Genomic DNA, 45,440 nt, shown 5'->3' with positions numbered 1-45,440 from the left:
GGAGCCGCCACCGTTGCCGTTGCCGCCGCCGTTGCCGTTGCCGCCGCCGTTGTTGGAGCCGCCACCGTTGCCGTTGCCGCCGCCGTTGTTGGAGCCGCCACCGTTGCCGTTGCCGCCTGCGTTGTTGGTGCCGCCACCGTTGCCGTTGCCGCCTGCGTTGTTGGTGCCGCCACCGTTGCCGTTGCCGCCTGCGTTGTTGGTGCCGCCTGCGTTGCCGTTGCCGCCTGCGTTGTTGCTGCCGCCGCCGCCGTTGCCGCCTGCGTTGTTGGTGCCGCCCGCCGGCTGCGCAAGCACCGGGGGCATCACTGTATTGTTCTGACCGTTCCCGCCTGTGCCCTTGATATTAAATTCCAGCGGTATCACGGCGCTTCCGCCAGGGTGGGCGAGTACCACTGGGTCGGAAGATGCGATGGCGGGTGCTGTGAGGCTGATCAGGCCGAGACCCACCACCCCCATTGTGGCTAAGGTGCGTTTCATGTTTTCTCCCCATATATGTGGCGAAGGGACCATGGTGGGGAAAGGGCAGCGGTGACGCCGTATGCCCCAGCAGCACGGTCAGCTTGCTTTGAGATTTCAGGCTAGGGGTGCCGTCTGAGGCAGTCGCCAGTAGGGGGTACTCGTCTTTTCCTGGTGCCGTCGGGCCAAGTTACCTGCGCGTACCCTAAAGGCGCCCGGGCACACCTGCTTCTTCGAACGGACCTTGTCCGCCGCCAATGCCGCGCCTAACGTTCTAAATGAAGCAAGGAGAGGCATCGTGGAAATCTTCATGTGGTGGCTGGACCTGGACCTGGCCAGCAAGGAGTGGCTGCGGCAAAACCTCAATTCAGAGGAGCTTCCGCTTCCGGTCCTCCAGGGCATTGCGGAGGCAGGTGGTCCGCATCCGGACAATCCCGCTGCCGTACTGACCACCGCGGACTGGGACTTCATCGAGACACAGTCGGAGTTCGTGGACTGACCCGCGCCTACTCGGGTGGGGAGCCCCCGGGGCCGAAAACCGTTGCGCGCCAGCTCATCCGGTGGTTGCATGGTCGGCATGGCAACGGCGGCAGAATCATATGTCCTGGCAATCGGCACCAAGAAGGGGCTGTGGCTGGCCACGAGCCCGGACAGGCAGGAGTGGTCCTTCACCGGCCCGCATTTCCTGATGGCGGAGATTCCCAGCATCGGCATCGATACCCGGGAAGGCCGCACCCGGATCCTGGTGGGGGTACGCAGCCCGCACTGGGGACCCACGGTTGCACACTCCGATGACCTTGGCGCCACCTGGTCCGAACCGGAACAGGGTGCCATCAAGTTCCCGGAGGACACCGGCGCTGCACTGGACCGCGTATGGCAGATCTACCCCGACGCCGAGTCCCGTCCCGGAGTTGTGTGGGCGGGAGCCGAACCGATCTCCGTCTGGAAATCCACGGACGGCGGGGAGCACTTCGAGCTGAACCGTGGCCTGTGGGACCACCCGCACCGGAGTGAATGGGGAGCAGGCTACGGCGGGGCCGCGGCCCATTCGATCCTGGTGGACACGGTGGGTGAAACGGTGCATGTTGCCATGAGCACCGGCGGCGTTTACCGCTCGCTCGACGGCGGCACTTCCTGGGAAGCGCGGAATAAGGGCATCTCGGCCTACTTCATGCCGGACCCCAACCCGGAGTTCGGCCAGTGCGTGCACAAGATCGCCGCGGATGCCGCAGTGGAAGGACGGCTTTACGCCCAGAACCACCATGGCGTGTACCGGACGGACGACAACGCGGACAGCTGGAACTCGATCGCCGAGGGCCTGCCCGCGGACTTCGGCTTCGTGATGCTCACCCATCCCCGCCGGGACGGCACGGCCTGGGTGGTTCCCTTGAAGGCCGACGGCGAACGTATCCCTCCCGACGGAAAGCTCGCCGTCCACCGCACGGACGACGCCGGGAACACCTGGACGCGGCTCAGCACCGGCCTTCCTGAGCATGAATACAACAGCGTGCTCAGGGACGCCGCGTCGGTGGACACGGCAGAGCCGGCCGGCCTCTACTTCGGCACGCGTGGAGGTGCCGTCTACGCCAGCGCGGACGAAGGAGCGACGTTCAGGGAGGTGGCCTCCCACCTGCCGGATGTCCTGTGCGTCCGGGCGGCAGTGGTGGCCGGTGCCTGAGATTTTACTGCTGCTTCCCAGCGTCCTGCAGCCCCTGGCCGGCGGCCAGTCCGTCCTGGCAACGCCCGCCGACGGGCCGGTGACGGTGGCAAGCCTGCTTGACGCGGTAGCCGTGGACTATGCCGTCTTGGGCCGGCGGCTCCGCGACGAAACCGGTGCACTGCGGAGGTTCGTCAACATCTATATCGACGGCGACGAGGTGCGGCGGCTGCACGGCCTGGATACGGAGGTTGTGCCGGGCCAGGAAGTCCTGGTGATCCAGTCGGTTGCGGGCGGCTGATCTGCCCGGAGCCCTGATGGCCAAGCGCATCCCAGATCGTTGACAATTTCGTCTGCGATCCGTACCGTCGGTTCCGTGCAGCGGTGATCAGCTGCATCCATTCCCAGCGATGATGCGACAGGGAGGTACAGGGTGGCAGCGAGCCTGAGCCTCAAGGACGTCAGCCTGCACTTCGGCGGGGTCAAGGTGCTGCAGGACGTAAGCTTCGACGTCGAGCCAGGCGTGATCTTCGGCCTGGTGGGCCCGAACGGTGCCGGCAAGACATCCCTGTTCAACTGCATCAGCGGCCATTACAGGCCAAGCTCCGGATCAATCTCCATCGACGGAACCGAAGCCTCCGGAAGTCCCCCAGCCCGCCTGGCCCGCTTGGGACTGGCACGGACCTTCCAGCACCCGGCGCTCCAGCTGAACGCCTCGGTCCTGCAGAACGTACTCCTTGGCGGGCACACGCGGCTGCCCGGGGGCCCCGTTTCCTGGGCGCTCAGGTTGCCGTACACCGCCCGGTCAGAGCGCGCCATCCGTACCGAAGCGCTGGAACTCCTTGACCGGGCCGGACTGGCCTGGGCCGCTGACCTGCCCGCCGATGAGCTCTCCCATGGGCTCCATAAAGGCGTCGAACTGTGGCGTGCGCTTCTTTCCAGGCCCGCGCTGCTCCTGCTCGACGAGCCGGCAGCCGGGCTCTCGCACGGCGAAGTGGAGCAGCTCATTGCCACCGTCAAACGCCTCCGCACCGAGCAGGACATCACCATCATCATCGTGGAGCACCACATGGGACTCATCTCCGCGCTGACCGACCGGGTGGTGGTGCTGGACCACGGACGCAAGCTCATGTCTGGCACGGCAGCGGAAGCCCAGTCCGATCCCCGCGTTATCGAGGCCTACATCGGGAAGGACGCCGCGGATGACGCTGCTTGAACTCACGGTGGTGACCGCCTCCTACGGGCCACTGCAGGTCCTGGACGGGGTCTCGCTCAGCGTGCCGGAGGGCGGGTCCGTAGGAATCCTCGGCGCTAACGGGGCCGGCAAGACCACCACCCTTCGCGCCATCAGCGGAACCGTCAGGACCGGCGGCCGGATCAGGTTCGATGGCCGGGACATCCGCGGCCTCCGGCCGGACCAGGTGGCAGCGCTCGGAATCGCCCACGTGCCGGAGGGCCGCGGCACCCTGGGCCAGCTGAGCGTGCGCGAGAACCTGCTGGTGGGCGCCTACCTGCGCAAGGACCGGAAGGCCGTCGCCGGCGACATTGACTACTGCCTTGACCTGTTCCCGCAGCTGCAGGACCGGGTGGGGTCGCGCGCGGCGGCACTTTCCGGCGGTGAGCAGCAGATGCTCGCCGTAGGCCGCGCGTTCATGGCCAAGCCCAAACTGTTGCTGCTGGATGAAGCCTCACTTGGGCTGGCGCCCAGCACGGCCAAGGCGGTCTACGAGGCCATCCGCCGGCTCCGGCTCGAGTCCGGAATCGCCATGCTGGTGGTGGAACAGAACGCGAACCTGGCATTCTCGCTGGTGGACACTGCCACCGTCCTTGAAACGGGCCGCAACGTGCTCACTGGCAGCTCAGCTGAACTCAAAGGCATGGACGAAATCCGCCGCGCCTACCTGGGGGGTTGACGCGCATGGGAACCTTCATCCAACTCGTCGTCGACGGCCTCGCCACCGGCTCCATCTACGCCGCCCTGGCCCTGGCAATTGTGCTGGTCAACCAAGCCACAGGCCTGATCAACTTCGCCCAGGGCGGCATGGCCGTGCTGTCCGCCTACATCGCCTACGTGTTCGTCCAGCTCGGCCTGCCGCTGCTCCTGGCCATCATCATCTCCGTTGTGCTGTCCTTCCTGTTCGGCGCATTGGTGGAGCGCTTCCTGCTCCGCCGGTTTGAACGGGGCGATCCGGACACGGCGGTGGTGGTGACCATCGGCCTGCTCACCCTCGTGACCGGCATCTCCGCTGTCTTGTGGGGCTACAACAACCTTGCATTCCCGTCGCTCTTCCCGTTGACAAGCGTCGAGATTCTCGGGGCGGTGGTGAGCGTCAGGTCACTTGCCACTGCCGTGACCATTGTTGTGATCATGGTGGTCCTGCAACTGCTCTTCCTGCGCACCAAGCTGGGACTGGCCCTCCGCGCCGTTGCCGACAACCCGGCGTCGGCTGCTTTCTCCGGCCTGCCGGTGGGCCGCCTGCTCATGGTCGGCTGGGGGCTCGCGGCCACCCTCGGGGCGATCGCCGGCGTCCTGGTGGCTCCGCAGCTCACCCTGACGCCCGGCATGCTGGACACGGCCCTGGTCTACGCGCTTGCCGCCGTCATCCTCGGCGGCCTGAGCAGCCCCATCGGCTGTGTGGTGGCGGCGTCGGCCATCGGTGTCCTGGAGAACCTGGTGGCGGTCTATATCCCCCTCATCGGCCACGACCTCAAGATTGCCGTGCCGTTTGCCCTGATCTTCGTCATCCTCATCATCCGTCCACAGGGCCTGTTCGGCAGGAAGGTCGTGGTGAGGGTCTGATGAGCACCGCCGCCACCGTCCGCCGGCCACGTGTCCGGATGATCCTCACCGCCGTTCTGGCAGTTGCACTGATCGCCGCCCCACTGGCTTTGCCGGCCTTCGCCAACCAAACGCTGATCCGCATCGGTGTCTACGCTGTGGCGGTGCTGGGGCTGAACATCGTCATGGGATACACGGGCCAGGTCAACCTCGGACAGATCTTCTTTGTGGGACTGGGCGCCTACGTCACCGCGTACGGCGTCAACCACGGCTGGAACATCCTGCTGGTGTTTTTCGCAGCGTGCGCCGTTGCCGGCCTGGTGGGGCTCCTGGTAGCCCTGGCAGCCGCCCGCCTCGGTGGCCTGGCCATCGCGATGGTCACCATCGCACTGCCCATCGTCGGCGTCCCCCTGGCCAAGCGACTCTCCGACTTCACCGGCGGCTCCCAGGGAACCTCCGCGAGGTTTACCGACGCCCCGGATTGGTCCGGGCTGGACAATGACCAATGGCAGTTCTACATCGTGCTGGTGGTGTCGGCCGCGGCGTTCCTGCTGGCCAGGAGCCTGGTCCGGGGCAAGTACGGGCGGGCCTTCGCGGCGGTCCGTGAAAATGAGGCTGTTGCCGCTTCCATGGGCATCTCGCCCTACCGCACAAAGGTCCTCGCCTTCACCATTGCCTCCATCTTCGGCGGCGCAAGCGGCTTCCTGTACCTCGCAGCCGTGCAGTACACCTCCCCGGAGACCCTCAGTTTCGGACACTCCATCAGCCTCCTGGCCGCCATGGTCATCGGTGGTGCGGGAAGCATCGCCGGTTCGCTCCTCGGCGGCGCCTACTACGTCTTCGTTCCGCAACTGACCAACGCCATAGATCCCAACCTCACCACCGTCAGCCAGGGTGCCATCCTCCTCGCGGTGCTGTTCCTGTTGCCCGGCGGCCTGGTCAGCCTTCCCCGGGTGGTCCGCAGGCTTACCCGCCGCAGTGCCACCCGCCGTTCCACCGCCCGCCCAGCAGCGGAGACTTCCCAGCAGACGCCTCCGGCGCAGCATCCGGTACCGGATGCTGCGCCGGAGGGACCAGAACAAACAGAGAGGCAAGATGGACCATGAAGATGAGAAAGAAGCCAGGCGGGGTACTTGGCATCGTTGCGGTGACGGCCGCCGTCGCGCTCTCCCTGTCAGGTTGTAGGGGCGACGGCGGCGGGCAGGGCGGCGGCTCGGCGTCCTCCCCGGGGATCACGGACTCGGCGATCACGCTGGGGATCACCACACCGCTCAGCGGCGCAACCGCCGGGCCGGGCAAGTGCACCGTTGCCGGTGTTTCGGCCTACTTCGGTGCCGTGAACGCTGCGGGCGGCGTGAAGTTCGGCGACGGCAAGACGCGGACCGTGAACATCAAGTCCTATGACGACGCCTACGATCCGCAAAAGTCGCTGGCGAACTTCCAGCAGATGGTGTCCGACAACGTGTTTGCCGCCACCGCCGGCCTGGGTACGCCGACCAACCGGGCGTTCCGCGATGCCGCCATCAGCCAGAAGGTCCCGCAAGTGCTGGTGATGACCGGTGACCCGCTGTTCAGCGACCGGAAGCAGAGCCCCTGGCAGCTGGGCTTCGTGCCTGTCTACCAGAATGAGGGTGCCGCCTTCGGGAAGCTCCTGGCGAAATCGGGAGCGCAGCACAAGGTGGCCATCCTGTCGCAGAACGATGATTACGGCAAGGGCTACGTGGCGGGCTTCAAGGATTCCATCAAGGGCGCGTCCAACATCTCCGTGGTGGGGGAGCAGACCTACGAGGCCACCGACACCTCAGTGGATGCGCAGCTCACCCAGCTCGCTTCCTCCGGCGCGGACGTCTTCTTCAACGCCATGTCCATCACGCCGCTCACCATCGCGTCACTGCAGAAGGCGCAGCAGATCGGCTGGAAGCCCATCTGGTTCCTGCCATCCAACACGTCCAGCCCGACGGCGATCCTCGAGCCCGGCGGTGCAGCCGCCTACCCGGGGATCTACTCGGTGTCGTTTGCGAAGGCGCCCCAGAGCCCGGCGTTCGCCAAGGACCCCGACGTCGTCAAATTCCTTGACGAACTGAAGCAGTACGGAAACTACCCGGACATGCCGGCGTTCCCGCACTGCATGTGGAGCTACATGGTGGGGGCCACGCTTGAGAAGGCCTTCCAGAACATGAAGGAGCCCACGCGGGACAGCTTCATGACGGCGCTGCGGGACATCAAGGGCCTGAAGGCACCACTGATGCTCGAAGGAACGTCCGTTGACACCACGGTGGACGGCCAGCCGGCGGTGTCCTCGGTGGTGGTGCAGAAGTACAACGGCAAGGGCTATGCAACAGCCGAAAACTTTGGCTGACTAGGCCCGGGCGGCGCTTGGCTCCGGACCGTTTGGCACCGGCCCGGCTCCGCCCTCGGATTCCAGGCTGTCGATGAGCTCGAGCCCCCGCCGGGCCCATGCGATCTCCGCGTGGGCCCGGTCCACCAGCCCCTCGTAGGTGAACCGTTTGAAGGCGATGGTCCGCTCGCGGTCCGCCGGATCGGTCACGGCCAGGCGGCGCACCAGCATCGGGTTGTCCACCTGGGCGATGCGGTGGAGTTCACCTTCCCACTGGGCGAGCTCGGCCTCCCACTGTTCCGTGTGCCTGCGGAAGAACGCGCGGGCCGTCTCAGGGGAGGCCGCCTCCAGGTAGGCGGCCCGCAAATGGGCAGGATCGCGGACCCGCGCATACTCCAGGGGGGTTTGCATCCATTCGAGAAAAGCCCGGTCCCCGGCTTCGGTCACATGGTAGACGCGCCGGGTGGCGCGCTGGCCCCTGGGCTGCTCCTCACCCTCGATCAGGTTCTCTGCCTCCATCTTGCGGAGCTCAGGATAGATCTGGGAGTCGGGGGCATGCCACACGTGCCCCACCGACATGGAAAACTGCTTCTGCAGTTCATAGCCTGACAGCGGGCCCACGCGCAGCAGGGCAAGCAGCGCGTACCGAAGGCTCATGCGGTACCCCTCCAAGGGCTCAAGGAAAGTGCGGGGGCACCTGCACCCCCGCACACCAGGGTCCCCAGCCTAGGCCGACTGATAGTTCGTCCGCCACCCGCCCTGGTACGTGGCACGTGCCACGGTGGAGTAGGGGACCGGGCTGACCACGGCCCGCACCTCCGTCTGCACATGGGGTTCGACGGCGGCCTTGGCAGTTCCGCCGTTGGGTTCGCCCCACACGACCTTCAGTTCCGTGCCTTCGGGGACCTTGGGATCGATGGTCGCCAGCGAGAGTGCCCGCCGTTCATTGGCGCTGTAACCCGTGAACATTGAGTACCCCACCACGGTTCCGTCGGCATCCACCACGGAGTCGTAGTTGGCCGAGCCGTAGTTGGCCAGGGGCAGGTCGAAGAACTTGTAGCTGGGCCCGTCCACGTTGAACAGCGACGCGAAAATTGCTGTGACATCATCGCCGTCCCACGCCAGCGTGACCTTCTTGCGCTGTGAGGCCGGGTCGATCTGCTGGAGTGCGTCGCGGCCGATGAAATCGTGGTCGAACTTGACGAACGAGCCGTAGCCCAGCTCCCACGGGGTCAGGTAGTAGTCCTCGATGTTCCCGGACACGAAAGACCCGGCCAGCGTTCCGGTGGCTTCGTAACCGTCCGCGGGCAGCCATTCGCGGTAGCCGCGCTCCGCCTCACCAGTGTAAATGGCGGGCAGCGGTGACGGGATCCAGCCGGACTCGAGGGTATTGGACGGATACGCCCGGGAGCCCACGGGGACCAGCCCGAACTCGGCGCCGGCCTCGACGATTGCTTCCCGGATCCGGTCGTGGTCCGCGTACGGACCCCAGACCTCCAGGCCCGGGGCGCCGGCCATGCCGTGCCGCAGGGTGTGGACGGTGGTCCCGGCGATGGCCATGGTGGACATGTTGAAGAACTTCAGCTGCTCCAGCGCGCCGCCATTGAGCTTTTCGATGACCTGCCACGCGCTGGGCCCCTGGATTTGGAAGCGGTAGTACTGGCGGTTCACGGGGTGTCCATAAGGCCGCGACGGTGAGCGACGGTCCACGGTGATGTCCAGGTCCCGGTAGCCGCCTGTCTCGCCGTGGTAGAGCAGCCAGTTTGCTGCCGGCGAGCGGCCAACATACACGTATTCGTCCTCCGCCTCATGGAAGAGGATGCCGTCGCCAATGACGTGGCCGGACTCAGTGGTGGGCACATATTGCTTGGCCTTGTCCACCGGGAACGTGGCGGTGGAGTTGATGGCGGTGGCGGTGATCAGCTTGATGGCATCCGGGCCCTTCATGAACAGGTTGTCCATGTGGTGGGACTGGTCGTAGAGGACGGCTGTCTGCCGCCAGGCGGTCTGTTCCTTGATCCAGTTCTGGAAGTCGGCCGGCACCACCGGATAGATGTAGGAGCCGATCTGGGAGTTGCGGAGGAGGTCCACCGCGCCTTTGGATGCGTCGAGGACTTCCTGCAGATTTTTCGGTGCCACGTTGAACCTCTTGTTCTGTATCGGATTGCTGGTGGTATCAGAAGACGATGGTTTGGTTGCCACATCGGCAGGACTGGCCCTTGCGGGACTCAGTGTGCAGCGCCCTGGCGTCCCGCCTGGCCAGCGTCGGCGGTGAAGTGCCGGACCCAGTCGGCCGTGGCCAGCAGGCCGCCGAAAGTGTAGAAGTGCAGTCCAACCTGCCCGGGCAGGTGGTGGCCCTGCCCGGGTGCCCGTTCGGCCAGAACGGCGGCCAGATCGTTGACGAACCGGTCCGGGCCAGCGTCCCCCATGAGGTTGGCCAGCGAGAAACCGTATTTCTTGACGATCATCGCATTGGCTCCCACCCCGAACCGGCGCGCAAAGCCGAGGAGCCGTTTGATTCCCGCCGGCCCGGGCGTTCCCACCCGGATCGGTGCCATTATGCCCCTGGACCGCACAGCATCAATCCAATCGGCCACCGGATCGGTGTCGAAGGCGAACTGGGTGAGGATGGCGGCGTCGATATCCTGTTCGGCGAGGGCCGCGGTCTTGTCCGCCAGGGCCCGCCAGAGAGTTTCCGTGGAGATATCCGGATGGCCTTCCGGGTATCCGGCGATTCCCACCTCCCGGACTCCAAACTGCTGCAGGAGTCCGGTGTTGATCAGCGCGAGCGAGTCCTCATACGGGCCCTCCGGTTCAGCGGGGTCGCCACCGACCACGAAAAGATGCTCGGTGGCATCCACCTCCTGGAGGCGCCGGAGGAATCTTTCGAGGCCGCCCTTCGACGCCAGCCGCCGGGCTGGGACGTGCGGCACGGGGACGAAGCCGAGGTCCCGGACGGTCTTCGCCGCGGCGACGCGCATCTCCAGGTCCTCGTTGCCGAGGAAGGTGACGTTGATGCGGGTGCGGGGCGGTATTTTGTCCTTTGCCTCGATGAGTGCGGCGATGTCCTTGCCGGTCATCTCCAAAGAGAAGTTTTTGATGAGTTCCAGGGATGCTGCCCGGTTTGGGGCGGGCATGATTCGAGTCGCCATCAGGTCATCCTTTCGGCGGGTGCAACGGTGCACCCACCTCCAAGATTACCTATGGGCATAGGTAATGTCGATAGTTACCTACTACAGCCCTGGCCGGCCACGCACGGCCCGACGCCGGACTACCCTGCTGACGCTTCCGGCTCAAGGTGGGCAATGGCGCGGGTGTCCTGGAAGGCCCGGACCCCCTCGATGCCTTGTTCCCTGCCCATGCCGGACTGCTTCATGCCGCCGAACGGCGCCCGCAGGTCCAGCCGGGTGGCGCCGTGGTCATTGACCCAGACATAGCCGCAGACCAGTTGTCCGCCCACCCGGTCAGCGGCCGCAGGGTCGGCGGTCCATACCGAACCGCACAGACCCGCCCAGGTTGCGTTCGCCGCCTGCACTGCCTCCTCCTCGGTGTCGAAGGGGATCAGGGGAATGACGGGCCCGAACTGTTCCTGGGTGACGACACGCAGCGAGGGGTCGGGACCGATCACCAGCGCGGGGCGCAGGAAGTTTCCGCCCCGCAGTTCAGGGTCCGTGGGAAGGGTTCCGAACTCCCTCACATCCGCGCCTGCTTCCTTGGCCTCCTCGATGAGTTCGGCCACGAATGCCTTCTGCACAGGCGAGTGCAGCGGACCCATGGTGGTCCCCTCGTCGAGCCCGTAGCCGAGCACTGCCTTCCCAAGCCGCTGGGAGAGCCCGGCCACCAGTTCGTCCAGGCGGGAACGGTGGACGTAAACCCGCTTGGCGTTCATGCAGATCTGGCCGGTGGTGTCGAAGATGGCGGCGTAGAGCCGGTCCAGGTGGGTGTCATCGAGCACTGCGTCGGCGAGGATGACGGCGGCGTCGTTCCCGCCCAGTTCAAGCGTCACCCGGGTGAGTGACTTCGCGGCCATCTCCATGATGCGCTTGCCGCCGCCCACGCTTCCCGTGAAGCACACCTTGGCAACGTCCGGGCTGGTGATGAGCGCAGCCACGTCCGCGTCTTTGCCCGTCACGACGTTCAGCACCCCCGGCGGCAGTTTTTCGGCGATCCGCTGGACCACGCGGGTGGTTGCCAGCGGCGCCGTGGGTGGCGGCTTCACGATTGCGGTGTTCCCTGCCAGCAGCGCGTGCGGAAGCGAGGCCGCCAGGATGGCGATGGGCCAGTTGAACGGCACGATCACCGTCACCACGCCCAGCGGCTGGAAGGTGACCGATGTGGAGACGGGGATTCCCGGCGCAGGCGGCAGCACCTTGGGGGTGTCGACGTCGGGAGCCAGTTCCAGGGCGAGGTTCCACCGGATCTCGAACACCAGGGAGTCCACCCAGGCTTCCATGCGGATCTTTCCGTTTTCCTGCGACAGGAGGGCGGCATCCTCATCACGGAAATCGGCGATGCCTTCCAGTGCCTGCCGCATCTGGTCCGCCCGCTCCTGCGCGGACAGGGTAGCCCACCCGGGATAGGCGGCCTTGGCCGCCGCGATGGCGTCCTCGACGTCGGCCGCGCCGGCTGCCGCTGCGTGGCCGACGATGGCCCCGGGTTTCCCCGGATCAACAATGTCCATGGTGGCGGCGGCCTGGCGTTCGGTGCCTCCGATGTAGAGGCCCGTGGTCACCGGGGCGGATGTGTCCACTGTATTGGTCATGATGTTGCACCTCTCTGTGCGGTACTGCCGGGATCCTTTAATTTTCTCACTGGCGGACGTTCGGCGTTCCGTGCGTATGGAACGTCTCGATGGTCTTCATGCCCCAGGCCTGCCCTTTCCTGCGCTCCTCCTGGCTCCACTCCACCACTGGCTGGTCGGGGTCCAGCAGCAGGCGGGCCCCGGCATTGGCCAGTTCGATCCGGTTGCCCCCCGGCTCCCAGACGTAGAGGAAGAATGTCTGGTTGATGGCGTGTTTGTGGGGCCCGGACTCGATGTGGATGCCGTTTTCAAGGAAGACGTCCGCGGCCTTCAGGATGTCTTCACGGGTATCGGGGGCGAACGCCACATGGTGGAGCCGGTTGCCGTGCTTGAGCCAGTCGTCGGAGTACACGATGTCGTAGGACTTGTTGTTGAAGTGGAACCACCAGGCGGCGTAGCCGCCGTCGTCGAGCCGGATTCGCTCGCTCTCCCGCCCCCGCAGCGCGCCGGCCACGAATTCCCCGTTGGCCACCACGTCCTTGGCGAGGAAGTTGATGTGGTCCAGACGCCGGGCGTTAACGCCTCGGCCGGGGAAAGCCGAAGCCTGGTTCTTCAGTGCGGGCTTGTCGTCCGTTGCTTCATACCGTTTGCTCTCGTAGTAGATGCCCATGCGGTGCCCGTCCGGGTCCCGGAACGCGTAAGTGGGTCCGGTCCCAACTTCCCCGTCCTCCCAGCCGATGCCCAGGCCGGTGGCTTCGATGGCGGCGACCCTGCGCTCCAGCGCCTCCTGGCTGGTGGTCCGGAAGGTGGTGCGTCCGACGCCGGCATCGGCTGATGCGGTGAGCTTCAGGGTGTAGAGCTGGTACTCGTCCCAGGTCCGCAGATATACGGATTTCGTGCCGTCGCTGCTGGACTCTGCCACCACGCGCATGGCGAGCAGGTCGCGGAAGAACCAGAGGCTCTCCTCGAAGACGGGGGTCAGTAGTTCCACGTTCCCCAGGTGGGCGACGTCGAACGAGGTGTACCCGGTCATGGAGCTGTCCCTTCTTAAGGTGGTAGTGCAAGGTGTCATAGGCGTGGGCGCGGAAAGACGCGTCCGTCGAAAATCTTGCGCGCTGTCCTGAGTGCAGTCGAGCGGGTCACGGTGTAGCCGTCCGTGGTGGAGTCGACGGCCACCTCGACGTCGAAGTGGCCGGAAGGGTGTTCCACCCGGAGAGGTTCGCCCGGCAAGGGAAGCGTGGCCAGGTCATGGCCTACGGATCCTTCAGCCAGTACCCCCGCCGCCACTGTGAGTGCTCCAAGGACGCCGATGGAAGTGTGGACGCGCACGGGGAGGAAGCTTCGGGTGGCAATGGATCCGCCGGCCCGCGGTGGCGCCAGCAGGACCAGCTTGGGGACAGTGGCACCGCTGACATCGCCCATGCCCATCAGGTCCGCCGCCGTTAGGCGGAGCCCTGCCAGCCGTTGTGCCAGGCGTTCGTCCGCCTCAAGGTCCGCCGGGGCCTCTTCACCCGTAAGGCCAAGGTCGGCGGCGCGCATGAGGACGCTTGGCATTCCGTTGTCAACGCAGGTCATGTCCACCCCCTCCGCGTGATCCAGTACCTTGCCCGTGGGGAAGAGGGCGCCCGTTGATGATCCGGCCGTGGCCTCGAAGTTGAGCCGGATGGCCGCCGCCGTGCCCGGGACGCCGTCGATCGCCACCGCACCCCCTGACGCCGGACCGCCGTCGTAGTCCACCACTCCGCCGGGGGTGGCAAACCGTGCGGTGGCAACGCTGCCGGTGTTAACCATTCGGATGCGCACGTCCGTGTGGCCGTCGGAGGCCGGCACCAGGCCCCGCTCGACGGCGAACGGGCCTACTGCTGCAAGGATGTTTCCGCAGTTCTGCCGGCTGGTAACCAGCGCCGTATCGACGCCCACCTGGAGGAAGAGGTAGTCGATGTCCGCGCCGGCGTCCTGGGAGCGCGCGATGACCGCGACCTTGCTGGTCAGCGGATGTGCCCCGCCCAGCCCGTCCACCTGGCGTGGGTCGGGAGAGCCCATGAGCCTCAACAGCACGTCATCCCGTTCCCCCGGATCGGCAGGCAGGTCGGAGGCGAGGAACAACGCACCCTTGGAGGTCCCTCCCCGCATGAGGAGGCAGGGGATCCCCTCTGTTTCGGGCATTTCCACCCTCGCGTTCCACGGCGGGCATGGTGCCTGGATGGCCCATGGTCAGTCCTTTCCGGCGGACAGTGCCAGAAAAGCATGCTCTGGAACTCTGGTCAAGACATCCGATACAATTTTGTTAGCAATCGCGTTGGTACTGGACGTCCCGGCTACTCCCCACCGTGGACCGAACGATGGAGTTCGCAGTGACAGGAATGCCGCAGTGACGGAAAGTTTGCAGGAAGCGCTGGACCGGGCGGATTCACCGGTCCAGCTTTTGCGCGATTCGCCCGCCAGCCCGCACGTATTCCCCGTGCGGGCCGAGTTCAGCAACTGGCGCTCCGAGCAGAGGTCCTGGCGCACCACCTGTGCCCTTCTTGACCAGTCCCACCATATGACCGACCTTTTCCTGTCCGGGCCGGGCGCGGAGGGCCTGCTGCGCGGGCTCGCGGTGAACTCCTTTGCACATTTTCCCGTGGACCGGGCCAAGCAGTTCATCGCGGTGAACCTCGCCGGGCAACTCATTGGCGACGCCATCCTGGCCCACCTCGACGAGCACTCCTTCAACCTCGTGGGGCACCCGATGGCGCTGGACTGGGTGCAGTACCACGCCGAGTCCGGAGACCACCGCGTGGACGTTTCCCGTGACGGGAATTCCATCGTCCGCGCCGGTGATCCGCGCCTGTTCCGCTACGAGCTCCAGGGGCCCACCGCCGTCGCCATCATCGAAAAGCTCACCGGCGCCCCGGTGCCGCAGATTGGTTTCTTCCACATGGGGTGCTTCCCCATCGCGGGGCTCGAAGTCCGGGCGATCCGCCATGGCATGGCGGGACAGCCAGGGTATGAGCTGTTCGGGCCGTGGGCCCAGGGCGGACGCGTCAGGGATGCGCTGCTGCAGGCCGGTGCGGAATTCGGCCTGACCCCGGTGGGAGCAAAAGGCTACTCGACGGCGAACCTTGAGTCCGGGTGGGTGCCCTCACCGGTGCCGGCAGTCTTCACGGACGAACGGTTGCGGGCCTACCGCGAATGGCTTCCGGCTTCCGCGGCCGGCTCACTCGGGGGAAGCTTCGACTCCGCGGACATCGAGGACTACTACCTGACCCCCTATGACCTGGGCTACGGCCGCTCGGTGGCGTTCGACCACGACTTCGTGGGCCGGGACGCGCTCGAGGCGCTTTCCCGCACCTCCTCCCGCCGCAAGGTGACCCTGGTCTGGAACCCCGGCGACGTCGAGGAAGTGATGGGTTCCATCCTGCGCCCAGGGCTTCCCGCCAAGTACATGGAGCTGCCCAAGGCCCGCTACGCCCTGTACCAGGTTGACCGGGTGCTCCACGACGGCAGGACCGTTGGCCAGTCCTTTGATTGCGGCTACATCGCCAACGAGCACTCCTTCGTTTCCCTGGCGGCTTTGGACGGTGTGGAGGATGGTGCGGAGGTTACCGTGCTCTGGGGCGAAGAGCCCAACTCGGCCAAGTTGCAGGTGGAACCGCACCGGCAGGTCCCCGTACGAGCCACCGTCGCCCCCGCTCCCTATGTCCAATACGCACGCGAGGGCTACCGCACCACCCACTGAACCGCGCCACCCACCGAACAGAAGGAGAGAGCCAATGGCTTCGAAGTCCCTGCAGGATGTGCTCGACGCGGCAGGCAACACCGTTGAACTGCTGCGCAACTCCCAACTGGGCACCTATATCTATCCGGTGGTCCCCGCTGAGTTCACCAACTGGCGGCGCGAACAGCGTGCGTGGCGTGAAACTGCGGTGCTCTACGATCAGTCCCACCACATGGTCAACTTCTTCATGAAGGGTCCCGATGCCCTGAAGCTCCTCTCGGACACGGGCGTCAACAGTTTCGCCAACTTCCCGGTGAACACCGCCAAGCAGTTTGTGCCGACGGCCTCCAATGGCGGGGTGATCGGCGACGGCATCCTGTTCCACCTGGCTGAGCAGGAGTTCGTCTATGTGGGCCGTGCGCCGGCCGCCAACTGGCTCCAGTTTCACGCAGGAAACGGCGGGTACGACGTCGAATGCACCTACGATGACCGGTCGCCGTCGCGTCCCTACGGCCAGGCCGTCAGCCGGAAGTTCTACCGCTTCCAGATCCAGGGCCCCAGCGCCTGGCAGATCATCGAGAAGCTCAACGGCGGAACGCTTGAGCAGGTGAAGTTCTTCCACATGGGCCACCTTGATATTGCCGGCCAGCAGGTGCGGACGCTGCGCCACGGCATGGCGGGGGCGCCTGGGCTTGAAATCTGGGGACCCTATGAGCAGCACGGCAGGATCCGCGATGCAGTGCTTGAGGCAGGGGCGGAGTTCGGCCTCGAACCGTGCGGGTCGCGGGCCTACTCCTCCAACACGCTGGAATCGGGCTGGATCCCTTCGCCGCTGCCGGCGATCTACAGCAGCGACGCCGAGCGCGCCTACCGCGAATGGCTGCCGGCAACAAGCTACGAGGCAGTGAACGCGCTCGCCGGCTCGTTCGTTTCCGGCAACATCGAGGACTACTACCTGACACCGTGGGAGCTGGGCTACGGCTCGTTCGTGAAGTTCGACCATGACTTCATTGGCCGGGATGCCCTCCAGCGGATCGAGCCGGCAGGCCAGCGGAAGAAGGTGACCCTCGCCTGGAACGACGAAGACCTTGCCAAAATCTGGGCGTCGTTCCTGGACCGCGACAACCCGGGCTACCAGTTCTTCGACATCCCCAATGCCAACTACGGGTCGTCAAATTACGACTCGGTGGTGGACGCGGATGGCGCAGGGGTGGGCCTGTCGCTGTTCACCGGGGTGACGGCCAACGAACGGCGCGGCCTTTCCCTGGCCACGGTGGACCCAAACGTGGAGATCGGCACCGAGGTCCGCGTCGTCTGGGGCGAACCCGACGGCGGATCCCGCAAGACCACGGTGGAGCCGCACGAACAGATCAGCGTCCGCGCCGTGGTCAGCCCCGCCCCGTACGCCGTCACCGCGCGCACCGAGTACCACGGCGGCTGGCGGACCGCGGCCGCCGGTGCCCGGTAGGCCGGAGGGAACGGACGGCGCGTCCGTTGCCGTCCTGGGCCTCGGGGAAGCCGGGAGCATCTATGCCCAGGACCTCGCCGCAAAGGGGTTGCGGGTCACGGCAACGGACCCCGTGGTCGGGGCGGTCCCGCCGGGTGTGGCCGTGGCGGGAGACATCACCGCGGCGGTGGCGGGGGCCGGCCTGGTGCTCAGCCTGGTAGGCGGGCAGGCTGCGGAGCGTGTCCTCGAGGAGGCGCTGGTTGCCATGGAGGCGGGTGCCATCTTCGCGGACCTTAACACCGCGGGGCCGGCTACTAAGCGGCAGCTCGCAGAACGGGCTGCCCGAAAAGGCGTCCTGTTCGCCGATGTGGCCATCCTGGCGCCCGTTCCCCGCGGCCGGATCGATTCGCCCCTGCTGATTAGCGGCACGGGGGCGGATGCGCTGGTGTCCCTCTTCACCGGATGGGGCGTCCCGGCCACGGGTGCAGGCGGCGAAGCGGGTACTGCGGCCGGCCTGAAGCTGCTGCGCAGCGTGTTCATGAAGGGTCTGGCGGCTACCGTCCTGGAGTCGGTCACTGCCGCCGACGCGGTAGGGGCAAAGGACTGGATCATCAGCCAGATCGAAGCGGAGCTGGGCCCGTCAGGCCAGGCGCTGGTGGCGCGGATGCTGGAGGGGACCCGGCAGCATGCTGTACGCAGGGAAGTGGAAATGTCCGAGGCGAGGGCCTTCCTTGAGTCGCTGGGAGCTGCGCACCCGGTGACAGACGCCACGATCGAATGGCTGCATTCCCTGGCGCACCAGCACCGGCTCCAGGATGAGGAACAGAGTGCGGACAGTCCTTCCTGACTACGCCCGCCGCCCATGTCCAGGATCCGCTTACGCCACCCGCCATACGCTGCACTCGTCCGTATTGATTGCTTTCCGCACCCCCGTGATGCGGTCCAGGATCCAGACCACGCCGATGCCGGGCGCCGTTTCCTGCACGCTGCCGCGGCGGATCACCACGTCGTCGTAGGAGGGCCCCACCGAGAGGCGGGCTTCGATTTCGTCACCGCGATGGAGCTGGTCCAGGGCGCGGACTCGTGTTACATGCGTGGTCGCTTTCTTCAACATCGCGGGGGCCTCCTGGCTGGAGCTGGTGCCGGCTCTTGCCTGCACTACCAAGTGTGGGCCGGGAATGTTGCGTACCGGTTTCCTGGCGGTTAGGGCGCGGTTAGTTCTTCGCGCCGCCCCGGTTTCACGCTGCTTCCCCGCTCCGGTAGGCCGCCAGGAAGGTTGAAATCCTGCGGACAGCTTCCCTGATCTCCAGCACCGACGGGAGGATGACAAAGCGGAAGTGGTCGGGTGTGGGCCAGTTGAAGGCCGAGCCGTGGGAAACGAGGATCTTCTGGTCCCGGAGCAGGTCCAGGACAAACTGCTCGTCACTGGCGATGGGGTAAAGCTCGGGGTCCAGGCGGGGGAAGAGGTACATGGCGCCCGACGCCGGTATGCAGGTCACGCCGGGAATGGCAGTGAGGAGCTTGTGGGCGAGGTCCCGCTGCTCGCGCAGCCGCCCGCCGGGCTTCACCAGCGCCTCGATGCTCTGGTAGCCGCCCAGGCAGGTCTGGATTGCGTGCTGGGCAGGGACGTTGGAGCACAGGCGCAGCGAGGCAAGCAGTTCCAGGCCTTCACGGTAGGCGGCGGTGGCCGCGAGCGGCCCGGTAATGGCCACCCATCCGGCCCGGTAGCCCGGCATGCGGTAGGCCTTGGACAAGCCGCTGAAGGTCAGGCAGCAGATGTCTTCGGCCACGGCGGCAATGTGGATGTGCGTGGCATCCCCGTACAGCACTTTCTCGTAGATCTCGTCCGAGAACAGGACCAGGTTGTGCTTCCGGGCCAGGCCGGCGAACTGTTCCAGGATGTGCCGGGGGTACACGGCGCCGGTGGGGTTGTTCGGGTTGATGATCACAATGCCCTTGGTGCGGCTGGTGATCCTGGCTTCCACGTCGGCCATGTCCGGCCACCAGGTCTCCGCCTCGTCGCAGAGGTAGTGCACAGGCGTGCCGCCGGTCAGCGTCACGGCGGCGGTCCACAGGGGGTAGTCCGGTGCCGGGACCAGGATTTCGTCGCCGTTTTCCATGAACGCCTGCAGGCACATGGAGATCAGCTCGCTGACGCCGTTGCCAATGACGATGTCCTCCACGCCGATGGTCATCAGGCCGCGCGTCTGGTAGTACTGCGAGATCGCTGTCCGTGCCGTGAAAATGCCCTTCGAGTCGCTGTAGCCCTGGGCCCCGCGAAGGTGGTGGATCATGTCCACCACCACGGACTCCGGTGCTTCCAGCCCGAACGGCGCCGTGTCACCGAGGTTCATCTTGAGGATCCGGTGCCCCTCGGCCTCCATGTTCTTGGCAGCCTGGAGGATCGGCCCCCGGAGCTCGTACCGGACGTTTTCAAGCTTGCTGGAGTGCTGCATGGCGTGCATGGTTGATCTTTTCACAAAGCACGACGGCGGGCGGCTGGGTTGGCCATTCCGTGGACGCGTGGTGGCGCAACGCTCCTTATCCGATAAGTTGTGGACTTGTAGTACTGCCTTCCTGCGGTGGTGCACGGCAGAACCGGAAGGAAGTACCCCAAGTGGGCGGTGTGCTCATCGGACTGGCGGTGATCGGCGTCGTCATTGCCGTTGGATACATCGCTGCGCGCTGCGGGCTGGGCGATGAACCCACCATCTCGGCACTGACCCGCACCGCGTTCTTCATCACCAATCCGGTGCTGCTCTTCACGGTGGTGCTGAAGTCAGACCTGTCCGTGGTCTTCTCCGCCTACGTCCCGCTTGCCATGATCACGGCCGCGGTCACCGCACTGCTGTATGTGGCCGCCAGCCGCATCTGGTTTCGAAGGCCGCTGGCTGAAACGGCCGTTGGCGCGATGGCAGGCTCCTACGTCAACGCCAACAACATCGGCATCCCCATCACGCTCTATGCGCTGGGGGACGCCACCCCTGTCGCTCCCGTCCTGCTGGTCCAGTTGCTCCTGTTTGCCCCGCTTGTCCTGACCCTGCTGGACCTCTCCGCCGCTGGCCGGTTCTCGCCCCGGCTGATGCTGACGCAGCCCTTCCGCAACCCCATGATCATCGCTTCGCTCCTGGGTGTAGTCCTGGCCGCGTTCCATGTGAAGTTTCCGGAGCCGGTGATGGCACCGCTGGCGCTCCTAGGGGGTGCGGCCGTCCCTGTGGTGCTGCTGGCCTTCGGCATGTCGCTGCACGGAACCAAAATGCTTCGAAGCGGTGGCAACACCGCCGAAATCCTCACTGCCACGGCACTCAAGTCCGCCGTGATGCCCGCGGTGGCGTTCGTCGTCGGCCGGTTCCTGTTCAACCTGGACCACCACATGCTCCTGGGCGTAGTGCTCATGGCGGCGCTTCCCTCAGCCCAAAATGTGTTCCTGTTTGCCAGCAAATACGGCCGGGGCGTGGCCGTGGCCCGGGAAACCATCCTGCTCTCCACGGTCGCCGCGGCGCCGGTGCTGGTCCTGATCGTCTGGTTGCTGGCCGCCTGAAAGCCGGGCCCGCGCCATGCCGCCCTACCGCCCGGGGCGCCGGCCGGGCAAGAATGGGCACATGGAACTTCCCGTGATGCCGCCCGTCCCGCCCATGCTCGCCAAGGCCGTCAGCGGCATGGACGGCATTCCGGGTGGCGGGGACCTCAGCTATGAGCCCAAGTGGGACGGCTTCCGGTCCATCATCTTCCGCGACGGCGACGACCTGGAGATCGGCAGCCGCAACGAGAAACCCATGACCCGCTACTTCCCGGAACTGGTGGCCGCGCTCAAGGAAAACCTGCCGCCGCGCTGCGTGGTGGACGGCGAGATCATCCTGATCGGCTCCTCCGGGGACAGGCTCGACTTCGACACCCTGCAGCAGCGCATCCACCCCGCCGCCAGCCGGGTGAAGTTGCTGGCCCAACAAACCCCGGCCAGCTTCGTGGCCTTCGACCTCCTGGCCCTGGGCGACGACGACTACACGGGCATGCCCTTCTCGGAGCGGCGGGCTGCGCTGGAGAAGGCACTCGCGGACAGCAAGGCACCCGTCCACCTCACCGCCGCCACCACTGACAAGGACACCGCCGCGCAGTGGTTCGAGCAGTTCGAAGGGGCCGGCCTGGACGGCATCGTGGCCAAACGCCTGGCCGGCAGCTATGAGCCGGACAAACGGGTGATGTTCAAGGTCAAGCATGAGCGCACCGCGGACTGCGTGGTGGCAGGCTACCGGCTCCACAAGAGTGGTCCTGACGTCATCGGGTCCCTGCTGCTGGGGCTGTACAAGGAGGACGGCGGCCTGGCCAGCGTGGGCGTGATCGGCGCCTTCCCGATGAAGCGCCGCATGGAATTGTTTGACGAGCTCCAGCCGCTGGTGACGGACTTCGAGAACCACCCGTGGGCGTGGGCCAAGCAGGAAGAGGGGGAACGGACGCCGCGGAACGCCGAAGGCAGCCGCTGGAGCGCCGGCAAGGACCTGTCCTTCGTGCCGCTCCGGCCCGAACTGGTGGTGGAGGTCCGCTACGACCACATGGAGGGCGAGAGGTTCCGCCACACGGCGCAGTTCAACCGCTGGCGCCCGGACCGCGACCCGGAATCCTGCACCTACGCGCAGCTGGAGGAGCCGGTGAACTTTGACCTGGCCTCGGTGCTGGAGACCGGCCGTTAGCCGCAGACTGGCCCAGTTTTAACGGGGGAGAGCCCGCCATTTGGGGGAATGGCGGGCTCTCCGGCCTGAAAACAGGGCCAGTCTGTACGCGGCGGACGGCTTATTTGAGGCCGAGCTGCTTGGTGGGGATCCGGAAGGATTCCCTGGCAGTGAGGGCCGAGACGGCGGCAACGGCACAGATGATGGCGGTGAAGATGCTGATCTGCACCCAGCCGCCGGGCTTGATGCCACCCATGGCGGCGACGATTGCCGGGGCGAACCCTGCCATCAGGAAGCCCAGCTGGGTGCCGATGGCCAGGCCCGAGAAGCGCACCTTGGTGCTGAACATTTCGGCGTAGAAGGACGGCCAGACGGCGTTGGCTGCTGCATAGCCACCCGAGAAGTAGCCGATGGCGGCGAGGAACATCAGGGGCACGCTGCCGGACTCAAGGCTGAGCAGGAATACGGGGGTTAGGACTGCGCTGGCCAGGGCGCCGTAGATGAAGACCGGCTTGCGGCCGATCTTGTCCGCCAACATGCCGAAGAGCGGCTGCGTGCCCAGTGCCACGATGTTGGCAGCCACCACCAGCCACAGGGTGGTGGTGCCGTCCACGCCGGCCACGGTCTTGGCGTAGCTGATGGCAAGGGTGCCGAAGACGGTGGAGACGGCGGCGATGAAGGCGCAGCAGATCACGCGGAGGACGTCGCGCCAGTGGCCCTTGAGCAGGTCGGCCACGGGGAGCTTGGCGATCTCGGCATTCTTGCGGGCTTCCTCGAAGGCCGGCGGCTCGTGCAGGGTGCGGCGGATGAGGAATGCCACGACGACCACCACGGCGCTGAGCCAGAACGGGATCCGCCAGCCGATGCCGAACTTGATCTCATCCGGCAGGGCCAGGACCGGGATGAACACCAGGGCTGCCAGGATCTGGCCGCCCTGGGTGCCGGTGAGGGTCCAGGAGGTGAAGAAGGAACGGCGGTTGTCCGGGGCGTGCTCCAGGGTCATGGAGGAGGCGCCGGCCTGCTCGCCTGCGGCGGAGAGGCCCTGGCACAGGCGGGCCAGCACCAGCAGCGCCGGAGCCCACCAGCCGACAGTGTGGAAGTCCGGCAGGCAGCCGATGACGAAGGTGGAGGCGCCCATCAGGACGAGCGTAAACAAAAGGACTTTCCGCCGGCCGATCCTGTCGCCGAAGTGGCCCAGGATGATGGCGCCGATGGGTCGTGCCACATACGCGAACCCGAAGGTGGCGAAGGACATGATGGCGGCGTTGGCATCGGCACTGGGGAAGAAGACCGTGGGGAAGATCAGTGCTGCGGCGGAGCCGAAGATGAAGAAGTCGTAGTATTCGACGGCGCTGCCCAGGAAGCTGGCGACGGCTGCCCTCTTGGGCGTCCCGGCGTGGGTGAGGGCACCCTCCCCGGCGGACGGAAGTGTCTGGCTCATGGTGTTCCTTTGGTGTGACGACATTGTCGCGGATGGATCTGGGGGGTTCGCAGCCGCCGTTGCCTTGGTGCGGGCCGGGGGTGCGGCTGGAGTCCGGACGAAAGACCCGGCGTTCGTAGCCACATGGTGGGAGCTACTGGTGCGATATAGAAACTATGACTGTGAGGACAGTCACCTGTCAAGAAAATAATCACCATCTAGAAATAGCTCTCACATTGTGGCAACATGGGGGCATGAGTGTGAACCAAGCCACAGCGAACGATGGTGTTCAGCCCGGCCCTGTCCAGCCGGACGGCATCCAGCCCGCCCCTGGGGAGTTGCCTGCGGAGTTGGACAGCGGCCCGAAGGCCGGCGGGAAGAAGACGGCCGACCGGACTGACATGGTGGGCAAGGCGCTGGGACTCCTGGTGCTGCTGGGGGAGGAACCCCGCGGGGCAAGTGCCGCCGAAATATCCCGCCGGGCGGAACTGCCGTTCAGCACCACGTACCGGCTGCTCGGCTCCCTGGCGCGGGACGGCTTTGTCGACTATGAGCCCGACGGCCGCCGCTACCACTTGGGACTCCGGATCTTCCAGCTGGGCCAGCGCGTCTCCAACCATCACGGTTTCGCCGGCACCGCCATGCCCGTTTTGCGCAGGGTGACCGCTGAAACGGGTGAGGCGACCATCCTCAGTGTCCGCGACGGCCAGCATCACCTGACGGTCAGCAAGGTGGACGGCCCGCAGATCTTCCGGGTGACCAGCGACCCCGGCCACCTGGGCTCCCTGTCCACCACCTCGGTGGGAAAGGTGCTGGTGGCGTTCGCCGAGGACGCGGAGCGCGAAAGGCTCCTGGCGGAGTTGCCGCTGGAGCAGCTCACCGCGAAGTCCGTCACGGACCGGGACGCCTTCAGGGCCGAGATTGCCCAGGTCCGCCGCCAGGGCTACGCCGTCATGGATGAGGAAAACGAGGCCGGCATGCGCGCCGTGGCCGTGCCGCTGCTCAACAGCCAGGGGCACGCCTTCGCGTCCCTGGCAACCGCCGTGCCGGTCTTCCGCCTGGGCCTGGACGAGCTGATTGCGCATGTGCCCCTGCTGCAGGAAGCCGCCGCGGAGTTGGCTGCCAGGCTTCCCCAGCGCTAGCAGCCAGTGCTTTATGTCTGTTTTTGAATTCCCGTTGTTCGCATCTAGAACAAGAGTGCGATAAGTGAACATCTGTTGTACCGTAATCCCTATCACCCCGCAGCGCGGCCTGAGTTCCGCCGCTGCCCGGTGCCGTACCAAAGGAGCTGCACGCATGAGCAATCGAACTGAGTCCTACCTGGTGGGACTGGTTGGTGATGGTGTCACGCCGTCGCTCACGCCGCCCATGCACGAGCGGGAAGGTGACGTGCAGGGCCTGCGCTACCTGTACCGGCCCATCGACCTGCTGGAACTGGGGTTGACCGGAGAGTCGGTCGGCGCCATCCTGCACAGCGCCCGCACCCTGGGCTTCAACGGCCTGAACATCACCCACCCCTGCAAGCAGCTGGTCCTGCAGCACCTGGATGAAGTGAGCCCCGACGCCCGCCGGCTGGGCGCCGTGAACACCGTGGTCATCCGCGACGGCAGGTTCATCGGCCACAACACCGATTTCTCCGGCTTCGGCGCAGCCCTGGCCGCCGGCCTCCCCGGAGCGCTCCTGGACCGAGTGGTCCAGCTGGGCGCGGGGGGTGCGGGATCCGCCGTCGCCTATGCCCTGCTGACCGCCGGCGTGCGGACGCTGGACCTCGTGGACATGGATCCGGACAGGGCTGCCGCACGGGCTGCCGAGCTGCAGGGCTTTTTCCCCGGCAGCACCGTCACGGCAGGCACGACGGCGGAGCTGCCGCAGCTGATGCGCCTGGCCGACGGCCTGGTGCACTGCACCCCGGTGGGCATGGCTGCCCACCCCGGCGTCCCGCTGGACCTGGACCTGCTGGAGCCCCGTCACTGGGTGGCGGACATCGTCTACCGCCCCATCGACACCGAACTGGTCCGCGGCGCCCGCGCCAAGGGCTGCGAGGTCCTAGACGGAGGCCGCATGGCGGTAGGCCAGGCCGCCGACGCCTTCCGGATCTTCACCGGCCTGGACGCAGACCCGGACCGCATGCGCAGCCACTTCCTGGAGCTCGTAGCCGCCGAGGAGGTGGCCGCCTGATGCGCACCGGAATTGCCACCGTCTGCCTGTCCGGCACGCTGAAGGAAAAGATGCAGGCCTGCGCCATCGCCGGCTTCGACGGCATCGAGATCTTCGAGCAGGACCTGGTCACCTCGCCCCTGGGCCCCGAGGACGTGCGGAAAATGGCCGCGGACCTTGGGCTTGGCCTTGACCTCTACCAGCCCTTCCGGGATTTCGACGGCGTCAGCCCTGACCTGCTGAAGGCCAACCTCCGGCGCGCGGAGGCCAAGTTCAAGCTCATGGCACGCCTTGGGATGGACACCATCCTGGTGTGCTCCAACGTTGCCACGGCCACCATTGATGACGACGCCGTCCGGGCCGAACAGCTGGCACAGCTTGCCAACCTGGCCGGGGACCACGGCGTCAAGGTCGCCTACGAGGCACTGGCGTGGGGCAAATACGTCAACGACTACGAGCACGCCCACCGGCTGGTGGAGATGGTGGACCACCCCAACCTGGGGACCTGCCTGGACTCCTTCCACATCCTGTCCCGGGACTGGGACACCGCGCCGATCGAGAGCATCGACGCGGAGAAGATCTTCTTCGTCCAGGTGGCGGACGCCCCCAAGCTCTCCATGGACGTCCTCTCCTGGAGCCGCCACTACCGCGTCTTCCCCGGCGAGGGGCAGTTCGGGCTCGCCAAGTTCATGGGCCACGTGGTCCGCGCCGGATACACCGGTCCGGTCTCACTCGAGGTCTTCAACGACGTCTTCCGCCAGTCCGACGTGGAACGCACCGCGGTGGACGCCATGCGGTCGCTCATCTGGCTGGAGGAGCAGAGCGCCAAGTGGCTGGCAAGCACCTCCGCTGAAGCTGCAGCCGGCAACACCGGCGCCCTCCGCCGTCGTTATCCCATGGAACTGGCCACGCTGCCCAAGGTGAACGAACCGGCCGGCTTCAACTTCGCCGAGGTCAAGGCGGACGACACCGCGCAGCTGGAGAAGCTCCTGGGCCAGCTCGGCTTCGCCTTCGAAGGACGCCACCGCACCAAGGACGTCCAGTTGTGGACCATGGGCCAGGCCCGGGTGATCATCAACGAACAGGCCGCGCAGCACGCGGAACCCGCCATCGCCGCGCTGGGGTTCGACGTCGATTCCCCCGTGATTGCCTCCGCCCGGGCCCAGCAGCTCAAGGCCCCCGTGGTGGCCCGCAAGGTTCAGGCGGACGAGGAAGTCTTCCAAGGCATCTCTGCCCCGGATTCCACCGAGATCTTCCTCTGCCAGGGCAGCCCGGACGGCACCGCAGCCTGGACCCACGAGTTCGGGGAAGGGCTGGAACACCCGTCCGCAGGAGCCACGGCGGTCATCGATCACGTCAACCTCGCCCAGCCATGGCAGCACTTCGATGAAGCCGTCCTCTTCTACACCAGCGCCCTGGCCCTGGAGCCCCAGCCGTTCGCCGAGGTGCCCAGCCCCAGCGGCCTGGTCCGCTCGCAGGTCATGCAGACCTCCGACGGCGCGGTGCGGCTGGTCCTGAACCTCGCCCCCATCCAGCAGGCAAGGAATGAGGCCCGCAAGACCTACCAGGAGCACATCGCCTTCGCCGTGGAAGACCTTGTGGCCACCGCCCGCGCCGCCCGCGACAGGGGCCTGGAATTCCTCCAGATCCCGGCGAACTACTACGAGGACCTGGACGCCCGGTTCGACCTCGACCCCGGGTTCCTGGCCACCCTGCAGGAGCTGAACCTGCTGTTCGACCGGGACGCGGACGGCGAATTCCTGCACTTCTACACGGCCACCGTGGGCAGCGTGTTCTTCGAAATGGTGGAACGCCGCGGCGGCTATGACGGCTATGGCGCGCCCAACGCCCCGGTGCGCCACGCAGTCCAGTACGACTCCCTGCACCGCACCACCTGACCCAGACACAAAGACGCAAGAAACCGAACAGATCAGAAAGGAGCCAGCCGTGCCGGAAGACATCAACGCCGAGCTGGAATCGGAGGAGCTCGTGCCCCCCGCCGAACCGAAGGCAGCCCACCAGCCCCTGGACAAGGCCATCGAGTCGCAGGCGGACCTCAGCGCCGAGATCAACGCCATGGGCGAGGCCTACCGGCGCGCCCTCAAGGACGGCGCCCAGCCGGAGACCCAGCCGCGGCTCGACTACCCGCCGTACCGCAGCAGCATCCTGCGCCACCCCACCAAGAGCCTGCAGCACGCCGACCCGGAGACCATCGAGCTGTTCTCGCCGGCGTTCGGGCACCAGGACGTGCACGCCCTAGAATCGGACCTGACCATCCAGCACAACGGTGAACCGCTGGGCGAGCGGATCATCGTGTCCGGAAAGGTCCTTGACGGGGACGGCCGGCCGGTGGCCGGCCAGCTCGTGGAGATTTGGCAGGCCAACTCCTCCGGCCGCTACATCCACAAGCGTGACCAGCACCCGGCCCCGATCGACCCCAACTTCACGGGCATCGGCCGCTGCATCACCGGCCCGGACGGGTCCTACCGGTTCATCACCATCAAGCCCGGTGCGTACCCGTGGAAGAACCACCTGAACGCCTGGCGCCCGGCGCACATCCACTTCTCGCTGTTCGGCGCCGAGTTCACCCAGCGCATCATCACCCAGATGTACTTCCCGGGCGACCAGCTCTTCCCGCTTGACCCCATCTACCAGACCATCGTGGACCAGGATGCCCGCGACCGGCTGGTGGCCACCTACGACCATAGCCTCACTGAGCCTGAGTGGGCCCTGGGCTACAACTGGGACATCGTCCTGACCGGTCCCAAGCGGACGTGGACCGAAAACGAAGCATACGGCGACGCCGGGGACGAGGAGTAGGAACGATGAGCACCAAACTGGTACCCACCCCCGGCCAGACGGTCGGCCCGTTCTACGGCTACGCGCTCCCGTTCGAGAAGGACAACGAGCTGCTCCCTCCCGGCTTCCCGGGCTCCATCAGGCTCCAGGGCACCGTGTATGACGGCGCCGGCCACACCATTCCTGACGCCATCCTGGAGATCTGGCAGCCGGACGCCGACGGCAACGTCGTCCAGCGCACGGGTTCCCTGGTCCGTGACGGCTACACGTTCACCGGCTGGGGCCGCGGCGCCGTGGGCAACTCCGGTGTCTTCACGTTCACCACCGTCAACCCCGGTCCCACCAAGCCGGGCGCCGCGCCGTTCATCTCCGTGGCCCTGTTCGCCCGCGGCCTCACCAACCGGCTGTTCACCCGCATTTACCTGCCGGAGGACACCGAGGCCCTGGCCAACGACCCCCTGTTGAGCTCGCTGGACCCGGAGCGCCGCAAGACGCTCATCGCCCGCCGCGACCCCGACGGCGGCCTCACCTGGGACATCCGTCTCCAGGGCGGGGACGAGACGGTCTTCCTGGACTTCCAGTGACCCACGCCGCCGCCCTGGGGGACCTGCGCGCCTTCGCGGAAGAGGCCGACGCCGGCCTGCTCACCCCCGTGTCAGCGTCGCCACTGGCGGCGGCGCTGACGGGGGACCGGGCAGTGCTCGCGGCCATCCTCGCCGTCGAATCCGGCTGGGCAGCCGTGCTGCAACGGGCCGGCCTGGCACCCGCCGGTTCCGCCGCCGTCGTCGCTTCCGCTGCGGAGGCGGGGCGCTACGACCTGGCCGATATCGCGCTGCGTGCCCAGGGCGGCGGCAACCCGGTGATTCCGCTGCTGGCGGACCTCCGGAAGAACGTCGCGGCCCTGGACAGTGCCGGGGTTGGTGCCGGGAAAGCCGTGCACACGTCGCTGACCAGCCAGGACGTGCTGGACACAGCCCTGATGCTGCTGGCCCGCAATACGGTGAACGCCGTGCTGGCAGACCTGAAAGGCACCACGACGGCGCTCGCCGCCCTGGCGGGGCAGCATGCGCAGACGCTGTGCGTGGGCAGGAGCCTGACCCAGCACTCCCTTCCCTATACCTTCGGGCTTCGGGCCGCGCAGTGGTTCCACGGCGTGGCCGCTGCGGCCCGGCAGCTGGACGGGCTGGAGTTCCCGGTCCAGTTCGGCGGTGCGGCGGGAACGCTCGCCGCCGGGACTGTGCTGACGGACGGCTCGCACGCCACGCCGTTCACCCTGGCCGATGCCCTGGCGGCCCAGCTGGGCCTGGCCCCGGCCGCGGCTCCCTGGCACACCAACCGCCTGGCAGTTACGTCCCTGGGCCATGCGCTGGCTTCCGTGCTGGACGCTGTCGGCAAGATCGCCGCAGACGTCGTGTTCCTCAGCCGCCCCGAGGTCGCGGAGCTGGCGGAGCCGCGCGCCGCCGGACGCGGCGTGTCCTCCGCCATGCCGCAGAAACAGAACCCCGTGCTGTCCGTCCTGGTCCGCAGCGCCGCGCTGCAGGCTCCGCAGCTGGCCGCCCAGCTGCACGTGGCCGCCGCCAACTTCAATGACGAGCGCCCGGACGGCGCCTGGCACACCGAATGGCCGGCCCTGCGCCAGCTCCTGGCCCTCGCCCTCGGCGCCGCCGGCCACATCCGCGAGCTCGCCGAAGGGCTGCGGGCCTTCCCGGATGCCATGCGCCGCAACCTGGACCTTTCCGGCCCGCTGCTGCTGGCCGAAGGCGTGAACGCCGCGCTGGCTCCGCTGCTCGAAGAGAAGGACGGCCGCAGCGGCAAGCAGCAGCTGCAGGACGTGGTGGACCGGACGCTCCAGGCGCCCCCCGCGGAGCAGGCCACTACCTACCGCAAGCTGCTCCGGGAAGCTGTCCCCGCCGCCGTCGTCCCGGACACCCGGCTGGAAGAACTCCTGGATCCTGCGAGCTACCTGGGCCAGGCGGCGGAGATCTCCCGCCGCATCCTGGCAGCCTTCCCTGAATACGATTCCCCGACCAACGACGCGAACGGAGCTTCCCGTGGCTAAACCGGACCTGAAGGCAGCACTGCTGTCACCCCAGCGACCCCTGGGCGACCACCCCCTGCTGGTGGTGGGCCCCTCCCTGGGCACCTCATCCATCCTGTGGAACCGTGTGGCGTCCCTGCTGGGCAATGACTATGACGTGGTGGCCTGGGACCTGCCCGGCCACGGCGTATCGCCGGCCGCCACCGAAACGTTCGACGTCGATGCGCTCGCGGACGCCGTGGTGGACCTGGTTGATTCGATCGCCCCCGGCGAAACTTTCCATTACGCCGGCGTCTCCCTTGGCGGCACCGTCGGCCTGCAGCTTGGTATTAAGCATGGCGAACGCCTGAAGAGCCTGTCCGTGCAGAACAGCGGCGCCAAGATTGGCACGCCGGAAGCTTGGCTGGAGCGCGCCGAAACCGTCCGCACCCAGGGCACGCCGGTGATGATCCAAGGGTCCGCCCAGCGGTGGTTCGCCCCCGGCTTCATGGATCGCGAACCCGAATTCAGCAGCAGGCTCCTGCACTCCCTGCGCGACGCCGACCGCTTCAGCTACGCCTACTGCTGCGAGGCCCTGGCCGCCTTCGATGTCCGCCAGGAGCTGGGCAGCATCCGCGTCCCCACACAGGTCATCGCCGGGGCACTGGACGGCGTCTCCACGCCGGCCATGGCAGAGGAAGTGGCAGCGGGAATAACGGCCGGGGGCGGCACCGCCACGGCCGTGACCGTGGAAGGCATTTCGCACCTGGCTCCGGCGGAAGCACCAGCGCACGTGGCGGACCTGATGCGCAGCCTCATCGCCTGGGCCGAATCACGCGAGGCGGCCAAGTGAGCGGCGCCGAACGTCACGGCGTGGTCCAGTCCGGCGCCACCAGCCAGGAGATTTACGACGGCGGCATGGCGGTCCGGCGCGAAGTCCTCGGCGACGCGCACGTGGACCGGGCCAACGCCAACAAGGATGAGTTCACCGACGACTTCCAGGACATGATCACCCGCATCGCATGGGGCGGAATCTGGACCCGGCCCGGACTGTCCCGGCAGATGCGTTCCGCGGTCACCATTACAGCCATGGTGGCCCACGGCCACTGGGAGGAACTGGCCATGCACATCCGCGCCGCCCTCCGCAACGGCCTCAGCAGGGACGAGATCAGGGAAATCCTGCTGCAGACAGCCATCTACTGCGGCGTCCCCTCCGCCAACACGGCCTTCAAGACGGCCCAGCAGGTCTTCCGCGAACTGGATACCAGCCACCCGGACCCCGCTGGCGCCGACACCAACCCCACCCCTCCCAACTAGGTAGCGCGAACTGTCGTTTTGGGCCCTCAAAACGACAGTTACTGCTACCTAGTTGGGTTTCCAGAGAACCAGAGGAATCATGAACCAGGCTTTTGTGTACGACGCCGTGCGCACCCCGTTCGGTAAGTTCGGTTCCGGGCTGGCTGCGGTCCGCCCGGATGACCTTGCGGCGCACGTGATCAGGGAGTCCGTGAAGCGGGCCCCTGGCCTTGATCCGGAGCGGATTGATGAGGTGGTGTTCGGCAACGCGAACGGCGCCGGCGAGGAGAACCGCAATATCGCCCGGATGGGCACGCTGCTGGCCGGTTTGCCGGTGTCCATTCCGGGCACCACGGTGAACCGTTTGTGCGGGTCTTCGCTGGACGCGGCGATCATCGCCTCCCGCCAGATCAACGCCGGCGACGCAGATCTCATGCTGGTAGGCGGTGCCGAGTCGATGTCCCGTGCCCCGTGGGTGCTGCCGAAGACGGAGAGGCCGTACCCGGCCGGGGACATGACGCTGGCGTCCACCACGCTGGGCTGGCGGCTGGTGAACAAGGCGATGCCCAAGGAGTGGACCATCTCCCTGGGCGAGGCCACCGAACGGCTCCGGGAAAAGTACGGGGTGACGCGTGAGGCGCAGGACGAGTTCGCCGCTGCCTCGCACAACCTTTCGGCCGCGGCGTGGGACGAGGGGTTCTATGACAACCTGGTGGCCCCGGTCCCGGGCACTGACCTGGTCCGCGATGAGGGCGTCCGTCCGGGTTCGTCGGCTGAGAAGCTGTCCGGGCTGAAGACTGTGTTCCGGACGGAGAACGGCACCGTCACCGCGGGCAATGCTTCGCCGTTGTCCGACGGCGCCTCCGCGGCCTGGGTGGGGAGTGAGGCTGCCGCCGGGCTGCTTGGCCTGGATCCGTTGGCCCGGATCGCGGGCCGGGGCGCGCACGCGAACGATCCGCAGTACTTCGGCTATGCGCCGGTCGAGGCGGCGAACAAGGCCCTGGCGAAGGCGGGGATCGGCTGGGACCAGGTGGGCGCCGTCGAACTTAATGAGGCCTTCGCCGCGCAGTCCCTGGCGTGCATCAATGCCTGGGGCATCGACCCCTCGATCGTGAACCGGCACGGCGGGGCGATCGCCATGGGCCACCCTCTGGGCGCTTCCGGGACCCGGATCCTGGGCACGCTGGCCCGGTCGCTGCAGGCCTCCGGGGAACGCTGGGGTGTCGCCGCGATCTGCATCGGCGTCGGCCAGGGCCTGGCGGTCGTGCTTGAAAACGTGACTGCTTCAAACGGAAAGGCATAAGCGATGTTGAATTTTGTTGATTCGGTCCAGGCGGCTGTGGCCGGCATCAAGGACGGCTCCACCGTGATGATTGGCGGGTTTGGCAACGCCGGCCAGCCGTTCGAACTGATCGACGCGCTGCTGGACTGCGGTGCCACGGACCTGACCGTGGTGAACAACAATGCCGGCCAGGGCGACCAGGGCCTGGCCCTGTTGATCAAGGAGGGCCGGGTGAAGAAGATGATCTGCTCCTTCCCGCGGCAGTCCGATTCCTGGCATTTCGACGCCAAGTACAAGGCCGGCGAGATCGAACTCGAACTGGTGCCGCAGGGCAACCTGGCCGAGCGGATCCGCGCCGCGGGCGCCGGGATCGGCGGGTTCTTCACCCCCACCGGCTACGGCACCACGCTCGCCGAAGGCAAGGAGACCCGGTTCCTGGACGGCAAGTGGCAGGTGTTCGAAACGCCCATCCACGCCGACGTCGCCCTGATCAAAGCGTTGAAGGCGGACGGGAAGGGCAACCTTGTCTACCGCAAGACGGCCCGGAACTTCGGCCCCATTATGGCCGCGGCCGCGAAGCAGACCATCGTGCAGGTCGCCGACATCGTCCCCACCGGGGCGCTGGACCCGGAAAACGTGGTCACCCCCGGGATCTACGTCAACACCGTTGTCAAAGTTGCCGGCAGCGGCAGTGCAGCAGAGAAGGCGGCCTGAGATGAGCCTCACCGAAACCAGCATCAAAACCTCCGACGCGCCCTTGGGCCGGGATGACCTGGCCCGGCTGGTAGCGAAGGACATCGCACCCGGTTCCTTCGTGAACCTCGGCATCGGCCAGCCCACCCTGGTGTCCAACTACCTCACCGAGGAACAGAACATCACCCTCCACACGGAGAACGGGATGCTCGGCATGGGCCCGGAAGCCACGGGTGACGACATCGACGGCGACCTGATCAACGCCGGCAAGATCCCCGTCACCGAACTCCCGGGAGCGTCCTACTTCCACCACGCCGATTCGTTCGCGATCATGCGCGGCGGGCACCTGGACATCTGCGTCCTGGGCGCGTTCCAGGTCTCCGCCACCGGCGACCTGGCGAACTGGCACACCGGGGCACCCGGGGCAATTCCCGCCGTCGGCGGTGCCATGGACCTGGCCACCGGCGCCAAGGACGTCTTCGTCATGATGACCCTCCTCACCCGCGAAGGCGCCTCCAAGATCGTGGACGCCTGCACCTACCCGGTCACTGGCGTCGGCTGCGTCACGCGCGTCTACACGGACAAGGCAGTGTTCCTCACCGGGCCCGATGGCGTCACTGTCCGGGAAACCTTCGGCATCACCCTCGAAGAACTCCAGGAACTGGTCCCCGTCCCGCTGAAGGCCGCTGCCGCCGTCGGACTCCAGGACCAGGCCGCACCCTAGGATTGGTAACCATGACCGACGCCGCAGGTACAGATGTCCGGCCCGTCCCGCAGGCCAGCGACCAGTATGTCCAGTCGCTGGCCCGGGGCCTGGCCGTGATCCGTGCCTTCGACGCCGACCGTCCCGTCATGACGCTCACCGAGGTGGCGTCCCGCACCGACCTGACTCGGGCCACCGCACGCCGCTTCCTGCATACCCTGGTGGAGCTCGGGTACGTGCGGACCGACGGCAAAACATTCGCGCTGACGGCCAAGGTCCTCCAGCTGGGGTACGCCTACCTTTCGGGGCTGTCGCTGCCGCAGCTGGCCCAGCCGCACCTGGAGGAGCTGTCCCTCAAACTGGGTGAATCCACGTCCGCGGCAGTGCTCGACGGCACGGACATCGCCTACATCGCCCGTGTGACCAGCCGCCGGATCATGACTGTCGGCATCACGGTGGGCACCCGGTTCCCGGCGTACGCGACGTCGATGGGCCGGGTGCTGCTGGCCCACCTTCCGCCCGCGGACCTGAAGGCCTACCTCGCGGCAGCCAAGGTCACGCCGCTGACCCCGCGCGCCCTGGGCACCGTGCCCCAACTGCTGGCTGTGCTGGACACCGTCCGGGCCCAGGGCTGGTGCCTGCTGGACCAGGAACTGGAGCTGGGCCTGATGTCCGTGGCCGCGCCGGTGTACGACGGGTCCAAGGTGGTCGCTGCGGTCAACGTTTCGTTGCAGGCGCAGTCGGTGGAGGCCAAACCCGACCCCCAGGCATACCTGGCAGCCGTGGCGCAGGAGATCGTGGCCACGGCCAAGCTCATCTCCGCCGACCTCACCGCCTGCGGGTAGCACCGGTACTGGCTCCACAGGACCAAGGGGCCGAAACAAGTCGAAATAATGCGTCCAGCGGCCCGGCCCCCACCAAATTCCCGGCATTCCTTCAGGTGCTCCACTTAAGGTCACGCCATGACCTCAAAAACCCTTGTTATCAACCTTGGCCTGGGCGCCGTCATTCTGGCCCTCGGCGCGGGTACCTACCTGACGGCCACGGCCGCGGGTTCCTCGTCAACGGCAACGGCCGCGCGCACGGTGACGGTAAGCAAGGCGGCCATTTCCTCGGTGGCCACAGCCTCGGGCAATGTCGCCCCCCAGACCACCACTGTGGTCAATGCCCAAAACTGCAGCGGCGTGATCCTTTCTGTGGCGGCAACGCTGGGCCAGCAGGTCACCGCCGGGCAACCGCTTGTCTCCATCGATCCCACCAACGCCCAGAATGCCCTCAATGCCGCCCAGGCCCAACTGGATTCCGTTACGGCCCAGGGCAACCAGCAGCAGGTCTCCGCAGCCGGGCAGGTGGCCACGGCGAACCAGGGCCTGGTCAACGCCCAGCAGTCCGCCACCCTCGACGCGTCCCAGCAGTCCGCGGCGGTAGCCACCGCGCAGAAAGCCGTGGACGCAGACAACGGCGCCGTGACCGCCGCGCAGGCAGTACCGGTTCCCAACCCGAAGCCCGCCAACTGGCAGGACCCGGTGGCCGCTGCCCAGAACCAGCTCGCCAAGGACCAGGCGGCCCTCAGCCAGGCGCAGAACCAGGCCGCGTCCACGCAGCTCAAGGACAAACAGCAGGTTGCCTCCGCCACCACAGCGCTTGGCAACGCCCAGAACTCTGCGGCTTCGGCTGGCGGGACCAACGTGACGAGCGCCGAACTCGCGGTCGAGACGGCCAAAGCAAACCTGGCCGCCTGCAACTTGACCTCCCCGGTAACGGGCACCGTCACCGGGGTCAGCGCAACGGTCGGTGCGCTGACGGGCCAGTCAGGGTCCTCCGGTTCCTCCGGCTCTTCCGGCGCTGCCGCCAGCGGTGGTTCGGCGGGCGCCGGTGCCTCCGCCGCTACCGCCGGCGCCTCAGCGGCCGCAGCGTCCGGCTCCGGCCTGGTCACCATCAGCGACACGGGACATCTCCAGGTGGTCGCCGGATTCTCTGAATCGGACATCACCAGCATGAAGCCGGACCAGACCGCCCAATTCACGTTCCCGGCCCTGCCGCAGGACCCCGCCGCCCCACCCGTTACCGGCAAAGTGGTGTCCATCGCCCAGACCTCCAGCACCACCAACGGCGTGGTCACCTATCCGGTGACGGTTTCCATCGCCAACCCGCCGGCCGGCCTGCGCCTTGGCCAGAGTGCCAACATTTCGGTCACCACCGCCACGGCCGAGGACGCCTTGGTGATACCCGGGCTCGCCATCACCACCACGGGTAACCGGCAGACAGTCAACGTCCTGAAGAACGGAACCCCGACGCCGGCAACGGTCACCACCGGGATCAGTGCAAACGGCCGCACCCAAATCCTGACCGGCCTCGCCGAGGGGGACCAGGTGGAACTTCCGGCTATTTCCAGCACCCTGGACACCGGCAGCAGCAGCACCACCACCGGCGGAGGCTTCGGCGCCGGCGGCCTCGGCGGCGGCAACCGCGGCGCCCGGAACGGCGGCCAGTAGCCATGGCAGCGGTCATCGAACTGTCCGGCGTCAGCAAGGTCTATGGCAAGGGCGAAGCGGAGGTGCGCGCCCTGGACAATGTGGACATTGCGATCGAACGAGGCGATTTCGTGGCCATTATCGGGGCTTCGGGGTCCGGGAAATCAACCATGATGAACATCATCGGATGCCTCGATGCCCCCAGCACCGGCAACTACAGGCTGGACGGAATCAACACCCGGGAGCTTGACGAGTTCCAGCAGGCGCAGATCCGCAACCGCAAGATCGGCTTCGTGTTCCAGAACTTCAACCTGATCTCCAGGACCAGGGCGGTGGACAACGTGGCCATGCCGCTCGCCTATGCGAAAGTGGGGCGGCAGGACCGGCGCAGCCGGGCACTGGCCATGCTGGACACGGTTGGGCTGTCCAGCCGCGCAGGGCACAAGCCGTCGCAGCTGTCGGGCGGCCAGCAGCAGCGGGTGGCCATCGCCAGGGCACTGGTGACCAACCCGGTACTCCTGCTGGCCGATGAGCCCACGGGAGCGCTTGATTCAAAGTCTTCCGCCGAAATCCTCGACCTTTTCGGAAGCCTGCACGCCAGCGGACGGACCATCGTGATGATCACCCACGAAATGGACGTTGCCGAGCGGGCCGGGCGGGTCATCCGGATGCAGGACGGCAGGATCGTCTCCGATGTCCGGCAGCAGCCGGTACCGGCCGGAACCTTCGCGGTGGCGCTGTGAACCTCCTTGAATCAGCGCGGTTCGCACTCTCCGGGGTCGCCGCCAACAAGATGCGTTCGGTGCTCACCACGCTGGGAATCCTGATCGGCATCGCGGCAGTGATCATCCTGCTCGCGGTGGGGGCGGGAACCAGCAACAACATCAAGGCCCAGATCGGCAAGTTGGGCACCAACGTCCTCACCGTGAGCCGTGCCACCAGTGTGGGAGGCCGCACCACGGGCGGCCAGGCCGGGGCAAGCCGGACCCGCAGCACCAACCTCACGGTGGATGACGAACATGCACTCACGGATCCGGTGCTCGCTCCCGACATTGCCCGCACCGCGCCGATCGTCCAGGCCCAGGGTGTGACCGCAACCTACACCAGCGCCACCCATTCCGTGGCCAGCTTCCTGGGGACCACGGCGTCGTATTTTGACATCAGCAACAGCACCATGGCGTCCGGGGCGTCCTTCACGGAAGCCGACCAGCAGGCCGGGAACCCCGTGGCCGTCATCGGCAACTCTGTGGCCAGCGACCTCTTCGGCTCCGCCACCGCCACCGCCGTAGGCCAGTCCATCCAACTGAACGGACAGAACTTCACCGTAGCGGGCGTCCTCGCGGTCAAGGGTTCCACCGGACTGAACGATCCCGATGACATCGTGGTGGTTCCGTTCTCCGCTGCGCAGAACAAGTTCACCGGCTACGCGCCCACCCTGGCATCGATCACGGTCCAGGCAGCCTCCGCGGACGTCATGAACCAGGCACAGAATGAGGTCCAGATGATCCTGGATGCCCGCCACCATGTCGACTCCACCAACCGGGACTACCAGGTCCGCAACCAGGCGCAGATCCTCACCACCGCCACCAACACCACCCAGACCCTGACCATCCTGCTGGGCGCAGTGGCGGCCATCAGCCTCCTGGTGGGCGGGATCGGCGTCATGAACATCATGCTGGTCACCGTGACCGAACGTACCCGGGAGATCGGTATCCGCAAGGCCATCGGCGCATCCAGGGGCAGCATCGTGACGCAGTTCCTGATCGAATCCCTGGTGATTTCGGTGATCGGCGGCGTGGCCGGGATCGCCATCGGCTTTGCCGGCAGCGCCGTCCCCGTGCTCGGCGTGCAGCCTGAGGTGCAGGCCTGGACCGTCTGGCTGTCCCTGGCGGTTTCGGCCGCCATCGGACTGGTGTTCGGCGTCTACCCCGCCAACAAGGCCGCGAAGCTGCGGCCCATCGATGCCCTTCGCTACGAATAGGAAACCATGAGCCACTACACCCCGGACACCGCCGATACCGAGGCGCTGCCGTCCCCCGTCCCCCTGACAGCCCCGGACGAAGACCCTGCAAGGCTCCCGGACCAGGCTGGGCAGGTCCACGCCGGAGACGAGCCCTTCATCCCGAAGAAGCGCTTCACCCCCGGCCGTTCCACCAAGATCCTTGCGTGCGTGCTGCTGGTGGCGGCAGGATTCTTCGGCGGCACCATCGTGCAGAAGCAGATTGACCTGGGCAACCGGGCAGCCCGGACCAGCGTGGGCAACTTCCAGGGCGGCAACGGCCGGCCCGGCGCCGGAACGGGGGATGGGTCCGGCACGCAGGCACCAGGCCAGGGACGCCGGAGCGGCAACAATGGTGCCACTGCCCCCGCAAACGCCCCCACGGCCGCGGCCGGACAATAGGCAGGAAGGCCGACGGCGGGAGGAGGCTTCCGCCGTCGGCCTTTCCTTTTGTGCGGGGGCCTGCTGGTCCTACCGGACGTGGTTGCCCAGCTCGCGGAGCGGGGTCTTGGACGTCTCCCGGGCCCACCATGCCCCGGCGACTGCCAGGATCGACGAAGCGGCCACGATCCAGGCCGCCGGCCCCCAGTTGGCCTTGTCCGCGCCCACAAGTGCTGTGCCGAGAAGCGGGGTGAAGCCGGCGCAGAGGATGCCGATCTGCAGGCCAATGGCCATGCCGGAGTAGCGCACCTTGACGTTGAAGAGCTCGGAGAACCATGCGGGGTAGATCGCGTTGGACATGGCATAGGTGCCGGCGGTGATCAGGGTGCTGGTAAGGAAGATCATGGGGATGTTTCCCGTGGAGATCACGGAGAAATACACGAAGATCATCGCGCCGGAGCCCAAGACACCGCCGATGAAGATGGGCCGGCGGCCAAACGTATCGGACAGCCTTGCGAAGAGCGGCTGGCTGGCGATGGCCAGGACGTTGCCCAGGATGCTGACCCACAGCATGGTGGAGGCGGGGACGCCCACCGAAACGGCGTAGGCCAGGCCGAAGGACTGCATGAACGTATTGGTGACTGTCTCGAAGGACATCAGCGCCACCTGGAAGAACTGCGCGGGGTGGGTCTGGAACATCTTGGCGAAGGGGAGCTTCACGAGTTCACCATGGTCATGCTTTTCCTCGAAGACTTCCGGTTCTTCCAGCGAGCGGCGGACCAGGTACGCCACGATGAGCACGACGAGGGAGAGCCAGAACGGGATCCGCCAGCCCCACGCGAGGCGATCGGCCTCGCTCATCGCGGCCACGGGCAGGAAGGCAAGGGACGCCAGGACGATGCCGGCGGAGATGCCGCTCATGGCGAAGCTGGCGAAATAGCCACGGCGGCCTTCCGGGGCCTCCTCGGTGGACAGGGCGGAGGCCCCGGCCGTCTCTGCGCCCGCTGAGAGCCCCTGCATCAGGCGCAGCAGCACCAGCAGGGCCGGGGCCCAGTAGCCTGCAGCGTTGAAGTCCGGCAGGGCGCCGATCAGGAACGTGGCGCTGCCCATCAGCACCAGGGTAAGCACCAGTGTGTTCTTTCGGCCGATCTTGTCTCCCAGGTCTCCAAATACCACCGCGCCAAAGGGGCGGGCGACGTAGGCGACACCGAAGGTGGCGAAGGACGCAATGAGGGCCACGGTGGGGTCCCCGGATGGGAAGAAGATCTTGGAGAAGACCAGGGAAGCGGCGGTGGCATAGATGAAGAAGTCGTAATACTCCAGGGCGCCGCCGAGGAAGGCGGCCAGGGCTGCCTTCCTGGCACGCCTGATTCGGCGCTGTGCCTCGGGCGTCGCCTGGGCCTGCGCTCCTGCTGCAATATCGGTCATTTCAGGGTTCCTTCCACGCTGAAGGCGGGGATCTTCTATTGTGTGTGCGCTATGCGAACAAGTGTGCGAAATGCGCCTAAAAAGAGGATACTGGTCCGTGGGCCGAATCACAACGGCCGACCTCAGGAAAGGTGCATCTTGATGGAACTCCCGGCGCGTGCCCCCCGCGTGGTCCTCATTGGTTCGGCTGCATCGCAGGCGATGTCCCCCGGGCTGTGGAATCCGGTCCTGCGCCGGCTGGGAACCGGTTGGACCTACGAGGCCTGGGACGTAGCTCCCCGGGCTGACCTGCACCAAGTCCGCCGGCGCCTGCAGGAACCCGGCGTGGTGGCAGCCAACGTGACCATGCCCCACAAGCACTGGGCGGCGGAAACTGCTGATAAGGCCACCGGTCCCGTCCAGCTCAGTGGCGCCTGCAACCTGTTGGTGCGGGAGGGGGACAAGCTGGTGGGCCACAACACTGACATCACTGCCGTCGGCGTACTCCTGGAGGGGCGGTACCAGCGGCATGCCCTCCTGCTGGGCGCCGGGGGAGCTGCCAGGGCCGCCCTGATCGCGCTGAGGGAGGACGTGGGGACAGTGTCGATCACCGACCGGGACCCCTGTGCGTCCGAGGAACTGCTCGGCCTGGCCCGGGACCTGGGGATTGAGGCCCAGGGCATCACCTGGCAGGAGGCCCAGGAACTCGCATCCGACGCATCCCTGCTGGTCAACGCCACCCCTGTGGGGAAAAGCAGTTCCGACGGGCCGGTCTGGGGCGGTGGGCCGCTGGCCCCCGACGCTGTCCTGTACGACTACGTCTACGCGGGCCACGTTACCGCCAGTGTTGGACGCGCCCGCGAGCTTGGCGTCCGGTGCATTGACGGATGGGACCACCTCCGTGAGCAGGCAGTGGCAATGGTGCCCCTCCTCGGCCTGGACCCGGCGGCGGGCTGCCTGCTGCGGGACTCCCTGGGGGTCCTCCGGGACACGCACTGAGCGGGGGAAGGGCTGGCGATAGGATCGGACAGGCGCGGCAAGCCCTGGGGCGGGTCGAGTACGCCGATCTTTCGGAGAGGAACAGCAACGTCCATGGAGGAGCAGGCAGCCTACTATGTGAAGTCGGTTGAAAAGGCGTTTGACGTCCTGCTCGCCTTCACGCCCGACCAGCCCCGGCTCACCGTGTCACAGGTTGCCGCGCGGACCGACATGACCCGTGCGTCCGCCCGCCGCTTCCTCCTGACCCTCGCCGACCTTGGCTACCTCCGTGCCCAGGGGCCGGCCTTTGAACTGACCGCCCGGTCCTTGGACATTGGCCGCTCCTACCTTGCGGGCCTGACGTTGCCCCGGGTGGCAGAGCCCCACCTCAGGGACCTGGCGGCGGAGCTCAACGAAACAACCGCTTTGTGCATCCTCGACGGCGGCGACGTGGTCTACGTGGCCTGCGTGCCGTCACCAGGACTGCTGAGTGTATCCATCACCGTTGGCACCCGCTTCCCGGCGTGGGCCACCTCCATGGGCCGGGTTCTGCTTGCCGGGCTGCCCGCGCCGCAGCTTGAGGTGTACCTCCGGTCGGTCCAACTGCACCGTTACACGGATCGCTCCATTGGCAAGGTCGAGGACCTTCGGGCAGAGGTGGAAGCAGCCCGGACCAGGGGTTGGTCCATGGTTTCCCAGGAACTTGAGGAGGGCCTGCGGGGTGTGGCTGTGCCGGTCCGCCGTGGAAATGAGGTTGTTGCTGCGGCCAATGTCTCCCTGCAGACGCACCGGGCTGCGGCCCGGGATATCGAGGCTACGGTCCTCCCGCAGTTGATGGAGGCCGCGCGGCGCATTGCCCTTGATTATGGCGGCCCCACCGCCTAGTCCACGTACCGCAGTCCTGCCGCTTCGAGGGGTCCGCGCATGTTGTAGATGTCGAGTCCAAGTTCCCCGTTGGCGAAGCGCGCCCGCTTGGCTTCTTCGTTGTCTTCGCGTTTCCGGGCGGCTGCCGCTACGTCACCGGCGCGGGCAGCAGGGACCACCACCACGCCGTCGACGTCGGCAATCACCACGTCGCCCGGGTTGACCAGGGCATTGGCGCAGACCACGGGGACGTTGACGGAGCCGGGGGTGGCCTTGACGGTGCCCTTGGAGTTGATGGCGCGGCTGAAGACGGGGAAATCCATGGCCTGGAGCGCGGCGACATCCCGGCAGCCGCCGTCGATGACCAGGCCCCCCGCGCCCCGCGCCCGAAGCGACGTGGCCAGCAACTCTCCGAAGAAGCCGTCCTCGCATTCGGTGGTGCACCCGGCCACCACCACGTCTCCGGGCTGGACCTGTTCGGCAGCGACGTGCATCATCCAGTTGTCCCCGGGCTGGAGCAGGACCGTGACAGCGGTACCGCACATCGCGGCACCGGGGTAGACGGGGCGGATGTAGGGGCGCATGAGGCCGAGTCGGCCCATGGCTTCGTGGATGGTGCTGACGCCGAACGCGGAGAGCGTTTTGACGTCATGTTCCGCCGCGCGGGTGATGGTGGTGTGGACCACGCCGAGTTCCTGCATGCTGGTTCCCTTCAGAGTCGTGGCTAGCGGCCCTGCTGCTTGAGCAGGGCGTCCAGGCGTGGATAAACGATGCGGGCGTTGTGCTCCTGGATTGCCCCGAGTTCGGCCTCATCAAGGCCGGCAGCGCCGATGTAGCGTGCCGTGTCGTCGAAATGGTGGCCGGTCCAGGGATCGATGTCGCGGACGGCGCCGATCATTTCGGAGGCAAACAGGATGTTCTGCGTTGGGATGACCTCCAGCAGCAGGTCGATGCCGGGCTGGTGGTAGACGCAGGTGTCGAAGAAAACATTCGCCAGCAGGTGTTCTTCCAGCGCAGGTTTGCCCAACGCCATGGCCAGCCCGCGGAAGCGGCCCCAGTGATAGGGGACAGCCCCGCCGCCATGCGGGATCACGAGTTTCAGGGTGGGGAAGTCCTTGAAGAGGTCGCCTTGGATGAGCTGCATGAACGCGGTGGTGTCCGCGTTGAGGTAGTGCGCGCCGGTGGTGTGGAACGCCGGGTTGATGCTGGTGCTGACGTGGACCATGGCGGGGATGTCGTACTCCACCATTTTCTCGTAGACCGGATACCAGTACGGGTCCGTCAGGGGTGGTGCGGTCCAGTGCCCGCCGGAGGGGTCCGGGTTCAGGTTCAGTGCGACGGCGCCATATTCCTCCACGCAGCGGGTGAGTTCCGGGAGGCAGGTAGCGGGGTCGACGCCGGGTGACTGGGGGAGCATTGCCGCCGGGACGAACCTTTCGGGGTACAGCTGGGATACCCGGTAGCAAAGCTCGTTGCAGATCGCCGCCCACTCGGCAGAGGTTTCGAACGAGCCGATGTGGTGGGCCATGAAGGAAGCCCGGGGCGAGAAGACGGTGAGGTCGATGCCGCGCTCGTCCATGAACCGCAGCTGGTTCGCTTCGATGCTTTCGCGCAGCTCGTCGTCGGTGATCTTCAGCTCGGCAGGGGACGGTGCTGACGCGGGGTCCAGCAGCGCTGCGAGTTGCCGGTCGCGCCACTGTCCGAGGGCAGCGGGGGCTGTGGTGTAGTGGCCATGGATGTCAATAATCATCGCGTTTGCTCCTGGCAGGGGCGCCCCCCGAACGGCGCCGTTCTATCTGAATTACCACCCAGCCAAATGTTGTCAGCAATATAGCTAACAATCAATGCTTGCGAATGGGTCCCGCTAAGCGAGTCTGGAGTACGCTGAATCCGGAAAATTGTCAGCAAAATTGGCAACTGGCTGAACAGGGAGATGGTTGGCTTTGGAGACCATGGATGGGACGGGCCGGACCCTCACTGCCGCTGAACTGGCGGACCTGCTCCGTACCGCCATCGTCAGCGGCGAACTCGTGCCCAACCAGCGCCTCGTGGAAGGCGACCTCGCTGCCGAGTACGGGGCGAGCCGTGGAAACATCAGGGTGGCACTCTCGGAGCTGAGCGTGGAGGGCCTCGTGGAACGGGTCCAGAACCGGGGAGCCAGGGTGCGCTCCGTCTCGGTCGAGGAGGCGGTCGAGATCACCGAGGTGCGGGCCGCACTCGAGGCGCTCTGCGCCCGCAAGGCCGCCGAGCGGGCCACCGACAGCGACATCACCGAGCTGCAGGACCTGGCCACCAGGATGAAGGACGCGGTGGACCGGGGAGACCGCGAGTCCTACTCAGAAGGCAACCAGGCGGTGCACGAGAAGATCATTGCCATGAGTGCGCAGAAGACCGCCGCATCCACCATCCAGCGGCTGCGCGGACAGGCAGTCCGCTTCCAGTTCCGCCTGGCCCGCCAGCCCGGCCGGCCGGCCGTATCGCTGCCGCAGCACCTTGCCATCATCGATGCCGTGTGTGCCCATGATGCCGATGCCGCGGCCGAAGCCATGCGCGTCCACCTTGAAAGCGTCGCGGACGCAATCCGCGCCAGCAACAAATAGCCGCGGCCTTCCGCGCGGCCGCGCGGTTGCGTAGAACACGGGCTGACAGGCGAATCGTTATCCACACCCCCGGCTGGCTACTCCCGCCGCGGCCCGCAGCGCTCTAGACTCAAGCCAACTGCGTGCAGCAGAGCCGCTGCAGCGCTCGTCAGGAAGAGGAGTCGGCGGGTGAAACTGGGCATTCCGCGGGAACGCCGGGCGGGCGAGCGGCGTGTGGCCGCCACCCCGGACACCACCAGGCAGCTGACAGGGATGGGGCTGGAGGTCCTGGTGGAAAGCGGGGCGGGGGACGGCGCCGGGCACGCCGATGCCGGCTACAAGGAGGCCGGCGCCACCATCGTCCCGGAACTGGACCTTGCCGCCATCGACATCCTGGCCCATGTCCGCCCGCTGGACCCGCACATCGCCGCGTCCCTGAAAAGGGGAGCCATTACGGTGGGGCTCGCGTCGCCGTCGTCCGAGCTGCCGGCCGTGCAGGCGCTCGCGGACAACGGGGTGACCTCCTTCGCCCTGGAACTGGTGCCCCGCATTTCCCGCGCGCAGTCCATCGACGCCCTGACCTCCCAGGCCCTGGTGGCCGGGTAC

45 protein-coding genes and 1 pseudogene (1 of these 46 running past the window's edge) are annotated in these 45,440 nt (G+C 66.7%); 33 read left to right on the top strand and 13 right to left on the bottom strand.

The window, feature by feature from the left end:
• Positions 1–477: pseudogene (locus IEW19_RS10435) on the bottom strand (hypothetical protein); the annotation flags it as partial.
• A 277-nt stretch (positions 478–754) separates the two neighbouring features.
• Between IEW19_RS10435 and IEW19_RS10430 the strand changes: the two are divergent.
• The 8 genes from IEW19_RS10430 to IEW19_RS10395 all read left to right on the top strand — a co-directional run bounded on the left by IEW19_RS10430 (position 755) and on the right by IEW19_RS10395 (position 7,251).
• Positions 755–955 carry a hypothetical protein gene (locus IEW19_RS10430; RefSeq protein WP_188571557.1) on the top strand — a complete coding sequence of 67 codons (201 nt, stop codon included), beginning with the start codon at positions 755–757 and terminating at the stop codon, positions 953–955.
• Between the two features lie 69 nt (positions 956–1,024).
• Positions 1,025–2,134, top strand: coding sequence for a WD40/YVTN/BNR-like repeat-containing protein (locus tag IEW19_RS10425; protein WP_188571556.1), 1,110 nt, complete (start codon positions 1,025–1,027; stop codon positions 2,132–2,134).
• Positions 2,094–2,414, top strand: coding sequence for a MoaD/ThiS family protein (locus IEW19_RS10420; protein WP_373283586.1), 321 nt, complete (start codon positions 2,094–2,096; stop codon positions 2,412–2,414). Before IEW19_RS10425 ends, IEW19_RS10420 begins: the two co-directional genes overlap by 41 nt.
• Positions 2,415–2,546: 132 nt before the next feature.
• Positions 2,547–3,329, top strand: coding sequence for an ABC transporter ATP-binding protein (locus tag IEW19_RS10415; protein ID WP_188571554.1), 783 nt, complete (start codon positions 2,547–2,549; stop codon positions 3,327–3,329).
• The gene (locus tag IEW19_RS10410; protein WP_188571553.1) at positions 3,316–4,026 is read left to right on the top strand and encodes an ABC transporter ATP-binding protein; all 711 of its coding nucleotides are present in this window, start codon (positions 3,316–3,318) and stop codon (positions 4,024–4,026) included. Before IEW19_RS10415 ends, IEW19_RS10410 begins: the two co-directional genes overlap by 14 nt.
• A gap of 5 nt (positions 4,027–4,031) precedes the next feature.
• Positions 4,032–4,913, top strand: a complete 882-nt coding sequence (locus IEW19_RS10405; protein WP_188571552.1) for a branched-chain amino acid ABC transporter permease — start codon at positions 4,032–4,034, stop codon at positions 4,911–4,913.
• A complete protein-coding gene (locus tag IEW19_RS10400) occupies positions 4,913–5,998 on the top strand; it encodes a branched-chain amino acid ABC transporter permease (protein ID WP_188571551.1) in 1,086 nt (361 codons plus the stop codon). The genes IEW19_RS10405 and IEW19_RS10400 overlap by 1 nt, the downstream gene beginning before the upstream one ends.
• Before the next feature lie 2 nt (positions 5,999–6,000).
• A complete protein-coding gene (locus tag IEW19_RS10395; protein WP_188571550.1) occupies positions 6,001–7,251 on the top strand; it encodes an ABC transporter substrate-binding protein in 1,251 nt (416 codons plus the stop codon).
• Here the strand turns inward: IEW19_RS10395 and IEW19_RS10390 are convergent, their stop codons facing one another.
• The 6 genes from IEW19_RS10390 to IEW19_RS10365 form a co-directional block, all read right to left on the bottom strand.
• Positions 7,252–7,887, bottom strand: coding sequence for a PadR family transcriptional regulator (locus tag IEW19_RS10390; RefSeq protein ID WP_188571549.1), 636 nt, complete (start codon positions 7,885–7,887; stop codon positions 7,252–7,254).
• Positions 7,888–7,956: 69 nt separating this feature from the next.
• Complete coding sequence (ligM, locus tag IEW19_RS10385; protein WP_188571548.1) at positions 7,957–9,369, bottom strand: vanillate/3-O-methylgallate O-demethylase; 1,413 nt, start codon at positions 9,367–9,369, stop codon at positions 7,957–7,959.
• Positions 9,370–9,458: 89 nt separating this feature from the next.
• Positions 9,459–10,382, bottom strand: a complete 924-nt coding sequence (locus IEW19_RS10380) for a methylenetetrahydrofolate reductase (protein ID WP_188571547.1) — start codon at positions 10,380–10,382, stop codon at positions 9,459–9,461.
• 119 nt (positions 10,383–10,501) lie between these two features.
• The gene (locus IEW19_RS10375; protein ID WP_188571546.1) at positions 10,502–11,992 is read right to left on the bottom strand and encodes an aldehyde dehydrogenase family protein; all 1,491 of its coding nucleotides are present in this window, start codon (positions 11,990–11,992) and stop codon (positions 10,502–10,504) included.
• Positions 11,993–12,038: 46 nt separating this feature from the next.
• Positions 12,039–13,004 carry a VOC family protein gene (locus IEW19_RS10370; protein WP_188571545.1) on the bottom strand — a complete coding sequence of 322 codons (966 nt, stop codon included), beginning with the start codon at positions 13,002–13,004 and terminating at the stop codon, positions 12,039–12,041.
• A 35-nt stretch (positions 13,005–13,039) separates the two neighbouring features.
• Entirely contained in the window at positions 13,040–14,137 is a 1,098-nt protein-coding gene (locus tag IEW19_RS10365; RefSeq protein WP_188571544.1) for a 4-oxalomesaconate tautomerase, read from the bottom strand.
• A 205-nt stretch (positions 14,138–14,342) separates the two neighbouring features.
• On the opposite strand from IEW19_RS10365, the gene IEW19_RS10360 reads away from it, so the two are divergent.
• From IEW19_RS10360 to IEW19_RS10350, 3 genes are read left to right on the top strand one after another with little or no spacing between them, the layout of a single operon-like run.
• Entirely contained in the window at positions 14,343–15,692 is a 1,350-nt protein-coding gene (locus tag IEW19_RS10360; RefSeq protein ID WP_229748417.1) for an aminomethyl transferase family protein, read from the top strand.
• A gap of 34 nt (positions 15,693–15,726) precedes the next feature.
• Positions 15,727–17,139: a vanillate/3-O-methylgallate O-demethylase gene (gene ligM / locus IEW19_RS10355; protein ID WP_188571543.1), complete on the top strand. Its 1,413-nt coding sequence runs from the start codon at positions 15,727–15,729 to the stop codon at positions 17,137–17,139.
• Positions 17,129–17,965: an NAD(P)-binding domain-containing protein gene (locus tag IEW19_RS10350; protein WP_188571542.1), complete on the top strand. Its 837-nt coding sequence runs from the start codon at positions 17,129–17,131 to the stop codon at positions 17,963–17,965. The genes ligM (IEW19_RS10355) and IEW19_RS10350 overlap by 11 nt, the downstream gene beginning before the upstream one ends.
• Before the next feature lie 30 nt (positions 17,966–17,995).
• Here IEW19_RS10350 and IEW19_RS10345 read toward each other — a convergent pair whose 3' ends face one another.
• Together IEW19_RS10345 and IEW19_RS10340 are read right to left on the bottom strand one after the other, a co-directional pair.
• Positions 17,996–18,232 carry a hypothetical protein gene (locus IEW19_RS10345; protein WP_018762891.1) on the bottom strand — a complete coding sequence of 79 codons (237 nt, stop codon included), beginning with the start codon at positions 18,230–18,232 and terminating at the stop codon, positions 17,996–17,998.
• A 124-nt stretch (positions 18,233–18,356) separates the two neighbouring features.
• Positions 18,357–19,583 (bottom strand): pyridoxal phosphate-dependent aminotransferase, encoded by a 1,227-nt coding sequence (locus IEW19_RS10340; protein ID WP_188571541.1) that lies wholly within the window; start codon positions 19,581–19,583, stop codon positions 18,357–18,359.
• Between the two features lie 152 nt (positions 19,584–19,735).
• Here IEW19_RS10340 and IEW19_RS10335 point away from each other — a divergent pair, with 152 nt between their 5' ends.
• Positions 19,736–20,659 carry an AEC family transporter gene (locus tag IEW19_RS10335; RefSeq protein WP_188571540.1) on the top strand — a complete coding sequence of 308 codons (924 nt, stop codon included), beginning with the start codon at positions 19,736–19,738 and terminating at the stop codon, positions 20,657–20,659.
• Positions 20,660–20,720: 61 nt separating this feature from the next.
• Entirely contained in the window at positions 20,721–21,806 is a 1,086-nt protein-coding gene (locus tag IEW19_RS10330; protein ID WP_188571539.1) for an ATP-dependent DNA ligase, read from the top strand.
• Between the two features lie 100 nt (positions 21,807–21,906).
• Here the strand turns inward: IEW19_RS10330 and IEW19_RS10325 are convergent, their stop codons facing one another.
• Positions 21,907–23,226, bottom strand: a complete 1,320-nt coding sequence (locus IEW19_RS10325) for an MFS transporter (protein WP_188571538.1) — start codon at positions 23,224–23,226, stop codon at positions 21,907–21,909.
• A gap of 380 nt (positions 23,227–23,606) precedes the next feature.
• Between IEW19_RS10325 and IEW19_RS10320 the strand changes: the two genes are divergently transcribed.
• The 16 genes from IEW19_RS10320 to IEW19_RS10245 all read left to right on the top strand — a co-directional run bounded on the left by IEW19_RS10320 (position 23,607) and on the right by IEW19_RS10245 (position 39,027).
• On the top strand, positions 23,607–24,347 hold the full coding sequence (locus IEW19_RS10320; RefSeq protein ID WP_229748421.1) for an IclR family transcriptional regulator: 741 nt from the start codon (positions 23,607–23,609) through the stop codon (positions 24,345–24,347).
• Between the two features lie 154 nt (positions 24,348–24,501).
• On the top strand, positions 24,502–25,383 hold the full coding sequence (locus IEW19_RS10315; protein ID WP_188571536.1) for a shikimate dehydrogenase: 882 nt from the start codon (positions 24,502–24,504) through the stop codon (positions 25,381–25,383).
• The gene (locus tag IEW19_RS10310) at positions 25,383–27,260 is read left to right on the top strand and encodes a bifunctional sugar phosphate isomerase/epimerase/4-hydroxyphenylpyruvate dioxygenase family protein (RefSeq protein ID WP_188571535.1); all 1,878 of its coding nucleotides are present in this window, start codon (positions 25,383–25,385) and stop codon (positions 27,258–27,260) included. The genes IEW19_RS10315 and IEW19_RS10310 overlap by 1 nt, the downstream gene beginning before the upstream one ends.
• A 49-nt stretch (positions 27,261–27,309) precedes the next feature.
• Complete coding sequence (gene pcaH / locus IEW19_RS10305; RefSeq protein ID WP_188571534.1) at positions 27,310–28,182, top strand: protocatechuate 3,4-dioxygenase subunit beta; 873 nt, start codon at positions 27,310–27,312, stop codon at positions 28,180–28,182.
• A gap of 5 nt (positions 28,183–28,187) precedes the next feature.
• Positions 28,188–28,745 (top strand): protocatechuate 3,4-dioxygenase subunit alpha, encoded by a 558-nt coding sequence (gene pcaG / locus IEW19_RS10300; protein WP_188571533.1) that lies wholly within the window; start codon positions 28,188–28,190, stop codon positions 28,743–28,745.
• Positions 28,742–30,220: a lyase family protein gene (locus IEW19_RS10295; RefSeq protein ID WP_188571532.1), complete on the top strand. Its 1,479-nt coding sequence runs from the start codon at positions 28,742–28,744 to the stop codon at positions 30,218–30,220. Before pcaG ends, IEW19_RS10295 begins: the two co-directional genes overlap by 4 nt.
• Complete coding sequence (locus IEW19_RS10290; protein WP_188571531.1) at positions 30,213–31,031, top strand: alpha/beta fold hydrolase; 819 nt, start codon at positions 30,213–30,215, stop codon at positions 31,029–31,031. Before IEW19_RS10295 ends, IEW19_RS10290 begins: the two co-directional genes overlap by 8 nt.
• Positions 31,028–31,495, top strand: a complete 468-nt coding sequence (pcaC, locus tag IEW19_RS10285; protein WP_188571530.1) for a 4-carboxymuconolactone decarboxylase — start codon at positions 31,028–31,030, stop codon at positions 31,493–31,495. Before IEW19_RS10290 ends, pcaC begins: the two co-directional genes overlap by 4 nt.
• A gap of 79 nt (positions 31,496–31,574) precedes the next feature.
• On the top strand, positions 31,575–32,777 hold the full coding sequence (locus IEW19_RS10280; protein ID WP_188571529.1) for a thiolase family protein: 1,203 nt from the start codon (positions 31,575–31,577) through the stop codon (positions 32,775–32,777).
• Between the two features lie 3 nt (positions 32,778–32,780).
• Positions 32,781–33,470, top strand: coding sequence for a 3-oxoacid CoA-transferase subunit A (locus IEW19_RS10275; protein ID WP_188571528.1), 690 nt, complete (start codon positions 32,781–32,783; stop codon positions 33,468–33,470).
• 1 nt (position 33,471) lies between these two features.
• Positions 33,472–34,173: a 3-oxoacid CoA-transferase subunit B gene (locus IEW19_RS10270; protein WP_188571527.1), complete on the top strand. Its 702-nt coding sequence runs from the start codon at positions 33,472–33,474 to the stop codon at positions 34,171–34,173.
• Positions 34,174–34,184: 11 nt separating this feature from the next.
• Positions 34,185–34,997 (top strand): IclR family transcriptional regulator domain-containing protein, encoded by an 813-nt coding sequence (locus IEW19_RS10265; protein WP_188571526.1) that lies wholly within the window; start codon positions 34,185–34,187, stop codon positions 34,995–34,997.
• A 117-nt stretch (positions 34,998–35,114) separates the two neighbouring features.
• The gene (locus IEW19_RS10260; RefSeq protein ID WP_188571525.1) at positions 35,115–36,647 is read left to right on the top strand and encodes an efflux RND transporter periplasmic adaptor subunit; all 1,533 of its coding nucleotides are present in this window, start codon (positions 35,115–35,117) and stop codon (positions 36,645–36,647) included.
• A gap of 2 nt (positions 36,648–36,649) precedes the next feature.
• Positions 36,650–37,369, top strand: a complete 720-nt coding sequence (locus tag IEW19_RS10255; RefSeq protein WP_188571524.1) for an ABC transporter ATP-binding protein — start codon at positions 36,650–36,652, stop codon at positions 37,367–37,369.
• Entirely contained in the window at positions 37,366–38,607 is a 1,242-nt protein-coding gene (locus IEW19_RS10250) for an ABC transporter permease (RefSeq protein WP_188571523.1), read from the top strand. The genes IEW19_RS10255 and IEW19_RS10250 overlap by 4 nt, the downstream gene beginning before the upstream one ends.
• A 6-nt stretch (positions 38,608–38,613) precedes the next feature.
• On the top strand, positions 38,614–39,027 hold the full coding sequence (locus IEW19_RS10245) for a hypothetical protein (RefSeq protein ID WP_188571522.1): 414 nt from the start codon (positions 38,614–38,616) through the stop codon (positions 39,025–39,027).
• A gap of 69 nt (positions 39,028–39,096) precedes the next feature.
• Here IEW19_RS10245 and IEW19_RS10240 read toward each other — a convergent pair whose 3' ends face one another.
• Positions 39,097–40,434 (bottom strand): MFS transporter, encoded by a 1,338-nt coding sequence (locus IEW19_RS10240; RefSeq protein WP_188571521.1) that lies wholly within the window; start codon positions 40,432–40,434, stop codon positions 39,097–39,099.
• A 141-nt stretch (positions 40,435–40,575) separates the two neighbouring features.
• Between IEW19_RS10240 and IEW19_RS10235 the strand changes: the two genes are divergently transcribed.
• Together IEW19_RS10235 and IEW19_RS10230 are read left to right on the top strand one after the other, a co-directional pair.
• Positions 40,576–41,412: a shikimate dehydrogenase family protein gene (locus IEW19_RS10235; RefSeq protein ID WP_188571570.1), complete on the top strand. Its 837-nt coding sequence runs from the start codon at positions 40,576–40,578 to the stop codon at positions 41,410–41,412.
• A gap of 93 nt (positions 41,413–41,505) precedes the next feature.
• On the top strand, positions 41,506–42,276 hold the full coding sequence (locus IEW19_RS10230) for an IclR family transcriptional regulator domain-containing protein (protein WP_188571520.1): 771 nt from the start codon (positions 41,506–41,508) through the stop codon (positions 42,274–42,276).
• Here the strand turns inward: IEW19_RS10230 and ligK are convergent.
• Together ligK and IEW19_RS10220 are read right to left on the bottom strand one after the other, a co-directional pair.
• On the bottom strand, positions 42,273–42,956 hold the full coding sequence (ligK, locus tag IEW19_RS10225; RefSeq protein ID WP_188571519.1) for a 4-carboxy-4-hydroxy-2-oxoadipate aldolase/oxaloacetate decarboxylase: 684 nt from the start codon (positions 42,954–42,956) through the stop codon (positions 42,273–42,275). The genes IEW19_RS10230 and ligK overlap by 4 nt on opposite strands.
• Before the next feature lie 23 nt (positions 42,957–42,979).
• Positions 42,980–44,005 carry an amidohydrolase family protein gene (locus tag IEW19_RS10220; protein WP_188571518.1) on the bottom strand — a complete coding sequence of 342 codons (1,026 nt, stop codon included), beginning with the start codon at positions 44,003–44,005 and terminating at the stop codon, positions 42,980–42,982.
• Between the two features lie 187 nt (positions 44,006–44,192).
• Here IEW19_RS10220 and IEW19_RS10215 point away from each other — a divergent pair, with 187 nt between their 5' ends.
• Both IEW19_RS10215 and IEW19_RS10210 read left to right on the top strand, forming a co-directional pair.
• A complete protein-coding gene (locus IEW19_RS10215; protein ID WP_229748416.1) occupies positions 44,193–44,855 on the top strand; it encodes a GntR family transcriptional regulator in 663 nt (220 codons plus the stop codon).
• Positions 44,856–45,023: 168 nt separating this feature from the next.
• A protein-coding gene (locus IEW19_RS10210) for a Re/Si-specific NAD(P)(+) transhydrogenase subunit alpha (RefSeq protein ID WP_188571517.1) crosses the window boundary here: on the top strand, positions 45,024–45,440 show its 5' end (the start). It continues 762 nt past the right edge of the window; 417 of the gene's 1,179 nt are visible here — the first part of the coding sequence; it begins with the start codon at positions 45,024–45,026; its stop codon lies off the right edge, out of view.

The organism is Arthrobacter liuii, from assembly GCF_014639275.1.
In the GTDB taxonomy this organism is placed as follows: Bacteria; Actinomycetota; Actinomycetes; order Actinomycetales; family Micrococcaceae; genus Arthrobacter; species Arthrobacter liuii.
This window is presented reverse-complemented; position numbering and strand designations above follow the sequence as displayed.

Coding starts and splice junctions, on each gene's coding strand:
- IEW19_RS10280 (WP_188571529.1), top strand. CDS start 31,575: ATGAACCAGGCTTTTGTGTACGACGCCGTGCGCACCCCGTTCGGTAAG.
- pcaG (WP_188571533.1), top strand. CDS start 28,188: ATGAGCACCAAACTGGTACCCACCCCCGGCCAGACGGTCGGCCCGTTC.
- IEW19_RS10340 (WP_188571541.1), bottom strand. CDS start 19,583: ATGCACGCCATGCAGCACTCCAGCAAGCTTGAAAACGTCCGGTACGAG.
- IEW19_RS10265 (WP_188571526.1), top strand. CDS start 34,185: ATGACCGACGCCGCAGGTACAGATGTCCGGCCCGTCCCGCAGGCCAGC.
- IEW19_RS10380 (WP_188571547.1), bottom strand. CDS start 10,382: ATGGCGACTCGAATCATGCCCGCCCCAAACCGGGCAGCATCCCTGGAA.
- IEW19_RS10390 (WP_188571549.1), bottom strand. CDS start 7,887: ATGAGCCTTCGGTACGCGCTGCTTGCCCTGCTGCGCGTGGGCCCGCTG.
- IEW19_RS10410 (WP_188571553.1), top strand. CDS start 3,316: ATGACGCTGCTTGAACTCACGGTGGTGACCGCCTCCTACGGGCCACTG.
- IEW19_RS10395 (WP_188571550.1), top strand. CDS start 6,001: ATGAGAAAGAAGCCAGGCGGGGTACTTGGCATCGTTGCGGTGACGGCC.
- IEW19_RS10325 (WP_188571538.1), bottom strand. CDS start 23,226: ATGAGCCAGACACTTCCGTCCGCCGGGGAGGGTGCCCTCACCCACGCC.
- IEW19_RS10330 (WP_188571539.1), top strand. CDS start 20,721: ATGGAACTTCCCGTGATGCCGCCCGTCCCGCCCATGCTCGCCAAGGCC.
- IEW19_RS10230 (WP_188571520.1), top strand. CDS start 41,506: ATGGAGGAGCAGGCAGCCTACTATGTGAAGTCGGTTGAAAAGGCGTTT.
- IEW19_RS10315 (WP_188571536.1), top strand. CDS start 24,502: ATGAGCAATCGAACTGAGTCCTACCTGGTGGGACTGGTTGGTGATGGT.
- IEW19_RS10425 (WP_188571556.1), top strand. CDS start 1,025: ATGGTCGGCATGGCAACGGCGGCAGAATCATATGTCCTGGCAATCGGC.
- IEW19_RS10400 (WP_188571551.1), top strand. CDS start 4,913: ATGAGCACCGCCGCCACCGTCCGCCGGCCACGTGTCCGGATGATCCTC.
- IEW19_RS10365 (WP_188571544.1), bottom strand. CDS start 14,137: ATGCCCGAAACAGAGGGGATCCCCTGCCTCCTCATGCGGGGAGGGACC.
- ligK (WP_188571519.1), bottom strand. CDS start 42,956: ATGCAGGAACTCGGCGTGGTCCACACCACCATCACCCGCGCGGCGGAA.
- IEW19_RS10370 (WP_188571545.1), bottom strand. CDS start 13,004: ATGACCGGGTACACCTCGTTCGACGTCGCCCACCTGGGGAACGTGGAA.
- IEW19_RS10310 (WP_188571535.1), top strand. CDS start 25,383: ATGCGCACCGGAATTGCCACCGTCTGCCTGTCCGGCACGCTGAAGGAA.
- IEW19_RS10260 (WP_188571525.1), top strand. CDS start 35,115: ATGACCTCAAAAACCCTTGTTATCAACCTTGGCCTGGGCGCCGTCATT.
- IEW19_RS10320 (WP_229748421.1), top strand. CDS start 23,607: ATGGTGGGCAAGGCGCTGGGACTCCTGGTGCTGCTGGGGGAGGAACCC.
- IEW19_RS10220 (WP_188571518.1), bottom strand. CDS start 44,005: ATGATTATTGACATCCATGGCCACTACACCACAGCCCCCGCTGCCCTC.
- IEW19_RS10345 (WP_018762891.1), bottom strand. CDS start 18,232: ATGTTGAAGAAAGCGACCACGCATGTAACACGAGTCCGCGCCCTGGAC.
- ligM (WP_188571543.1), top strand. CDS start 15,727: ATGGCTTCGAAGTCCCTGCAGGATGTGCTCGACGCGGCAGGCAACACC.
- IEW19_RS10275 (WP_188571528.1), top strand. CDS start 32,781: ATGTTGAATTTTGTTGATTCGGTCCAGGCGGCTGTGGCCGGCATCAAG.
- IEW19_RS10240 (WP_188571521.1), bottom strand. CDS start 40,434: ATGACCGATATTGCAGCAGGAGCGCAGGCCCAGGCGACGCCCGAGGCA.
- IEW19_RS10405 (WP_188571552.1), top strand. CDS start 4,032: ATGGGAACCTTCATCCAACTCGTCGTCGACGGCCTCGCCACCGGCTCC.
- IEW19_RS10270 (WP_188571527.1), top strand. CDS start 33,472: ATGAGCCTCACCGAAACCAGCATCAAAACCTCCGACGCGCCCTTGGGC.
- IEW19_RS10235 (WP_188571570.1), top strand. CDS start 40,576: ATGGAACTCCCGGCGCGTGCCCCCCGCGTGGTCCTCATTGGTTCGGCT.
- IEW19_RS10375 (WP_188571546.1), bottom strand. CDS start 11,992: ATGACCAATACAGTGGACACATCCGCCCCGGTGACCACGGGCCTCTAC.
- IEW19_RS10255 (WP_188571524.1), top strand. CDS start 36,650: ATGGCAGCGGTCATCGAACTGTCCGGCGTCAGCAAGGTCTATGGCAAG.
- IEW19_RS10420 (WP_373283586.1), top strand. CDS start 2,094: ATGTCCTGTGCGTCCGGGCGGCAGTGGTGGCCGGTGCCTGAGATTTTA.
- IEW19_RS10245 (WP_188571522.1), top strand. CDS start 38,614: ATGAGCCACTACACCCCGGACACCGCCGATACCGAGGCGCTGCCGTCC.